Annotated in this window: 46 protein-coding genes (1 of these 46 running past the window's edge); 32 read left to right on the top strand and 14 right to left on the bottom strand. The window is 68.7% G+C overall.

What is annotated here, in order from left to right:
- The 6 genes from BM109_RS13665 to BM109_RS13640 form a co-directional block, all read right to left on the bottom strand.
- Positions 1-2,465 carry the 5' portion of a DUF4132 domain-containing protein gene (locus tag BM109_RS13665; RefSeq protein ID WP_093343568.1) on the bottom strand. 478 nt of this gene lie to the left of the window's left edge, so only the first 2,465 of its 2,943 coding nucleotides appear in the window; its start codon is at positions 2,463-2,465; its stop codon lies beyond the left edge, outside the window.
- Positions 2,466-2,518: 53 nt separating this feature from the next.
- Positions 2,519-3,688 (bottom strand): MFS transporter, encoded by a 1,170-nt coding sequence (locus tag BM109_RS13660; protein ID WP_093343566.1) that lies wholly within the window; start codon positions 3,686-3,688, stop codon positions 2,519-2,521.
- A 132-nt stretch (positions 3,689-3,820) separates the two neighbouring features.
- Positions 3,821-4,282: a YidB family protein gene (locus BM109_RS13655; RefSeq protein WP_093343565.1), complete on the bottom strand. Its 462-nt coding sequence runs from the start codon at positions 4,280-4,282 to the stop codon at positions 3,821-3,823.
- Between the two features lie 99 nt (positions 4,283-4,381).
- Positions 4,382-5,749 carry a M20/M25/M40 family metallo-hydrolase gene (locus tag BM109_RS13650; RefSeq protein WP_093343563.1) on the bottom strand — a complete coding sequence of 456 codons (1,368 nt, stop codon included), beginning with the start codon at positions 5,747-5,749 and terminating at the stop codon, positions 4,382-4,384.
- A 109-nt stretch (positions 5,750-5,858) separates the two neighbouring features.
- On the bottom strand, positions 5,859-6,593 hold the full coding sequence (locus BM109_RS13645; protein ID WP_093343562.1) for a 16S rRNA (uracil(1498)-N(3))-methyltransferase: 735 nt from the start codon (positions 6,591-6,593) through the stop codon (positions 5,859-5,861).
- Positions 6,594-6,680: 87 nt separating this feature from the next.
- Positions 6,681-7,799 (bottom strand): aminoglycoside phosphotransferase family protein, encoded by a 1,119-nt coding sequence (locus tag BM109_RS13640; RefSeq protein WP_093343560.1) that lies wholly within the window; start codon positions 7,797-7,799, stop codon positions 6,681-6,683.
- 235 nt (positions 7,800-8,034) lie between these two features.
- Here BM109_RS13640 and BM109_RS13635 point away from each other — a divergent pair, with 235 nt between their 5' ends.
- The 3 genes from BM109_RS13635 to rsmA are packed head-to-tail and all read left to right on the top strand — an operon-like array spanning position 8,035 to position 12,859.
- Positions 8,035-10,647 carry an LPS-assembly protein LptD gene (locus BM109_RS13635; RefSeq protein ID WP_093343558.1) on the top strand — a complete coding sequence of 871 codons (2,613 nt, stop codon included), beginning with the start codon at positions 8,035-8,037 and terminating at the stop codon, positions 10,645-10,647.
- A gap of 21 nt (positions 10,648-10,668) precedes the next feature.
- Positions 10,669-12,081, top strand: a complete 1,413-nt coding sequence (locus BM109_RS13630; RefSeq protein ID WP_093343557.1) for a peptidylprolyl isomerase — start codon at positions 10,669-10,671, stop codon at positions 12,079-12,081.
- Positions 12,082-12,091: 10 nt separating this feature from the next.
- Positions 12,092-12,859, top strand: coding sequence for a 16S rRNA (adenine(1518)-N(6)/adenine(1519)-N(6))-dimethyltransferase RsmA (rsmA, locus tag BM109_RS13625; RefSeq protein ID WP_093343555.1), 768 nt, complete (start codon positions 12,092-12,094; stop codon positions 12,857-12,859).
- 105 nt (positions 12,860-12,964) lie between these two features.
- Here rsmA and BM109_RS40750 read toward each other — a convergent pair whose 3' ends face one another.
- The 4 genes from BM109_RS40750 to BM109_RS13610 all read right to left on the bottom strand — a co-directional run bounded on the left by BM109_RS40750 (position 12,965) and on the right by BM109_RS13610 (position 16,643).
- Positions 12,965-13,222, bottom strand: coding sequence for a hypothetical protein (locus BM109_RS40750; protein ID WP_143129161.1), 258 nt, complete (start codon positions 13,220-13,222; stop codon positions 12,965-12,967).
- Positions 13,201-13,626, bottom strand: coding sequence for a barstar family protein (locus tag BM109_RS13620; protein WP_093344142.1), 426 nt, complete (start codon positions 13,624-13,626; stop codon positions 13,201-13,203). The genes BM109_RS40750 and BM109_RS13620 overlap by 22 nt, the downstream gene beginning before the upstream one ends.
- 50 nt (positions 13,627-13,676) lie before the next feature.
- Entirely contained in the window at positions 13,677-14,093 is a 417-nt protein-coding gene (locus BM109_RS13615; RefSeq protein WP_093344141.1) for a guanyl-specific ribonuclease, read from the bottom strand.
- 201 nt (positions 14,094-14,294) lie between these two features.
- Positions 14,295-16,643: an NADP-dependent malic enzyme gene (locus BM109_RS13610; RefSeq protein ID WP_093343554.1), complete on the bottom strand. Its 2,349-nt coding sequence runs from the start codon at positions 16,641-16,643 to the stop codon at positions 14,295-14,297.
- Positions 16,644-16,823: 180 nt separating this feature from the next.
- Between BM109_RS13610 and BM109_RS13605 the strand changes: the two genes are divergently transcribed.
- From BM109_RS13605 to BM109_RS13555, 11 genes are all read left to right on the top strand, one after another.
- The gene (locus BM109_RS13605) at positions 16,824-17,873 is read left to right on the top strand and encodes an SPFH domain-containing protein (protein WP_093343552.1); all 1,050 of its coding nucleotides are present in this window, start codon (positions 16,824-16,826) and stop codon (positions 17,871-17,873) included.
- 103 nt (positions 17,874-17,976) lie between these two features.
- Positions 17,977-19,473 carry a DUF4178 domain-containing protein gene (locus tag BM109_RS13600; protein ID WP_093344139.1) on the top strand — a complete coding sequence of 499 codons (1,497 nt, stop codon included), beginning with the start codon at positions 17,977-17,979 and terminating at the stop codon, positions 19,471-19,473.
- A gap of 57 nt (positions 19,474-19,530) precedes the next feature.
- On the top strand, positions 19,531-19,749 hold the full coding sequence (locus BM109_RS13595; RefSeq protein WP_019653703.1) for a DUF350 domain-containing protein: 219 nt from the start codon (positions 19,531-19,533) through the stop codon (positions 19,747-19,749).
- A complete protein-coding gene (locus BM109_RS13590; protein WP_371268808.1) occupies positions 19,746-21,311 on the top strand; it encodes a polyamine aminopropyltransferase in 1,566 nt (521 codons plus the stop codon). Before BM109_RS13595 ends, BM109_RS13590 begins: the two co-directional genes overlap by 4 nt.
- 19 nt (positions 21,312-21,330) lie before the next feature.
- Entirely contained in the window at positions 21,331-22,962 is a 1,632-nt protein-coding gene (locus BM109_RS13585) for an FAD-dependent oxidoreductase (RefSeq protein WP_093343550.1), read from the top strand.
- The gene (locus tag BM109_RS13580; RefSeq protein WP_093343549.1) at positions 22,959-24,077 is read left to right on the top strand and encodes a saccharopine dehydrogenase family protein; all 1,119 of its coding nucleotides are present in this window, start codon (positions 22,959-22,961) and stop codon (positions 24,075-24,077) included. The genes BM109_RS13585 and BM109_RS13580 overlap by 4 nt, the downstream gene beginning before the upstream one ends.
- Positions 24,074-24,451, top strand: a complete 378-nt coding sequence (locus BM109_RS13575) for a DoxX-like family protein (protein WP_093343547.1) — start codon at positions 24,074-24,076, stop codon at positions 24,449-24,451. Before BM109_RS13580 ends, BM109_RS13575 begins: the two co-directional genes overlap by 4 nt.
- Positions 24,448-24,924: a DUF2269 family protein gene (locus tag BM109_RS13570; RefSeq protein ID WP_093343545.1), complete on the top strand. Its 477-nt coding sequence runs from the start codon at positions 24,448-24,450 to the stop codon at positions 24,922-24,924. Before BM109_RS13575 ends, BM109_RS13570 begins: the two co-directional genes overlap by 4 nt.
- Positions 24,925-25,039: 115 nt before the next feature.
- Positions 25,040-31,063, top strand: coding sequence for an alpha-2-macroglobulin (locus BM109_RS13565; RefSeq protein ID WP_093343543.1), 6,024 nt, complete (start codon positions 25,040-25,042; stop codon positions 31,061-31,063).
- Positions 31,064-31,082: 19 nt separating this feature from the next.
- Entirely contained in the window at positions 31,083-33,416 is a 2,334-nt protein-coding gene (pbpC, locus tag BM109_RS13560) for a penicillin-binding protein 1C (RefSeq protein WP_093343541.1), read from the top strand.
- Between the two features lie 73 nt (positions 33,417-33,489).
- Positions 33,490-34,845 carry an esterase-like activity of phytase family protein gene (locus tag BM109_RS13555; protein ID WP_093343539.1) on the top strand — a complete coding sequence of 452 codons (1,356 nt, stop codon included), beginning with the start codon at positions 33,490-33,492 and terminating at the stop codon, positions 34,843-34,845.
- A 9-nt stretch (positions 34,846-34,854) separates the two neighbouring features.
- Here BM109_RS13555 and BM109_RS41615 read toward each other — a convergent pair whose 3' ends face one another.
- The 4 genes from BM109_RS41615 to BM109_RS13535 all read right to left on the bottom strand — a co-directional run bounded on the left by BM109_RS41615 (position 34,855) and on the right by BM109_RS13535 (position 37,273).
- Positions 34,855-35,430 (bottom strand): Mor transcription activator family protein, encoded by a 576-nt coding sequence (locus BM109_RS41615; RefSeq protein WP_256222560.1) that lies wholly within the window; start codon positions 35,428-35,430, stop codon positions 34,855-34,857.
- Positions 35,431-35,644: 214 nt separating this feature from the next.
- A complete protein-coding gene (locus BM109_RS13545; RefSeq protein WP_093343537.1) occupies positions 35,645-36,256 on the bottom strand; it encodes a DUF3164 family protein in 612 nt (203 codons plus the stop codon).
- 49 nt (positions 36,257-36,305) lie between these two features.
- Positions 36,306-36,758: a hypothetical protein gene (locus BM109_RS13540; protein WP_093343535.1), complete on the bottom strand. Its 453-nt coding sequence runs from the start codon at positions 36,756-36,758 to the stop codon at positions 36,306-36,308.
- Positions 36,755-37,273 carry a hypothetical protein gene (locus BM109_RS13535; RefSeq protein WP_093343533.1) on the bottom strand — a complete coding sequence of 173 codons (519 nt, stop codon included), beginning with the start codon at positions 37,271-37,273 and terminating at the stop codon, positions 36,755-36,757. Before BM109_RS13535 ends, BM109_RS13540 begins: the two co-directional genes overlap by 4 nt.
- 350 nt (positions 37,274-37,623) lie before the next feature.
- Here BM109_RS13535 and BM109_RS13530 point away from each other — a divergent pair, with 350 nt between their 5' ends.
- The 18 genes from BM109_RS13530 to BM109_RS13445 all read left to right on the top strand — a co-directional run bounded on the left by BM109_RS13530 (position 37,624) and on the right by BM109_RS13445 (position 57,288).
- Positions 37,624-38,304, top strand: coding sequence for an XRE family transcriptional regulator (locus BM109_RS13530; RefSeq protein ID WP_177239340.1), 681 nt, complete (start codon positions 37,624-37,626; stop codon positions 38,302-38,304).
- A 126-nt stretch (positions 38,305-38,430) separates the two neighbouring features.
- Complete coding sequence (locus tag BM109_RS13525; RefSeq protein ID WP_093343530.1) at positions 38,431-39,000, top strand: lysozyme; 570 nt, start codon at positions 38,431-38,433, stop codon at positions 38,998-39,000.
- Positions 38,997-39,641 (top strand): hypothetical protein, encoded by a 645-nt coding sequence (locus BM109_RS13520; protein ID WP_093343528.1) that lies wholly within the window; start codon positions 38,997-38,999, stop codon positions 39,639-39,641. The genes BM109_RS13525 and BM109_RS13520 overlap by 4 nt, the downstream gene beginning before the upstream one ends.
- Complete coding sequence (locus BM109_RS13515; protein WP_093343527.1) at positions 39,638-39,907, top strand: hypothetical protein; 270 nt, start codon at positions 39,638-39,640, stop codon at positions 39,905-39,907. The genes BM109_RS13520 and BM109_RS13515 overlap by 4 nt, the downstream gene beginning before the upstream one ends.
- A gap of 161 nt (positions 39,908-40,068) precedes the next feature.
- Positions 40,069-40,560 carry a hypothetical protein gene (locus BM109_RS13510; RefSeq protein ID WP_093343525.1) on the top strand — a complete coding sequence of 164 codons (492 nt, stop codon included), beginning with the start codon at positions 40,069-40,071 and terminating at the stop codon, positions 40,558-40,560.
- 229 nt (positions 40,561-40,789) lie between these two features.
- Positions 40,790-41,719 carry a phage tail tube protein gene (locus tag BM109_RS13505; RefSeq protein WP_093343524.1) on the top strand — a complete coding sequence of 310 codons (930 nt, stop codon included), beginning with the start codon at positions 40,790-40,792 and terminating at the stop codon, positions 41,717-41,719.
- A gap of 37 nt (positions 41,720-41,756) precedes the next feature.
- Positions 41,757-42,107: a hypothetical protein gene (locus tag BM109_RS13500; protein ID WP_093343522.1), complete on the top strand. Its 351-nt coding sequence runs from the start codon at positions 41,757-41,759 to the stop codon at positions 42,105-42,107.
- Positions 42,108-42,124: 17 nt separating this feature from the next.
- Positions 42,125-42,475, top strand: a complete 351-nt coding sequence (locus BM109_RS13495; protein WP_177239339.1) for a DUF1799 domain-containing protein — start codon at positions 42,125-42,127, stop codon at positions 42,473-42,475.
- A 33-nt stretch (positions 42,476-42,508) separates the two neighbouring features.
- Entirely contained in the window at positions 42,509-44,770 is a 2,262-nt protein-coding gene (locus BM109_RS13490; protein ID WP_093343519.1) for a phage tail length tape measure family protein, read from the top strand.
- On the top strand, positions 44,767-45,390 hold the full coding sequence (locus tag BM109_RS13485) for a hypothetical protein (RefSeq protein ID WP_093343518.1): 624 nt from the start codon (positions 44,767-44,769) through the stop codon (positions 45,388-45,390). Before BM109_RS13490 ends, BM109_RS13485 begins: the two co-directional genes overlap by 4 nt.
- Positions 45,387-46,010, top strand: coding sequence for a hypothetical protein (locus BM109_RS13480; protein WP_093343516.1), 624 nt, complete (start codon positions 45,387-45,389; stop codon positions 46,008-46,010). The genes BM109_RS13485 and BM109_RS13480 overlap by 4 nt, the downstream gene beginning before the upstream one ends.
- Entirely contained in the window at positions 46,007-46,435 is a 429-nt protein-coding gene (locus tag BM109_RS13475) for a DUF6950 family protein (RefSeq protein ID WP_093343515.1), read from the top strand. Before BM109_RS13480 ends, BM109_RS13475 begins: the two co-directional genes overlap by 4 nt.
- Positions 46,423-52,836 (top strand): phage tail protein, encoded by a 6,414-nt coding sequence (locus tag BM109_RS13470; protein WP_143129160.1) that lies wholly within the window; start codon positions 46,423-46,425, stop codon positions 52,834-52,836. Before BM109_RS13475 ends, BM109_RS13470 begins: the two co-directional genes overlap by 13 nt.
- Positions 52,837-52,839: 3 nt before the next feature.
- Positions 52,840-53,538 (top strand): DUF4376 domain-containing protein, encoded by a 699-nt coding sequence (locus BM109_RS13465; RefSeq protein WP_093343511.1) that lies wholly within the window; start codon positions 52,840-52,842, stop codon positions 53,536-53,538.
- Between the two features lie 11 nt (positions 53,539-53,549).
- The gene (locus BM109_RS13460; protein WP_143129159.1) at positions 53,550-54,797 is read left to right on the top strand and encodes a phage head spike fiber domain-containing protein; all 1,248 of its coding nucleotides are present in this window, start codon (positions 53,550-53,552) and stop codon (positions 54,795-54,797) included.
- 150 nt (positions 54,798-54,947) lie between these two features.
- Positions 54,948-55,253: a DUF3649 domain-containing protein gene (locus BM109_RS13455; protein WP_093343508.1), complete on the top strand. Its 306-nt coding sequence runs from the start codon at positions 54,948-54,950 to the stop codon at positions 55,251-55,253.
- The gene (locus tag BM109_RS13450; RefSeq protein ID WP_093343507.1) at positions 55,250-56,923 is read left to right on the top strand and encodes a PepSY-associated TM helix domain-containing protein; all 1,674 of its coding nucleotides are present in this window, start codon (positions 55,250-55,252) and stop codon (positions 56,921-56,923) included. The genes BM109_RS13455 and BM109_RS13450 overlap by 4 nt, the downstream gene beginning before the upstream one ends.
- Positions 56,923-57,288, top strand: a complete 366-nt coding sequence (locus BM109_RS13445; protein ID WP_093343505.1) for a DUF3325 domain-containing protein — start codon at positions 56,923-56,925, stop codon at positions 57,286-57,288. The genes BM109_RS13450 and BM109_RS13445 overlap by 1 nt, the downstream gene beginning before the upstream one ends.
- The last annotated feature ends 383 nt before the right edge of the window (positions 57,289-57,671 follow it).

Raw genomic sequence — 57,671 nt, 5'->3', positions numbered from 1 at the left:
CCCTCGTCGTCGGGCAGCGCGAAGGGATCGTCGTGCGGATCGACCAGCTCGCCCTCGGCGCTCACGCGGAAGCTCGCTGCGAGTTCACCGCTCTCGTCGAACAGCCCCCACACCAGCTGCCGGACGAACACCCGCATCACCGGATGCCGCACCAGGAAGGCCATGAACTCGCCGTGCGTCCAGCGCCGCTGCTCGCACATCGCGGCCTCGAGCCGGCGCAGCTGCGTGGCCGCGACGGTTTTCGCCAGCTTGCGCAGTTCCTTGAGCTGCTCGGTCGCGGCGGCGGCCTGCACCGCATCGTCGGCGGCGTTGGGCTTGGGCAGCGCCTTCAGCGGCTTGCCCGCGCCGTCGCGCAGCAGCGGCTGCAGGCGGTCGTCCATCTGCAGCGTGAAGCGGCGCGGGCCGAAGTCGAGCGCCAGGCCCGCGCGCGCATCGAGCCCGAGCTCGGGCACCGTGCGGTCGGCCAGCTGCGCCAGGCTCAGGCCGCGCTGCGCCGCCACCTCGTCGAGCAGCGCCGAGGCCCGCGCGTTGAGGTCGGCGTAGCGCGTCTGGCGCGCGAGCTCGCCCAGGTGCATCAGCGCGGCATCGCTGCCGATCTCGCCGAGCATCGCGAGCGCGTCGTAGGCGCGCACGCGGTCGAGCGCCGCGCGCCACTGGCGCAGCAGGCTCGCGAGCTGGCGCGCGGTCTCGTCGTCGCCGAGCCGGCCCTGCAGCGCGAACATCCAGCGCTCCTTGCTTGGCCGGCCATTGCCGATCCACCAGGCCAGCAGCGCGCGTGCGAAACGCGCCAGCGCCTCGGGCGCGACCGCGGCCTGCAGCGCGGCGAGGCCCGGGTACGGCGTTTCGGGCTTGCCGAGCGCCATCGTCATCAGCACGTCGGGCAGCAGCGACGCCGGCAGCGCCCGCGTGGCGTCCTCGGCGAGCACCAGGCGTGGCAGGGTCGACAGCGGCAGTGACTTGGGCAGTGTCGGCAGCGTCTCGGGCAGCAGGTGTTCGGGCGCGATGGCGAGCAGCTGCGACACGGCCTCGGCCGCGGCCGAGCCGTAGGCCATGGCTTGCGCATGGACCGCATCGGCATGGCCGGCTTCGTGCAGCCAGCGCAGCGCGGCCTGCGCCGCATCGCGTGCGATGCCCGGTGCGCCGAGCGCGTCGGGCACCAAGCCGCGCGCGGCGGCCTCGGGATAGCGGCCGAGCCAGGCACAGGCTTCCTGCCGCACCCAGCGGTTGCCGTGGAAGCCCTTGGCGATCCAGGGCGCGAGCCGCTCCCATTCGATCACCGCGGCCAGCTCGAACATGGCGCGCGAGCCTTGCTTCAGATAGAGCGGCAGGCCCGGCAGCGCGGCCGTGCCGAAGCGATGCAGCAGCGGCCGCAGGTAGCTCGCGTCGCCCATGTAGTGGCTGGCGGGTGGCAGCCGCGCGAACACCGCCATCGCCAGCGGCTCGGGCAATTGCCAGAGCTGGTCGCCGCAGCTCCACGAATCGCCGGGCGGCTTGCCGAAGTCGTCCGCCGACAGGCTGGTGCCGTGGTCGCGGATCGCGTCCTCGATGCGATTGGCTTTCAGGCCCAGCATCCACAGCGCCTTGCGCGGGCGGTCCCAGGCCCGAGCCTCGGGCGGCGGCTGCGTCGTGTGGTGCGGACGTGGGTACTCGGCCAGCTGGCGTTCGCCGCGCTGCTGTGCGTCGCGCACTTCCTCTGCCAGCCACTGCGCGGGTTCGCCGCCGACCGGCGGATAGCGCCGCGGCACCGCGTGCTGCCAGTGCAGCCGAGCGGGCTGCGCGGCGTCATCGAGCGCCAGTGCCAGCACCGGGATCGCGGGCAGCGCCTGCCTGTCCTTCCAGGGCGGTGCGCGCAGGAAGGCCGGCCACTGCGCGGGTTCGGCATCGGCCAGTCCACCACCGTCATCGGCCTGCAGCCGCGCGAGCGCCTTGCGCTGGGGCTCGTCGCAGGCCGCTTCGAGCGGCGCCTGCCATTCGGGATGCGCGGCCAGCAGTTCGAGCACCAGTGTCGCGCCGGCCTGGTGGCGCGCCGGGTTGGCGGCCAGCAGTTCGCGCAGCACCAGCAGTGGCCAGCGCTCGGCCTGCTTCGCGAGCGCCGTCTTGCATTCGGGATGCCGGACCTGGCCCGCGAGGAAGCGCACCGCGTCGGCATGATGGATCGCGAGCAGGTCGGCCAGCGCCTCCTTGCGCGGCGCGGGCTCAAGGAACAGCGGCAGCGCGCCGGCGCCATGCAGTTCGAGCACGCGCAGCCTCTGCGGCCGCTGTTGCCAGGCGGGCTGCGGGTGGCGGCCGATGTGGTCGAGCTGCTCGTGCAGCGGCTGGGCCTCGGACAGCGTGGCGCCGCACTGGCGGCAGGGCGTGTTGCGGAATTCGGCGAGCGCGCCGCGCATCGACGCCGTCCAGCGGACCGTGCCATCGGGCAACGCGCCCGGATCGTCGCCCTGCTTCCCCTTGCGGCCAGCCGCCATCGCCTCTCCCCGTGGTTGATGCGGGCGGGATTGTCGGGGATGGCCGTGACGGCTCAGGCCGCGCCGCGCGCGCGGCGGCGCGTGTGCGCGAGCCACAGCAGCGCGGCGCCGGTCAGCGCCACCGGCACCAGCGAGCCGAAGTTCAGCAGCTGCCAGCCCTGGGTCGTCACCAGCACGCCCGAGGCGAAGGAGGTCAGCGCCAGCGTCGCGAACACGCAGAAGTTGAGCGCGCCCTGGGCCCGGTCACGCTCCTCGGCCGTGTAGGCGGTCAGCGACAGCGTGGTGCTGCCGGTGAAGAGGAAATTCCAGCCCACGCCGAGCAGGCACAGCGCGATCGCGAAATGCCGCAGCTCCACGCCCGACAGCGCGACCGCGATACAGGCCAGGTTCAGCACCAGCCCCGCGCCCATCACCGGCAGCGCGCCGAAGCGGCGGATCAGGTGGCCGGTGAAGAAGCCCGGCGCGAACATGCCGATCACATGCCATTCGAGCACCAGCGCCGCGTCCTCGAACGGCAGGCTGCAGATCTGCATCGCGATCGGCGTCGCGGCCATCAGCAGGTTCATCACGCCGTAGCCGAGCGCGCCCGCGGCGGCGGCCACGATGAACACCGGTTGCCGCGCGATCTCGGCCAGCGGCCGTCCGCCGCCCTGGGCGCGCACGGGCGGTGCGGGGAACTCGATGAAGCGCATGAGCGCCATCGACAGCAGCGCCACGGCCGCGAGCGCGAGGTAGGCGCCCGCGAAGGGCACGGCGAACATCTGGCGCGTGGCGGCCGCGAGGTTCGGGCCGGCCACCGCGCCGATCAGCCCGCCGGCCATCACCAGCGAGACCGCCTTCTCGCGCCAGTCGGGCGCCGCGAGCTCGGCCGCCGCGAAGCGGTAGAGCCCCGCGTTGGCGTTGTAGTAGCCCGCGACCACGGTCGCGAAGCACAGCAGCCAGAAGTCCTTCGAGAACGCCGCATAGGCGCACAGCAGCGCCGAGCCCAGCGCCACGGCCAGGCCGATCTGGAACGCGCCGCGCCGGCCGAACCGGCGCTGGCTGCGCACCACGAGCCCGGTGGCGAGCGCGCTGCCGACCACGTAGCCCATCACGGGCAGCGTCGCCATCCAGCCGCGCGGCGCGATCGCGAGGCCGACCAGGCCGTTGATCGCGATGAAGGTGACGTTGTTGGTCAGGAACAGGCCCTGGCAGATGGCGAGCAGCCAGAGGTTGCGATTCATGGGGGAGGAAGCGGCACGGGGGTTGCGGACGATGGGAGAGCCCGCGGTTCTACGCGAACGGGCCGGGCTGCGCCAGCGGGCCAAAAAAAAGCGCCCTCGCGGGCGCCGAATCCTTGATCCGCTTCTTGCAATTCAGGACTGCCGGCCTTGCAGCAGGCCGCTGAGCGAACCCAGCAGATCTTCGTGGTTGCCGAGCCCCTGCTCGGGCACCTTGCCGTGCGGCGTGAGCTGATCGATCAGGGCCGGCAGCATGGTGGCGAGCATCGGCAGCAGGGTCTGCGCATTGATGCCGAGCTTCGAGGCGATGTTGGCGATGGTGTCGCCGCCCAGCGCGTCCTGCAGCTGGCCGCCCGAGACCGGCAGGTTCTCACCCTTGCCGACCCACGAGCCGATGACGTCGCCGAGGCCCGCCTGCTCGAATTTCGAAACCAGGCCGCCGAGGCCGCCTGCACCGCCGTTGTTGGCGAGCAGGCCGCCCAGCGCGCCGGCCAAGCCTCCCAGATCGCCCAAACCGCCGAGTCCTCCGCTTTGGGGCTGCTGCTGTTGCGCAGCGCCTCCAAGCACCTGACCGAGTACCGAGTCGAGCAATCCCATGGCTTTTTCCTTGGTGTGTGACAGAACCGCGGGATTTTCCCAGGCGGTGGAATATTGCCGAAATCTTGCTTGCTGACTTTCGGCTTACAACGTGACAAATTACTTGGTACGTGCCGCGCGTTTGGGCAGCAGGGCCGGACTCACGCCCGGAACGCCGACCAGGCCGAGCACGGTGACCAGCGAATTCTGCGCGCCTTTCCATCCATCTGTCACGTCGATCCACTCGTTGGTCGAATGGGATCCGCCCGACTTGCCGCCGCCGCCGATGATGATCGCGGGGATGCCCAGAGAGATCGGCACGTTGGCATCGGTGCTGCCGCCGCGCAGCAGCGTCTTGTGGCCGAAGGCGCTGTTCGAGCGCACCGCTGCCTCCACGATCACCGAGTCGGTCGGCGTGCGGCCGCCGGGCCGGTCGCCGATCAGCTTGGTGCTCACGCTCAGCGTGTTCACGTTCCAGCGCTTGTTCTCCTCGGCCACCGCTTCGTCTAGCGTGGCGAGGATCTTCTTCTCGGCCTCGAGCAGCGAAGCCATGTCGTCCGAGCGGATGTCGATCGCCATGCGCGCATCGGGCGCGATGGTGTTGACCGAGGTGCCGCCGCCGACCGTGCCGACCGTGAAGGTGGTCTTGGGGAAGCTCGGCGTGCGCACCTCGGCGATCTTGGCGATGGCGCGGCCCATGCCGTGGATCGCGCTCGGCACCTGGCCGAAGGCGCCGAAGCTGTGGCCGCCCGGGCCCTTGAAGTTCACCTCGTAGCGATGGCTCGCGGTGCCCAGCACCAGCACGTGGCCGTCGGGCGAAGGTTCGAGGCCGACCATGCCGTCGATGTCGAGGTGGTCGCGGAAGATCGCCTTCATGCCGCGCAGGTTGCCGAGCTCTTCCTCGCCGACGTTGGCGACGAACAGCAGGTCGCCCTGCGTCTGGACCTTGTTCTCGTTGAGCACCTTGAGCCAGGACAGCAGCACGGACAGGCCGCGCGTGTCGTCGGCAATGCCGGGCGCGTAGAGCCTGCCGTCGCGCTCCTTGACCTTCACGTCGGTGCCGGCCGGGAACACGGTGTCGAGATGGGCCGAGACCAGCAGCTTCGGACCGTGGCCCGTGCCCTTGCGCAGGCCGACCACGTTGCCTTCGGCGTCGATGCGCGCATCCGGCAGCCCGAGGGCCTTCATGCGCGCGAGGAAGGCCTCGGCGCGCTTCTGTTCCTTGAACGGCGGCGCCTCGATCTCGGTCAGCGTCTTCAGCTCTTCCACCGTGCGCTCGTGGTCCGCCTTCACCGCCTCGAGCAGCTTCTGGATCGCGGGCGCGGCCATCAGCTGCGTGTAGGCCCGGTCGACCTCGGGGCTCACCTGCGCCGGCGTGGGTGCCACCGGCGCGCTCTGCGCCTTGGCGAGCTGGGCGGTGCCGAAAGCCGCCAGTGCGACGGCGAAGGTCAGCGGGGCGAGCCTGGGCGCGCGAAGCGGTCGATGCATGGGCGAAAGATCCTTTGGAAACGATGCAATGGAACGTGGAGTCCCATTGTTCCGAAAGGCCCGCGCTCGCGCGTCGCGGAAAACACCCAGGAGGATGCGGGCCGCCGGCTCAGGCGAGTCGCACCAGCGCCGCGAGCGCGGCGGTCTCGGCGCGCAGCACGCGCGGGCCCAGCGTCACGGGCGCGAAGCCGCGCGCGATGGCCTCGGCCTCCTCGGTGCCGCTCAGGCCGCCCTCGGGGCCGCTGAGCACCTGCACCGCGGCCGGGTCGCCACCGGCCTGCGCGAGCGCATCGCCGAGCGCGCGCGTGCCCTCGGCCAGGCTCAGCACGAGGCGCAGTGCCGGGCCGTGCCCGTCGTCATCCGGCGCCGCATCGAGCCAGCCGGAAAACGGCCGCACCGGATGGATCACCGGCACCCGGTTGCGCCCGCACTGCTCGCAGGCCGCGATGGCGATGGCCTCCCAGTGCGCGCGCTTTTTCTCGGCGCGCTCGCCGGCCAGCCGCAGCACGCCGTGCGCCGTGACCAGCGGCTGGATGCTCGCCACGCCGAGCTCGGTGGCCTTCTCGACCAGCCAGTCCATGCGTTCGTTGGCCGGCATGCCGACTGCCAGGTGCACGGCGCGCGTCGCCTCGCTCTCGCGCGCCGTGTGCGCACCGACGACCACGCTGACCTCGCTGCGGCCCATGCGCTCGACCGTGGCCGCGTACTCGCCGCCGCTGCCATCGAACAGCGTGATGGCATCGCCGGGCTGCAGCCGCAGCACCTGCACGTGGCGCGCGGCACCGGGCGGCAGCGCCAGCGGGGCGCCGGCATGCAGTGGAACGGAGCAGTGAAAACGCGGCATTGCTATGAGATTCGTAGCTGCATTCCCATGTTGCATGGGCGATACAGCGTCTCTTTCTTCAGATTCCGTTCAGCGCTTCTTCAGCGATCAGACCCGGCCGTAGGCGAAGCCGGTGGTCGCGGTCGTGCCCTCGACCTCGTCGATCACCCGCAGCAGCGGCGTGAGTTCGCTGTAGCGGCTGGCGGTGGCGCGGATGTAGGCGATGAAACGCGGCGTGTCGGCGAGGTAGCGCGGCTTGCCGTCGCGCAGCGTGAGTCGCGCGAAGATGCCCGCGACCTTGAGATGGCGCTGCAGGCCCATCCACTCGACCGCGCGGTAGAAGGCGCCGAAGTCCTCGTCGACCGGCAGGCCGGCCTTGCGGGCCTTTTGCCAGTAGCGCACGGTGATGTCGAGCACGAACTCCTCGTCCCAGCTCAGGAAGGCATCGCGCATCAGGCAGGCGATGTCGTAGGTGATCGGGCCGTACACGGCGTCCTGGAAATCGAGCACGCCCAGCGGCGTCTTCGCGCGCTCGGCCAGCGTGTCGCCCGGCGCCACCATGAGGTTGCGCGGCATGAAGTCGCGGTGCACGTAGACGCTGGCCGCGGCGAGGTTGCTGTCGACGATCAGCTTGAAGCTGCGCTCCAGCCGTTCCTTCAGCTTGCCCTCGATGGCGACGCCGCGGTGGCGGCCCAGGTACCACTCGGGGAACAGCGACAGCTCGCGCTCGAGCAGCGCCCGGTCGTAGGGCGGCAGCACGCCGGGCTTCGACGAGAGCTGCCAGCGGATCAGCGCGTCGATCGCCTGGTCGTAGAGCGGGCGGCTGGTGTCGGGCTGCTCGGGGTCGAGCACCTCGAGCATGGTCTGGCGGCCGAGATCGTCGAGCAGCAGGAAGCCGTGGGCCTGGTCCCATTCGAGCACCCGCGGCGCATGCACGCCGGCCTCGGCCATGAGCTGCGCCACCTGGACGAAGGGCGCGCTGTTCTCCTTGTCGGGCGGCGCGTCCATCACGATGCGCGTGCCCTCGGGGCCGGTGCCGTCGACGCGGAAGTAGCGGCGGAAGCTCGCATCGGCGGAGGCGAGCCGCACGGTGTCGGGCAACAGGCGATGCGCCGTCGCGATGCCGGCAAGCCAACCCCGGAACGCTTCGGCCCGTTGCGGATCAGTCCAGGAAATGGCCCCATGGAGGGCTGGGGCCGTGGAGGCCGGGGGCGGGGGTGCTGTCATGGATAATCGATTCTACAAACCGCCTGGCACGGCAACCTCTGCGATCGGCGCCCGATCGGACCGGTTCGCCGCCGGCTCCTGCAACCGGCCGGCCTGCCGCGCCGCCTCCCCCGACGTTTCCTTTGTCCGAACCGATGCCTACGAATCCATGCCCCGACGCCTGGCACCTTGTGCGCTCGCTGCCTTCCTCGGGAGGACGCCGGGCTCTTCTCGGAACGGATCGGCGGGAGGCCTGATGAGCCGACGAGTCGACGTGCGCCGTTCCGGCCCGCCGCTGCCGCTGGCCCTCCTGACGCTGGCGCTGCTGCACGCGCATGGCGCGTCGGCGCAGGGAACGGGCCTCGACGGCCCGCTCACGCTCAAGCGCACGCCCCAGCTCGCCGAGACCATTCCGCCGCTGCTGCGCAGCCAGCTGCCCAGCCTCGTGAGCGGCGACCGCATCTCGGGCCGGCCCGATCTCGAGACCGTGGTGGAAGGCAATGCCAGCCTGCGGCGCGGCGAGACTTCCATCACCGCCGACCGCCTCGAGTACTACCAGCCCGACGACCGCGCGCGTGCCACGGGCAACGTGCGCGTCAACCAGGCCGGCAACGTCTACGAAGGCCCCGAGCTCGAGCTCAAGCTCGAGACCTTCGAGGGCTTCTTCAACAACGTGCGCTACTCCTTCCTCGCCAATGGCGGGCACGGCGACGCGCAGCGCATCGACTTCGTCGACACCAACGTGTCGGTCGCGCGCCAGGCCACCTACACCACCTGCCGCCGCGAGGACTTCCCCGGCTGGATGCCCGCCTGGATCCTGACCGCCGCCTCGCTCACCACCGACACCGAGGAGAACGTGGGCGTCGCCAAGGACGCGCGGCTGAGCTTCATGGGCATCACCACGCCGGCGCTGCCCAGCATGAGCTTCCCGCTGTCGAACGAGCGCAAGAGCGGCCTGCTGCCGCCCACCATCGGCATCGACAACACCAACGGCATCGAGTATTCGCAGCCGTACTACTGGAACATCGCGCCGAACCGCGACGCCACCATCACGCCGACGCTGATGTCCAAGCGCGGCATCAACCTGGGTTCGGAATTCCGCTATCTCGAGAAGGGATACAACGGCACGATCCGGCTCGACCTGATGGGCAGCGACCGGCTGGTGGGGCAGCGCTTCAACGAGGCGCGCGCCACACAGCTGCAGCAGCTGGCCAGCGGCCAGATCCAGGCCAAGGACCTCGACCTGCGGCAGCCCGGCTCCCGGCGCTGGGGTATCTGGGCCAACCATCGCCAGGATTTCGATGCCAAGGCGCTCGGCCTCGATTCGCTCTCGGCCTCCATCAACATCAACCGCGTCAGCGACAACGACTACTGGCGCGACTTCACCCGCACGCCCACGCTGTCGCAGCGCCTGCTGCCCAACGACGCCACGCTCAACTGGAGCAAGGGCGACTGGAACGGCGTGGTGCGCGCGCTGCGCTACCAGACGCTGCAGTACAGCCTGGCGCCGGTGGTGCCGTCGTACGACCGGATGCCGCAGATCACGGCCAACTACAACAAGTACGACTGGGGCGGCTTCGACTTCTCGTTCACCACGGACTACACGCGCTTTCGCGTCAACCGCATCGCCTCCGGCCAGCCCGGCTACGACGCGGTCCAGCAGTCGCAGCCCGATGGCGATCGCCTGTATGCCGTGGCGGCGCTGAGCCGGCCCTTCATCACGCCGAGCACCTTCGTCATCCCGAAGGTGCAGCTGCACGCCACCACTTACAGCTACTACGTGCCGCAGGCCGACATCCCGAAGCTCACGCTCAACGGCGTGCAGTACGTGAACGGCATTCCGTACGACCCGAGCTCACCGGTGTTCTGGTCCACATCGTCGAACCGCACGGTGCCGACCTTCAGCCTCGACAGCGGCCTGATCTTCGAGCGCGACGCGAGCTTCTTCGGCCGCGCCTTCCGCCAGACGCTGGAGCCGCGTGCCTACTACGTCTACACGCCCTTCCGCGACCAGAGCAAGCTGCCGAACTACGACACGGCCGCCAACGACTTCAGCTTCGCGACCATCTACACCGAGAACGCGTTCTCGGGCAACGACCGCATCTCCGACACCAACACGCTCACCACGGGCGTGACCTCGCGGCTGATCGACCCCGACACCGGTGTCGAGGCCGCGCGCTTCGGCGTCGCGCAGCGCCTGCGCTTCTCCGACCAGCGCGTCACGCTGCCGGGCGCGAACCCCGTCACGGATCGTGCGAGCGACCTGCTGCTGGGCGGCCAGATCAACTGGACGCCCAAGTGGAGCCTGGACACGGTCATCCAGTACAACCCCGACACCCGCAAGTCCACGCGCAGCGCCATCAGCGCGCGCTACAACCCGGCGCCCTATCACAACGTGAACATCGCGTTGCGCTACCAGGCGCCCAGCGAGGCCTACCTCGCGGCCAAGGCGCTCAACCCGAACACCACCACCGTCAACGACGGCAGCAAGTCGATCGACGTCGGCTGGCAATGGCCGCTCAACGACTTCTGGGGCGACAAGGGCAAGGACCTCGGCCCCGGCAAGGGCCAGGGCGGCGGACGCTGGTACGCGGTGGGTCGTCTGAACTACGACCTGCAGGACCGCAAGCTCACCGACGGCGTCCTCGGCGTCGAATACGACGGCTGCTGCTGGATCGGGCGCGTGGTGCTGCAGCGCATCACCACCGGCCAGGTGACGGCCAACACCCGCATCATGTTCCAGCTCGAATTCGTCGGTTTCGCGGCCGTCGGCTCGAGCCCGATGCAGGCGCTGCGCACCAACATCCAACGCTACCAGCCCCTGCGCACACCGGTCGAAGGGCCGAGCCGCTTCACCAATTACGACTGAGACGAGAGACCGAGCAACGCCATGAAACACATCCGTTCCATTCTCAGCCTGGCCTGCCTCGCCGCGCTGGCCGCAACTGCCGGCGCCCAGCAGGGTTTCCGCTCCGGCGGCGGCATCACCGACATCATGCGCGCCGGTCCGCGCCTGGCACCGCCGGCCGCCCGGCCCGCCGCGCCGGCCGCGCCGGTGCAGCGCTCGGCCGAGTTCATCGTCGCGCTGGTCAATTCCGAACCGATCACCAACACCGAGGTGCTGACCCGCGTGCAGCGGCTGATCCAGGAGAACCCCGACGCCGAGCGCGTGCCGCGCCCGGAACTCGGACGCATGGTGCTCGAGCGGCTGATCTCCGAGCGCGCGCAATTGCAGCTCGCGAAGGAAACCGGCATCAAGGTCGACGAGATCGCCATCGACCAGGCCGAACAGACCGTCGCGCGCCAAAACCAGCTGACCCTGCCCGAGCTGCGCCAGCGCGTGGCCGCCGAAGGCATCAGCCTGCAGGCCTTCCGCAACGACCTGCGCGACCAGCTCCTGCTCACGCGCCTGCGCGGCCGCGAGGTCGATTCGAAGGTCAAGGTCAGCGACGCCGAAGCCGACCAGTTCCTGCAGGACCAGCGCAACAGCGGCGGCAAGGGCGATCCGTCCATGCTGAACCTCAACCTCGCGCAACTGCTGGTGGCCGTGCCCGAGAACGCCACCGACGCGCAGGTGGCGCAGGCGCAGCAGAAGGCCCAGGGCCTGGCGCAGCGCGCGCGCGCCGGCGAGGACTTCTCCAAGCTGGTGCAGAGCAATTCCGACGCCCCCGATCGCGCCAATGGCGGCGCGCTCGGCATGCGCACGGCCGACCGTTATCCGCCGCTGTTCGTCGAGGCCGTCCAGTCCACGGCCGTGGGCGGCATCGTCGGGCCGGTGCGCTCGTCCGCCGGTTTCCACGTCGTCAAGGTGATCGCCAAGGAACAGGTCGGCTCGGCCGACGCGGTGGTCACGCAGACCCATGCGCGCCACATCCTGCTGCAGAACGACCCCAAGCGCACCACCGAGCAGGCGGTGGCGCAGCTGGCCGAATTCAAGCGGCGCATCGAGGCCAGCGGCGGCAGCGTCGACTTCGCCAGCCTGGCGCGCGACAACTCGCAGGACGGCAGCGCCAAGGACGGCGGCGACCTCGGCTGGGCACGCCCGGGCATGTACGTGCCCGAGTTCGAGGAAGCCATGAACCGCCTCGCGCCGGGGCAGATCAGCGATCCCGTGGTGTCGCGCTTCGGCGTCCACCTGATCCAGGTGCTCGAGCGCCGCAACGTCAAGCCGAGCCAGGACGAGCAGCGCGAAGCCGCCCGGGCCGTGCTGCGCGACCAGCGCACCGAGGAAGCCTTCAACACCTGGGCGCAGGAAGTGCGCGCGCGCGCCTACGTCGAGTTCCGCGAGCCCCCGCAGTCCTGATCGACACACGATGGCGCACATTCCCAGGAAGCGCTTCGGCCAGCACTTCCTGTCCGACGGCGGCATCATCGACGCGATCGTGCGCGAGATCGCGCCGCAGCCCGGCGATCCCATGGTCGAGATCGGCCCCGGCCTCGCGGCGCTCACGCAGCCGCTGGTCGAGCGGCTCGGCCGGCTCACCGTGATCGAACTCGACCGCGACCTCGCCAAGCGGCTGCGCAGCCATCCGCAGCTCGAGGTGGTGGAGTCCGACGTGCTCAAGGTCGACTTCGCGGCGCTGGCGGCGAGGGTGCCGACCACCGCGCTGCGCGTGGTCGGCAACCTGCCCTACAACATCTCCACGCCGATCCTCTTTCACCTGCTGGGCTATGCCCACCTCGTGGCCGACCAGCACTTCATGCTGCAAAAGGAAGTGATCGACCGCATGGTGGCGCGGCCCGCCACCTCGGACTACAGCCGCCTGAGCGTGATGCTGCAGTGGCGCTACGAGATGGAGAACGTGCTGTTCGTGCCGCCCGAGAGCTTCGATCCGCCGCCGCGCGTCGACAGCGCCGTGGTGCGCATGGTGCCGCTGGCCGCGCCGCCGGCGGTCGATGCGAAGCGGCTCGAGGAGATCGTGCAGGTCGCGTTCAGCCAGCGCCGCAAGCTGCTGCGCCACACGCTCGGCAAATGGCTCGACGAGCACGGCTTCGCCGGCGAATTCGACACGCAGCGGCGCGCCGAGGAAGTGCCGGTCGACCAGTACGTGGCGCTGGCGCAGACGCCGGGACTCGGCTGAAGCGGCCGAGCCGTTGCGCGGGCCGCGAGAGAAACGAAAAAACCCGTCGATGACGGGTTTTTTCTTGCGGTGCCGGAACGCGTCCGGCGAGCGCTTCTTTCTTGATTACGCCGCGGCGAGCCAGTAACCCGCGTTGAACGGGCTGCTCATGCGCAAGGCGAGCGGCGAGACGTCGACCAGTTTGTCGGTCGGCATTTTTTCGCCGGTGGGTTCGTCGGTCGCGGTGGCCGTCACCGCGGGGGGGACGGTCGCCGGGTCGATCTGGATGCCATCGAGGGTTGCCGCGCTGGTCGGCTGGGCCTCGTTCGCCCGTTCTGCTTGGCTGGTTTGTGCAGAACGGGCTACAGAAAAGAATAGAAGCACCGGAAGGGCACCTTGCGGTCGCCCCAGTAGTCCGACGCGTCGCGGAAGATGTCGAGCAGCTGCTCGCGCGCTTCCTTGTCGAACTTGCCGTTGGCCGGGATCTGTTCGAGAACGATCACGAAACCGGGCTGCGGGCCCGATTTATGCAACGGATCGGTCATGCAGTCGTACAGCGCGTCGAAGTTCTTGCCGAAGTGCGCCGGAAAGGTGAACTGCTGGGCGATCAGGTCGAGCACGTCCTGCTTGGTCTGTGCGTTGCCGAGGTTGGCATACAGGAAGTGCTGGCCCGCCGCATTGGCGGCGTCCTGCAGGTCGCTCACGCGGAACGCGCGAATCGATTGCACGATGTTCGGGCGTACGGCACGAAGGGATAAAGTCATCTCCGCTGGTCTTTCCATAGTCATCATCATTTCTTCGGGGCGCTTCGGTGCGCCGCTCAAGTCGTTGTCGTCGCTCATGGCGTGATCCGTCTGAAACTCGCGTAGTGGTCCGCCGTGTACCAGCAGGCCTCGGGTGCCGTTCGCTTCTCGCCGCCGCACACGATGCGCCGGGCACCGCGATCGCGCGATCCGGGCGTGCTCACCGTGTACTCGCGATAGTGGCCGCGCCGGGCCGAGGGCAGGAGCCGCTCGCGATTGCCGAACACCGAGCCGTCCTTGTCGTACCGGAAGGGACCGCCGTTCAGGATGGCTTCGTAGGTACGCTGGCCTTGCACCGGCAGCTCGGCCAGCGCAATCGTTTCCTGGGCGGTGGAATTCCCGGCGCCGAACCATCCGCGGGCCTCGGCCCCCGTCGTCGCCAGCGCTGCCAGCATGAAGCCGGTGAGCGCAAACTTAGCGACAGAGGACGTGATCGAGGCGCAAGACGCCATCGCCATAAAGAGGCACCACAAGAAAAGAGCGGGGGGTTCGGATCAGCGATCAACCTTGGGGTTAACCCGCAAATCCAAGCCCGCGAGTGTGCACCACGCTGGCGAAAATAGCAAGCGACTGCCCAAAGTTTGAGCAGCATCGAGGGCTTGACAGGGACGCCATAAGTTGGCGTCCACTCTCGAAGAAATGCTTGCTAAAGCTTAACGTTCTGCGTTGGCGTCGGCCACCGTGAGCGCCGACATGTTCACGATGCGCCGCACGGTGGCGCTCGCCGTGAGAATGTGCACAGGTTTGGCCGCTCCGAGCAGCACCGGGCCGATCGCGATGTTGCCGCCGGCCGCCGTCTTGAGCAGGTTGTAGGAAATGTTGGCCGCGTCGATGTTCGGGAAAACCAGCAGGTTGGCATCGCCGGCCAGCGCGCTGTGCGGCATGACCACCGCGCGCTGCTTGCTGTCGAGCGCCACGTCGCCGTGCATTTCGCCATCGACCTCGAGCCAGGGCGCCTGCACGCGCAGCAGGTCGAGCGTCTTGCGCATCTTCAGCGCGCTCGGCTCGTTGCTGGTGCCGAAGTTCGAGTGCGACAGCAGCGCCGCCTTGGGCTTGAGGCCGAAGCGCATCATCTCCTCGGCCGCCATGGTCGTGATCTCGGCCAGTTCCTCGGGCGTCGGGTCGTAGTTGACGTGGGTGTCGACCAGGAACACCTGGCGGTCGGGCAGCAGCAGGCCGTTCATGCAGGCATACACCGGCACGTCCTGCGGGGTGCTGGCGCAGCCGCCGGGCCGCTTGCCGATCACCTGATCGATGTAATGCAGGTGGATCAGCGTGGTGCCCCAGGTGCCGCAGATCATGCCGTCGACCTCGCCCTTGTGCAGCAGCATCGCACCGATCAGCGTGAGGCGGCGGCGCATCTCGATCTTGGCGACCTGCACCGTGATGCCCTTGCGCTCGGTCATGCGGTGGTAGGTCTGCCAGAAGTCGCGGTAGCGGTGGTCCTGCTCGACGTTGACCACGTCGTAGTCGAGCTCTTCCTTCAGGCGCAGGCCGAACTTCTCGATGCGCTGGGCGATGATGGCCGGGCGGCCGATCAGCGTCGGGCGCGCGATGCCCTCGTCGACCACGATCTGCGCCGCGCGCAGCACGCGTTCTTCCTCGCCCTCGCAATAGGCCACGCGTTTCTTCGGCGCGCGCTTGGCGGCGTCGAAGATCGGCTTCATGGTGGTGCCCGAGGCATAGACGAAGCTCTGCAGCTTGTCGCGGTAGGCGTCCATGTCCTTGATCGGACGCAGCGCCACGCCGCTTTCCTCGGCCGCCTTGGCCACGGCCGGCGCGATCTTCATCATCAGGCGCGGGTCGAAGGGCTTCGGGATCAGGTATTCGGGGCCGAACGACAGCTTCTCGCCGACGTAGGCCGCCGCCACGCGCTCGCTCTGCTCGGCCTGCGCCAGCTCGGCGATGGCGTGCACCGCGGCGATCTCCATCTCGTCGGTGATCGTGGTCGCGCCCGAGTCGAGCGCACCGCGGAAGATGTACGGGAAGCACAGGACGTTGTTGACCTGGTTCGGGTAATCGGTGCGGCCGGTGGCCATGATGATGTCGTCGCGCACCGTGCGCGCGTCTTCGGGCGTGATTTCCGGATTCGGATTGGCCAGCGCGAAGATCACCGGGCGCGTCGCCATCTTGGCGACCATCGCGGGCTTGAGCACGCCGCCGGCCGACAGGCCGAGGAACACGTCGGCGCCCTCGATCACCTCGGCCAGCGTGCGCGCCGTGGTGTTCTGCATGTACTGGCGCTTGTCGTCGTCCATCAGTTCGGTGCGGCCTTCGTAGACCACGCCGGCCAGGTCGGTCACGAACACGTTCTCGCGCTTCAGGCCGACCTTGAGCAGCAGGTTCAGGCAGGCCAGCGCCGCGGCACCCGCGCCCGAAGTCACGAGCTTCACGTCGGCGATGTCCTTGCCGGCCACCTTCAGGCCGTTGAGCATGGCCGCCGCCACGGTGATCGCCGTGCCATGCTGGTCGTCGTGGAAGACCGGGATCTTCATGCGCTTGCGCAGCTCGCGCTCGACGTAGAAGCAGTCGGGTGCCTTGATGTCCTCGAGGTTGATCGCGCCGAAGGTGGGTTCGAGCGCGGCGATCACCTCGACCAGCTTCGCGGGGTCCTTCTCGTCGATCTCGATGTCGAACACGTCGACGCCGGCGAACTTCTTGAACAGGACGCCCTTGCCTTCCATCACCGGCTTGGAGGCCAGCGGGCCGATGTCGCCGAGCCCCAGCACCGCGGTGCCGTTGGTGATGACCGCCACGAGGTTGCCGCGCGCGGTGTACTTGAAGGCGTTGGCCGGGTCCTTGACGATTTCCTCGCAGGGCGCGGCCACGCCGGGCGAGTAGGCCAGCGACAGGTCGCGCTGGTTGACCATCTGCTTGGTCGCGGCGATCGAGATCTTTCCGGGGACCGGGAACTCGTGGTACTCGAGGGCGGCACGTCGAAGTTCGGCGCGTTTGTCTTCGGGCGAGGGAGTCGAGGATGACGAAGGGGTCGTGTCAGACATGTGCCGTTGCTCCTGAGGCGCTTCTTCTGGGGGCGCCGATTGTAGACCTCGGACGATGACGGACTATGACGCCTGGCCAGGGTGCAGCCATGACCAAAATGACCAAAAGCACGGGTCCGCGGTCAAGTCGCTGTGGCAATATGCCAAGTCCGCACAAAAACCCTCTAGAGGAGCGCAGCCATGGCCCTGATGGATTTCATCAAGAAACAGTTCATCGACATCATCCAGTGGACCGAGTCCGGCGATGGCACGCTGGCCTGGCGCTTCCCGATGGCGGAAATGGAAATCCAGAACGGCGCCTCGCTGACGGTGCGCGAGTCGCAGGTCGCGGTGTTCGTCAACGAAGGCCAGGTGGCCGACGTGTTCGGCCCCGGCATGTACAAGCTCAGCACGCAGACGCTGCCGGTGCTGACGTACCTGAAGAACTGGGACAAGCTCTTCGAGTCCCCGTTCAAGAGCGACGTCTACTTCTTCAGCACGCGCCAGCAGGTCGACCAGAAGTGGGGCACGCCGCAGCCCATCACCATCCGCGACAAGGACTTCGGCGCCGTGCGCCTGCGCGCCTTCGGCAACTACTCGTTCCGCATCGGCGACGCCAAGCTGTTCCACACCGAGATCTCGGGCACGCGCGACACCTACACCGTGGCCGACCTCGACGGCCAGCTGCGCGGCCTGGTGCTGCAGAACATCAGCAACGCCATCGCCTCCAGCGGCGTGCCCTTCCTCGACCTCGCGGCCAACCAGATCCAGTTCGCGCAGGCGCTGGCGGCCCAGCTGGTGCCCGAGTTCGCCAAGATCGGCATCAAGCTCGAGAACATCACGGTCCAGAACGTCTCGCTGCCCGAGGAACTGCAGAAGATCCTCGACCAGAAGATCGGCATGGGCATGGTCGGCAACGACATGGGCAAGTTCATGCAGTACCAGACGGCGCAGGCGATCCCCAAGTTCGCCGAGGGTGCCGCCAACGGCGGCGGCATCGCGGGCGACGCGATGGGCCTGGGCGCCGGCGTGGCGCTCGGCCAGGTGCTGGCGCAGAACCTCGCGCAGGGCCTGAGCCCGAACGCGGCGGCCCAGGCGGCCGCGACCCAGCAGCAGCCGGCGGTGGCGGTGGTGAACCCCAACGACGTGATGACCACGCTCGAGAAGCTCGGCGAACTCAAGACCAAGGGCATCCTGACCCAGGAAGAGTTCGACGCCAAGAAGGTCGAACTGCTCAAGAAGCTGGTCTGACCCGGCGCTATGTTCTGTATAGCGCCTGACGCCCGCTCGACGGGCGTGAGAGGCATGATCGGCTGGAAGAATGCTGCGGGCCTCGCGCCCGCGCGTGCGCGCCATGGCTGAGGAAGCCGGCGGCACCCAGCGCTACTACCGCGCGCCCTGCCCCGGCTGCGGCGCGCCGGTCGAGTTCCGATCGGCCCAGTCGACCCATGCGGTCTGCCCCTACTGCCAGAGCACCGTCGTGCGCCAGGGCGACACGCTCGCGCGCACCGGCAAGATGGCCGAGCTGTTCGACGACTTCAGCCCGCTGCAGCTGTTCGCCGCGGGCCGCATCCAGGACAAGCCCTTCACCATCGTCGGCCGGCTCCAGTACAAGTACGCCGGCGGCCGCTGGACCGAGTGGATCGCGGCCCTCGACGGCGACCGCACCGGCGTGCTCAGCGAGGACAACGGCGCCTACGTCTTCTCGCTGCCGTTCGAACTGCAGCGCACGGCGCCGGCCGCGGCCGACCTGCGCGTGGGCGCCACCAGCGCCTTCAACGGCCAGAGCTACACCGTCGCCTCGAACGAGGAAGTGACGCTGGTCTCGGCGCAGGGCGAACTGCCGCACCTGCCCGAGCTCGGCCGGCCGTTCCAGGTGGTCGAGCTGCGCAACGACAAGGGCCTGGTGCTGAGCCTGGACTACGGTTCGCAGCCGCCCACGGCCTCGCTGGGCCGTTCGGTCGATCTCGAATCGCTGCAGCTCACGGGCCTGCGCGAGGATTCGGCCAAGGACGAGAAGGGCCGCAGCTTCAACTGCCCCAACTGCGGCTCGCCGGTCACGCTCAACCTGGCCGACAGCAAGAGCGTCACCTGCCGCTCGTGCAACAGCATCATCGACCTGTCGCAGGGCATCGGCGGCGAGCTCAAGCACGCGGCGCAGAACGAGCCGGTGCGCCCGCTGATCGCGCTGGGCAGCATGGGCCAGCTGCAGGGCGCGCAGTGGCAGGTGGTGGGTTTCCAGCACCGCATGGGCAGCGAGCCCGGCGACGACGAGCAGTTCGGCTGGGACGAGTACCTGCTCTACAACAAGAAGCGCGGCTTCAGCTTCCTGGTCGACGCCGAGGACGGCTGGAGCATGGTGCGCCCCACCACCGGCGCGCCGGTGATGGCCGAGAACGGCAGCACCGCCACCTACCTCGGCAAGCGCTACCAGCAGCAGTACGCCTACAACGCCGAGACCACCTACGTGGCCGGCGAGTTCTACTGGCAGGTCGAGCGCGGGCAGAAGACCTTCAACCGCGACTTCGCGGTCGGCGGCGCCCTGCTGTCGATGGAGCGCTCGGTCAACGAGCTCACCTGGTCCTCGGGCAGCAAGATCGACAGCGGCGCGGTCGCCACGGCCTTCAAGCTCGATGCCAAGAAGGACCTGTTCGAGCGCTCCGACGCGTCGCCGGTCAGCGCGGCCTCGGGGCTGGGTTGCGGCACGATCGTGGTGATCGCGATCGTGATCATCGTGCTGCTCATCATCCTGAGCACCTGCAGCAGCAATAGCAGCGGCGGTTCGGGCGGCGGCTTCCGCAGCTCGGGCGGCTCCTACGGCGGCTCCTCGAGCGGCGGCGGCCACAAATGACGAAGATCGCGCTGCCGATTCATCGACTGATAGATACAGATACGACTGGAGGTCCCCATGGGATTTGAATGGCTGAAACCTGGCGTGGTCCTCGGATCGCTCGTGTACGCGCTGATCGGCGTGGTGATCTTCTGGCTCTGCTTCCTGATCATCGACAAGATCACGCCCTATGACCTCTGGGGCGAGATCGTCGAGAAGCAGAACGTGGCACTGGGCCTGGTCGTCGCCGCGATGAGCCTGGGCATCAGCATCATCGTCGCCGCCGCCATCCATTGAGCGAGGAGCAGGCCCTGTCCGCGCGCCCGGCCGATGCGCGCGGGCCGCAGCCCGTCGAGATCGCGCTGCTCGCCAGCGTCTTCGTGGTGGCCGCCTGCGGGCTGGTCTACGAACTCAGCGCGGCGGCGCTCAGCTCCTACCTGCTGGGCGACTCGGTGCTGCAGTTCAGCACCATCATCGGCACCTACCTGTTCGCGATGGGCGTGGGCTCGTGGCTGTCGCGCTATTTCGACCGCCAGCTGCCGGCCCACTTCCTGCGCATCGAGCTGATGGTGGCGCTGATCGGCGGCGCGCTGCCGGCCGTGCTGTTCCTGGCCAATGCCTACGCGCCGGGTGCGTTCCGGCTGCTGCTGTACGGGCTGGTGGTCGTGGTGGGCACGCTGGTCGGGCTCGAGATCCCGCTGGTGATGCGCATCCTGCGGCGCAACGTCGCGCTCAAGAACCTGGTGTCGCAGGTGCTGACCTTCGACTACCTCGGCGCGCTCGCGGTGTCGGTGGCCTTCCCGCTGATCCTGGTGCCGCAGCTCGGCATGATCCGCACCGGCCTGCTGTTCGGCTTCATGAACGCGGCGGTGGCGGTGTGGGCGCTCTGGCTGTTCCGCCACGAGCTGCGGCGCGTGGGCGCGCATGCGCTGGCCTGCTTCCTGTCGCTGGCGGCGCTGCTGGGCGGCTTCATCGGCGCCGACCACATCACCACGCTGGCCGAGGACAAGTTCTACCAGGACCGCATCGTCTTCAGCGCCACCTCGCCCTACCAGCGCATCGTGGTCACGCGCGGGCTGCTCGGGCACCGGCTGTTCCTCAATGGCAACCTGCAGTTCGCCGAGCGCGACGAGTACCGTTATCACGAGGCGCTGGTGCATCCCGTGATGGCCGCGCATGGCGCCCCCAAGAAAGTGGCGGTGCTCGGCGGCGGCGACGGCATGGCGGTGCGCGAGGTGCTCAAGTACCCCTCGGTGGAGTCGATCACGCTGGTCGAGCTCGACCCGAACATGACAAAGCTGTTCACCGACCACGAGACGCTGGCCGCGCTCAACGGCCATTCGCTGTCGTCGCCGAAGCTCAAGATCGTCAACACCGATGCCTTCCAGTGGCTGCAGCAGCGCGGCGACGACGACCTGTTCGATGTGATCGTGGTCGACTTCCCCGATCCCACCAACTTCGCGATCGGCAAGCTCTACACCAACAGCTTCTACGCGCTGCTCGACAAGCGCCTCGCGGCCAGCGGCTACGCGGTGATCCAGACCACTTCGCCGCTGGTGGCGCGCAAGAGCTTCTGGACCGTGGCGCAGACGGTCGAGTCGGTGGGCCTGACCGCGACGCCCTACCACGTGCATGTGCCGAGCTTCGGCGAATGGGGCTTCATCATCGCGAGCCACCGCCCCTACCGGAAGCCCGACGCGCTGCCCGCGGGCCTGCGCTTCCTGTCCGCGCCCACGCTGCCGCTGATGTTCGATTTCCCGCTCGACATGGCACGCGTGCCGGCCGAGGTCAACCGGCTCTCCAACCAGGTCCTCGTCACCACCTATGAGCAAGAGTGGGGCAAGGTCATGGCACATTGAGCGCGCGGGCGATGCGGCCATGAGGCGGCGCAGCTTCCTCGGCACGGTCGGCGCCGCCGGTGCGCTCGCGCTCGCCGGCTGCGATGCGCCGCCGCCCATCGAAGGCGGCTTCACCGGCATCGACATGGCGCGCGGCCACGCGATGCGCGACGGCACGCTGAAGTCGCGCGCGCCCGCGAGCACCCGCAAGACCCGCGTGCTGATCGCCGGCGGCGGCGTCGCCGGGCTCGCGGCGGCGCGCGCGCTGCGCCTCGCGGGCATCGACGACTTCGCGCTGCTCGAGCTCGAGGACAGCGCGGGCGGCAATGCGCGCGGCGGCATGGTCAACGGCATCGCCTGCCCGCTCGGCGCGCATTACCTGCCGGTGCCCGGCGACGATGCGCGCGAGGTGCAGGACCTGCTCGAGGAACTGGGCCTGCGCCGGCGCGTGGCCGGCCGCTGGGAATACGACGAGCGCACGCTGTGCCACAGCCCGCAGGAGCGGCTGTTCTTCCACGGCGAGTGGCAGGACGGCCTGTTGCCGGTGCATGGCGTGGGCGCCGACACGCAGGCGCAGTACCGCCGCTTCGCGCAGCGCATCGACGCGCTCCAGCATGCGGCCCACTTCGCCATTCCCACGCTCAAGGTCGCGGTCACGCCCGAGCTGCTGGCGCTCGATGCGCAGGCCTTCTCGGCCTGGCTCGACCGCGAGGGCTTCAGCGACGACCACTTGCGCTGGTACCTCGACTACTGCTGCCGCGACGACTACGGCGCGGGCATCGAGCAGGTCTCGGCCTGGGCCGGCATCCACTACTTCGCGAGCCGGCACGGCTTCCACGCACCCGGCGATCCGTCGGGCAGCGCCAACGACACCAACCCCGAGCGCGACGGCGTGCTGACCTGGCCCGAGGGCAACGGCTGGCTCACGAAGCAGCTGGCCAAGCCGCTGGGCGAGCGGCTGCGCACCGGCCAGGTGGTCGTGCGCATCGCCGAGGTGCGTGGCGGCGTCGAGGTCGATGCCTGGGATGCCGCCTCGCAATCGCTGGTGCGCTGGCAGGCCGCGCATTGCATCGTCGCGCTGCCGGTGTTCGTCGCCGCGCGCGTGGTCGAGAACGCGCCCGCGGTGCTCGCGCATGCCGCCGCGCACGTGCGCCATGCGCCGTGGCTGGTGGCCAACGTGCACCTGCGCGGCCCGCTGGTCGATCGCCCCGGTGCCGCGCCGAGCTGGGACAACGTGGTCTACGGCACGCGCGGCCTCGGCTATGTCGATGCGCGCCACCAGACGCTCGACCCCACGCCGCGCGGCACCGTGCTGAGCTGGTACCGGCCGCTGGGCCCGAGCCGCTACGACGCGGGCGACGGCCGCCGCCTGCTGCTCGAGCGGCCGTGGACCGGCTGGCGCGACGACCTGCTGGCCGAGCTCTCGGTGCCGCACCCCGACCTGCCCGCGCTGGCCACGCGCATCGAGATCACGCGCTACGGGCATGCCATGGCCATTCCGCGGCCCGGCCTGCTGGCGCAGATCGGTTCGCAGCGCACCGCGCCCGACGATGCGCACCGCGGCAGCGTGATCGCGGGCCGGCTGTCGTTCGCGCATGCCGACTGGTCGGGCTATTCGATCTTCGAGGAAGCCTTCACGCGCGGGCATGTGGCCGGAGCGAGCCTGGCATGAAGACGCTGGTGCTCGGCGGCTACGGCAACTTTGGCGCGCGCATCAGCCGCGCGCTGGCCGCCGATGCGGCCATCGAGCTGCTGGTGGGTGGCCGTGATCTCGAACGGGCGACGGCCTTCGCGCAATCGCTGGCGGGCGAGGCGCGTGCCGTTCGCGTCGATGCGCAGTCGCCGGATTTCGCGCGGGGCTTGCGCGAGCTCGGCGTCGAGCTCGTCATCCACACCGCAGGCCCGTTCCAGAACCAGGACTACCGCGTGCCGCAGGCGGTGGCCGCCGCCGGCGCGCACTACATCGACCTGGCCGATGGCCGCCGCTTCGTCTGCGACTTTCCCGTGGCGCTCGACGGCGCCTTCCGCAGCGCGGGCCGCACGGCCATCACGGGCGCGAGCACCGTGCCTGCCCTCTCCTCGGCCGTGGTCGACCACCTCGCGGCCGGCTGGCAGGGCGTCCGTAGCATCGACATCTGCATCGCGCCGGCCCAGGGCGCGCCGCGCGGCGAGGCCACGCTCGCGGGCGTACTCGCCTACTGCGGCGCGCCGATCCGCGTCTGGCAGGACGGCCGCTGGACCGAGCAGCCCGGCTGGGCCCGGCCCTCGACCGTGCGCTTCGCGCGCATGCGCCCGCGCCGCGGCGCGCTGTGCGACATCCCCGACCTCGAACTCTTGCCGGTGCGGCATGCCGGCGTGCAGTCGGTGATGTTCCGCGCCGCGCTCGAAGTGGGCCTCACGCAGCAGGCCTTCGCCTTCCTGGCGGCCCTGCGCCGCATCGGCCTGCTGCCCGCGCCGCAGAAGCTGGCGCCGCTGCTGCATGCCACGGGCGGCCTGTTCGATGCGTTCGGCAGCGCGCTCGGCGGCATGGTGGTGCGCGTCGAAGGCATCGACGCACGAGGCGCCGCCGCGCACCGCGCCTGGCACATCGCGGCCGACGACAACCATGGGCCGGAGATTCCCTGCATGGCCGCCATCCTGCTGGCGCGCCGGCTCGCGCGCGGCGATGCGCTGCCCGTCGGCGCGCAGGCCTGCATGGGCCTGCTCGCGCTGCCCGAGTTCGAACCCGAGTTCGCGCGCTGGGGCATGGTGACGGACGTGGTCGACGAGACGCCGCGAATGCCATGACCCGCCCGGCCGACGACGACCGCCTGCTGCGCCTGAGCCTCGTCGCGGTCTGGCTGGTGACGGCCGTCGTCAGCATCGTCGAACTCGACGGGCAGAGCCGCCGGGTGCTGGCCGAGGCCGGCATCGCCTCGCCGCCCTGGCTGGTGCAGCTGCTGATCGTCGGCGGCGCGGCGGCCGACCTGCTCGTCGGCCTCGCGCTGTGGTGGCGGCCGGGTCGCGCCAGCTACCTCGCGGCGCTCGGCCTGCTGCTGCTCATGACGGCCGTCGCCACCGGCCTGCAGCCGGCGCTGTGGCTGCATCCGCTGGGCCCGCTGCTCAAGAACCTGCCGATCGCCGCGCTGCTGTGGCACCTGTACCGACGCGCCGTGCCATGAATACCTACCTGGTCCTCAAGTGGCTGCACATCGTCTCGAGCGTGCTGATGGTCGGCACCGGGCTTGGCTCGGCCTTCTACATGTTCTTCACCAACCGCAGCGGCAGCGTGGCGGCGCAGGCGGTGGTGAGCCGGCTGGTGGTGCGCGCCGACTGGTGGTTCACCACGCCCACCGTGATCCTGCAGCCGGCCACCGGCTTCGCGCTCGCCCACATGGCGGGCTGGCCGCTGTCCACGCCATGGCTCGCGCTGTCGCTGGGCCTCTTCGTGTTCGCGGGCGCCTGCTGGCTGCCCGTGGTGTGGCTGCAGATCCGCATGGCCGCGATCGCCGGGCAGGCGCACCGCGAAGGCCAGCCGCTGCCGCCGCTGTATGCACGCTACCAGCGCTGGTGGGAGTGGCTCGGCTACCCTGCCTTCGTGGCCATGGTCGTGGTCTTCTGGCTCATGGTGAACAAGCCCGCGCTCTCGCCCTGAGCCGGGCCGGGGCGCGGGCCTGTGCGGTTTTCACACAGACTTCACACACGCCGCCATGGGTTCACAGACCGCGGACAGACTGCCAGACGCCGACAAAAACACCGGGGGAGCCTCCATGCTTCAAGTTGCCAATCGAAAACTCGCGTCGCTCAGCGACGTGCTCTTCACCGGGCTGGGCCGCGCGCTCGGCTTCCTGCGCCCGCTCGCGCGCGGGCTCATCGGTTCCTGGCGACCCCCGGGCTGGCTGCGCATCGCGGGCGCGCTGCTGCTGCTCGGGCTGCAATGGCTGCAGCAGCGGCTCGCCTGGGTGCTGCTGCTGGTGCTGCTGGCGTTCGCGGGGTGGATGGCCAGTCCGCAGCTCCTGAAGTGGTGGCATGGCCTCACGCCCGATCGCGTCGAGCCCGTGGTGGCGACGGCGCAGATCGTGCCGCCGCCGCGCACGCAGATCGAGCTCGACAAGGGGCCCAATCCGGTCGTCATCAACTTCTCGGCCTCGGTCGCGCCGATCGCGCGTGTCGGCCAGGAGGCGACGGGCGTCGGCATCGAGCCGGCCATCGCGGGCCGCTGGACCTGGACCGATGCCAAGAAGCTGGAGTTCCTGCCCGCGCAGGACTGGCCGGTGGGCCAGGCCTACAAGGTGCAGCTCTCGAAGGAGGCGCTGGCACCGCACATCGAGATCGAACAGCGCAAGTACGACTTCAGCTCGGCCGAGTTCAGCGCCCGCATCGCGAGCGCCGAGTTCTACCAGGACCCGGTGCAGGCCAACGTGCGGCGCGCGCTGTTCCAGGTGCGCTTCTCGCATCCCGTGAACACCGCCGAGTTCGAGAAGCGGCTGGTGCTCACCTACGACCAGGCCTGCAGCAGCTCGTTCTTCAGCGTCGGCAAATGCGCGAGCGAGAAATTCACGGTCAGCTACGACAAGCTGCGCCTCACGGCCACGGTCCAGTCCGAGCCCCTGCCCATTCCCGAGAAGACCCGCCCCGTGCTGCTGAGCCTCACTTCCGGCGCGGTGGCGCAGAAGGGCGGCCCGGGCCAGCGCAACGACGTCTCGCGCGCGGTCGACATCCCCGGCCTCTTCAGCCTCGACATCGCGAGCGTCGAACCCACCATCGTCACGGGCGAGAACGGCGAGCCCGAGCACGTGATGCATGTCAGCGCCTCGATGCCGGTGCACGAGCGCGAGATGGCGCGCCTGGTGCAGGCCTGGCTGCTGCCGGCCACCGAAGATCCCAAGGGCGACCCGGAAGACAAGTTCGACTGGTCCGCCGATCCCGCGAAGATCACCGACGCGGTGCTGCGCCGCGCGAAGAAGATCGGCCTGCAGCCCATCGCCAGCGAGCGCGAGGTGACCGAGACGGTCAGCTTCCGCCTGCCGCAGGCCGAGGGCGGGCGCTACCTGCTGGTGCGCGTGGCCAAGGGCCTGAAGACGCCCGGCGGCTACCAGCTCGGCACGGCCTTCCAGAGCGTGCAGCTGCTCAAGACCTTCGCGCCCGAGCTCACGATCATGAGCCAGGGTTCGCTGCTCGCGCTGTCGGGCGAGCGCAAGCTGCCGATCCTGGTGCGCGACCTGCCGGGCGTGCGCGTCGAGATCGGGCGCCTGCTGCCGCAGCAGCTGCAGCACCTGGTGACGCAGAGCAACGGCGATTTCTCGCATCCCAAGTTCTACGGCGGCCTCGGCACCGACAACCTGGTCGACCGCTTCGAGAAGCAGATCCCGCTCGCCATTCCGCCCGGCAAGGCGCACTACGAGACGGTCGATTTCGCCGAGTACCTGCGCAGCGACATCAGCGACCGGCGCGGCGTGTTCCTGCTCAAGGTGCAGGGTTTCGATCCCAAGGCGAAGAAGAAGCCCGAGGGCGAAGCGGACGCCACCGAGGCGTCGTCCGAGGACGAGGAGCAGCAGTCCTCGGGCGAGGACGAAGGCAACCCCGAGAGCGGCAACCCAGAGGACCAGAAGGACGAGCGGCTGGTGCTGGTCACCGACCTGGGCATCGTCGCCAAGAAGTCGCTCGACGGCACGCGCGACGTGTTCGTGCAGAGCATCGCCAACGGCCAGCCCGTGGGCGGCGCGCTGGTCGAGGTGTGGGGCCGCAACGGCATGATCGTGGCGTCGCAGGCCACCGACGCCACGGGCCGCGCGAAGCTGTCCAACCTCGCGGGCTTCCAGCGTGAGAAGCAGCCGGTGGTGCTGGTGGTGCGCAAGGACGGCGACCTGAGCTTCCTGCCCTTCAACAAGACCGACCGCACGCTCGACATCTCGCGCTTCGATGTCGGCGGCCTGCGCGCGGCCGGCGTGCCGAACCAGATGACGGCCTACGTCTTCAGCGACCGCGGCATCTACCGCCCGGGCGACACCATGCACATCGCGATGATGGTGAAGGCCGGCAACTGGGGCACCTCGCTGCGCGACCTGCCGCTCGAAGCCGAGATCATCGATGCGCGCGGCCTGAGCGTGCGGCGCGAGAAGCTGCGCCTCGGCCCCGGCGGCGCGGCCGAGATCGCGCACGCCACGCAGGACACCTCGCCGACCGGCAACTACACCGTCAACCTCTACCTGCCGCGCGAGTCCTCGCCCGGCGCGCCCGAGGTGCAGGGGCTGCTGCTGGGCAGCACCACGGTGAAGGTGCAGGAGTTCCTGCCCGACCGCACCAAGGTCACGGCCAAGCTCAGCAGCGAGATCGCCGAAGGCTGGGTGAAGCCCAAGGACATGAAGGCGCTGATCGACGTGCAGAACCTGTTCGGCACGCCCGCGCCCGACCGCAAGGTCGAGGGCACGCTCACGCTGAGCCCGGCCTTCCCGGTGTTCCGCGCCTTCGCCGACTACGCCTTCTTCGATCCGCAGCGCGCGGCCGAGAAGCAGGTGGACGACCTCGGCAGCGTGCAGACCAGCGTCGAGGGCAAGGCCGAGTTCGACCTGCGGCTGTCGCGCTTCGAGGCCGCCACCTACCAGGTGCACGTGCTGGCCAAGGCCTTCGAGCCCGAGGGCGGGCGCAGCGTGTCGGCCGAGGCGCGCACGCTGGTGAGCGACCTGCCCTACCTGGTGGGCGTCAAGGTCGACGGCGACACCGGCTACGTGAGCAAGGGCGCGGCGCGCAACGCGCACGTGATCGCGATTGACCCGCAGGCCAAGAAGACCGCGGTGGCCGACCTGGTGCTGCAGCGCGTGGAGCGCAAGGTGCTGTCGGTGCTGATCAAGCAGGACAACGGCCTGTACCGCTACGAATCGCGCCGCAAGGAGATCGTGCTCGACGAGAAGCCGCTGGCCATCGCCGCGGCCGGCAACAACGTCGCGCTCGACACCGGCACGCCCGGCAACTTCGCCTACGTGGTGCGCAATGCCGGCGGGCTCGAGCTCAACCGCGTCGAGTACAGCGTGGCGGGCAACGCCAACGTCAGCCGCTCGCTCGACCGCAATGCCGAGCTGCAGCTCACGCTCGACCGCAAGGACTACGAGCCCGGACAGGAGATCGAGGTCAGCATCCGCGCGCCCTACGTCGGCGCCGGCCTGATCACCATCGAGCGCGACAAGGTCTATGCCCATGCCTGGTTCAAGACCGACAAGACCGCCTCGGTGCAGAAGATCGTGCTGCCCAAGGACTTCGAGGGCACCGGCTACATCAACGTGCACTTCGTGCGCGACCCGGCCTCGGACGAGGTCTACATGAGCCCGCTGTCCTACGGCATCGCGCCCTTCGCGACCAGCCTGTCGAAGCGCACGGCCAACCTGCAGCTCACGAGCACCGAGCTCGTGAAGCCCGGCCAGACCGTGAAGATGAAGCTCACCAGCGACCAGCCCACGCGCGCCGTGGTGTTCGCGGTCGACGAGGGCATCCTGCAGGTGGCGCGCTACAAGACGCCCGACCCGCTCAAGCACTTCTTCCAGAAGCGCGCGCTCGAGGTCGGCACCCTGCAGACGCTCGACCTGATCCTGCCCGAGTTCAAGAAGCTGATGCAAGGCGCCGCGCCCGGCGGCGACGGCGAAGGCGAGCTCGGCAAGCACCTGAACCCGTTCAAGCGCAAGCGCGACAAGCCGGTGGCCTACTGGTCGGGCCTGGTCGACGTGAACGGCAGCCGCGAGTTCAGCTACACCGTGCCCGAGAGCTTCAACGGCAGCCTGCGCGTGATGGCGGTGGCCGTGAACGACGAGACCACCGCCGCGAAGAGCACCCGCACCACGGTGCGCGGCGACATGGTGATCCTGCCGAACGCGCCGCTCGCGATGGCGCCCGGCGACACGGTCGAGGTCGGCGTGGGCCTGGCCAACAACATCGCCGGCTCGGGCAAGGAAGCGCCCATCGCGCTGACGCTCACCGCCTCGGGCGGGCTCGAGGTGGTCGGCGATGCGACGCAGACGCTCAAGGTCAACGAGCGCGGCGAGGCCAGCACGAAGTTCAACGTGCGCGCCAAGCCCGGGGAGCAAGCGGTGCTGGGTTCCTCGGCGCTGGTGTTCACCTCCACGCACAAGAACTTCAGCGCACGGCTCGCCACCGAGGTGAGCGTGCGGCCCGCCTCGCCCTTCGTCTCGCTGGTGCAGGCCGGCAGCTTCCAGCGCTCGGGCGAGATCGCGAGCAAGGGCGACTTCTATCCGAACTTCCGCCGCAGCGACCTCGCGGTGTCGGCCGCCCCCTGGGCCTTCGCCACCGGCTTGATGCAATACCTCGAGGCCTACCCGCATGGCTGCACCGAACAGATCACGAGCCAGACCTTCCCGGCCGTGCTGCTCGCGGGCCGGCCCGAGCTGCTGAAGGAGATGGCGCGCGGCCGTACGGCCGACCAGGGCCCGCTGCCCGAGGCGCGCAAGACGCTCGAGCGCTACCTCGTGCAACTGCGCGCGCGCCAGACGGCCGACGGCGGCTTCTCGCTGTGGCCCGGCGCGGGTGCCGATCCCTTCGCGACGCTCTATGCGGTGCATCTTCTGGTGGAGGCGCGCGATCACAAGCTGCCGGTGCCGCAGGACCTGCTGCAGCGCGCCAACACCTACCTGCAGGGCTGGCTCGGCAGCGGCGACTCGTCGCTCGACGGCTGGCGCCAGCGTACGCAGGCGGCCTACCTGCTGACGCGCCAGGGCATCGTGGTGCCGGCCGCGCTGGCCAACCTGCGCGAGACCTGGCGCAACCAGCAGGCTAAGCAGGCCGCGGGCTGGAGCGACGACCTCGGCGCCGTCTACCTCGCGGCGAGCTACCAGCTCGTGAAGCAGGAGCAGGTGGCCAACGAGCTGCTCAACCCCGTGTGGGCCGACCTGCTCGCGCGCAGCGAGAAGAACCAGCGCCGTAACGTCTGGGGCCGCTACTACGACCCGCTGGTGCACGACAGCATGATGCTGCACCTGGTGGGCCGGCACTTCCCGGCGCGGCTCAAGACGCTGAAGCCCGCCGTCTGGGAAGGCATGGCCGGCATGGTGCGCGACGGCTGGTACAACAGCCTGTCGTCGGCCGCGATGCTGATGGCGGTCGATGCCTACTTCGACGCCGTGGCGCAGAACGCCGAGGGCAAGCTCACGGCCTCGGCCATCGATGCGCAGGGCAAGGCCGCGGCGCTCGCGCTCGGCGCGGTCAACCCGGTGGCGCGTGCCGCCGTGCCCGCCGGCACCGCGAAGCTGGGCCTCGCGAACGACAGCGACTTCAACCTCTACTACAGCTGGACCGAGCAGGGCTTCGAGCGCAAGCTGCCCGACACCGCGGTGAACCAGGGACTCGAGGTGTTCCACGAGGTGCTCGATGCCAAGGGCAATCCGGTCACCAAGGCGAAGCTCGGCGAGGAAGTCACGGTGCGGGTGCGCGTGCGCAGCCTCGAGCGCCCGCAGATCGCCGACGTCGCGCTGGTCGACCTGCTGCCCGGCGGCCTCGAGCCCGTGCTGCAGGCTGTGGGCGACGACGCCGAGGGCGAGAACGCCGACGCGCCGGTCTGGAAGAAGCGCCTGGGCGGCAACGGCTCCTGGAAGGTGCAGTACGCCGACATCCGCGAGGACCGCGTGGTGTTCTACGGCAGCGTCGACAAGAACCTGCTCGAAGTGACCTACAAGGCACGCGCCACCAACGTCGGCGACTTCGTGGTGCCCGCGGCCTACGGCGAGGCGATGTACGACCGGCGCATCTACGCGCGCTCGGCCGGTGCGCGCTTCCAGGTGGTCGCGAACTGAGGCCGGAGCGGAGCGAATCATGACCCGGACCCTCGCGCGTCGGGCGCTGATCGCGGGCGTGCTGCTGGCCCTGCTGCTCGCGCTGCTGCGGCTGTGGCCGCATGCGCCGCTCAGCGAGACCGTGGGCAGCTCGCGCGCCGTCTACGCGCGCGGCGGCGAGCTGCTGCGGCTCACGCTCGCGGCCGACGAGCAGTACCGGCTGTGGGTGCCGCTCGAGCGCATCTCGCCCACCCTGATCGACGCGGTGCTGCTCTACGAGGACCGGCGCTTCTACGCCCACCCGGGCGTCAATCCCGCGGCGCTGGTGCGCAGCGCCTGGCGCATCGCGAGCGGCGAGCGCCGCCAGGGCGGCTCCACCCTCACGATGCAGCTCGCGCGCCGGCTCTACGGCATCGACAGCCGCACGGCCGGCGGCAAGGTCGCGCAGATCGCCGCCGCGCTGTGGATCGAGGCGCGCCACGGCAAGCGCGAGATCCTCGAGGCCTACCTCAACACCGCGCCCTACGGCGGCAACATCGAGGGCGTGCAGGCCGCGAGCCTGATCTACTTCCGCAAGGACGCCGCCCGGCTCAGCCTGCCCGAGGCGCTCACGCTCGCGGTGATTCCGCAGAACCCGGTCAAGCGCATCGCCGAGCGCGGCCGCAACACCGAGCTGCAGGCCGCGCGCGAACGGCTCTGGGCGCTGTGGGCCGAGCGCGATCCCGCCGCGCGCCAGCATGCGCCCGAGGCGCAGCTCGTGCTCTCGGCGCAGTCGCGCGGCAGCCTGCCCTTCCTGGCGCCGCACCTCACCGACATGCTGCTCGCGCAGCCGCGAAGCGATGCCGGCGTCGCGGCGCCGGTCGAGATCCGCGCCACCCTCGACCTGCGCATGCAGTCCACGCTCGAGCGCGTGATGGCCCAGTACCTGCGCACGCATGCCGACGTCGGCATGAACAACGCGAGCGCGCTGCTGCTCGATGCCTCGACCATGCAGGTGCGCGCGCTGATCGGCTCGGCCGACTGGCACGACGATGCCATCGCGGGCCAGGTCAACGGCACCCAGGCCAAGCGCTCGCCGGGCTCCACGCTCAAGCCCTTCATCTACGCGCTCGCGCTCGACCAGGGGCTGCTGCATCCGAAGACCATGCTGAAGGACGCGCCGACCGCCTTCGGTCCCTACACGCCCGAGAACTTCGACCATCGCTTCGCGGGGCCGCTGTCGGCGCAGGAGGCGCTGATCCGCAGCCGCAACGTGCCCGCGGTCGCGGTGGCCGCGAAGCTCTCGAAGCCCGGGCTCTACGACTTCATGCGGCTGGCCGGCGTGCAGAAGCTGCAGAGCGAATCGCACTACGGCCTCGCGCTGGTGCTCGGCGGCGGCGAGGTCACGCCCGAGGAGCTCGCGGGCCTCTACGGCACCCTGGCCAATGGCGGCATCGCGCAGCCGCTGCGCTACACCGAGCCCGCGCCCGACGAGCGGCCCGCGCAGCCGCTGCGGCTGCTGAGCGAGGAGGCCTCGTTCATCACGCTCGACATGCTGCGCCAGACGCCGCGCCCCGACACCACCCTGCCCGCGCGGCCCGCCATCGCCTGGAAGACCGGCACCTCCTGGGGCTTTCGCGATGCCTGGACCGCGGGCGTGTTCGGCCGCCACGTGCTGGTGGTGTGGGTCGGCAACTTCGACGGCAGCAGCAATCCCGCGCTGGTGGGCGTCGACGCGGCCGCGCCGTTGTTCCTGCGCATGGTCGACGCGCTGCGCGCCGAGCGGCTCGATCCCGGCGAGGTTGCCGTCACGCAGCCGGCCAACCTGCGCCAGGTCGAGGTCTGCGCCGCCACCGGCGGCCTGCCCGATGCGCTGTGCCCGGTGCGCACGCGCACCTGGTTCATCGCCGGCAAGTCGCCGATCCAGGTCAGCAACCTGCATCGCGCCGTGTGGGTCGACGAGACCACGGGCAAGGTGGTCTGCGGCCCGCAGCCGAACGCGCGCCAGCAGGTGGTCGAGCAATGGGGCAGCGACATGCGCCGCCTGTTCCGCCAGGCCGGCCTGCCGCGCGCCAGCGTGCCCGCCGACGGCTGCGAGCAGAAGGACGCGGGCGCGCCCGAGGCCGCCCCGCTCATCAGCTCGCCGCTGCGCGGCGTGCGCCACACGCTGCGCGTGGCCAGGCCCGAGCCGTTGGTGCTGCGCGCCGAGGCCGCGGCGGGCACGCAGACCCTCTACTGGTTCGCCGACGATGCGCTGGTCGGCCGTGCCGCGCCCGGCGAAGGCCTCGCCTGGATGCCCGACCTGGCCGAGTCGGGCCGGCGCTACGTGCTGCGCGTGGTCGACGATCAAGGCCGGGCCGAGTCGCGTGAAGTGATCATCGATATCGCACCTTAGTGGCAGTCATGTCACCGCGGCGTCACGCGTCGTCGGCAAGGTCTCGCGTTTTCGACTCGGACTCCCGACCTCCATGAAGAAGACGCGCCTTTCCCTCCTCGCCCTGGCCGCCGCCGCTGCGTTCGCCGCCACCGGTGCCTCGGCCCAGACCGCCTTCCCCGCCACCCTCGCCGGCCATGCCGTGCTGCCCGCGCAGAGCTTCGTCGCCGCGCCCAAGGACGCGCCGGCCGACCTGCAGGTCAGCGGCAAGTTCACCACGCCCAAGCGCGTGGAAGCCATCGGCAGCGTCGAGGGCCTCTCGGGCGGCCGCGGCACCGGCGTGTCGCTGCCCTTCAAGGGCCAGCCGCTGCAGGGCCATTCGGGCATCAAGAAGATGGACGACGGCAGCTTCTGGATCCTTACCGACAACGGTGCCGGCGCGAAGGCCAACTCGCCCGACTTCATGCTCTACCTCAACCACTACAAGGTCGACTTCAAGAGCGGCAAGTTCCAGCGCCTGGCCACCGTGTTCCTGCACGACCCCGACAAGAAGGTGCCGTTCCGTATCGTCCACGAGGGCAGCAAGCAGCGCTACCTGACCGGCTCCGACTTCGATCCCGAGAGCTTCCAGTTCGCCGGCGGCGCGCTGTGGATCGGCGAGGAGTTCGGTCCCTACCTGATCAAGGCCGACCTCAAGGGCAAGGTGCTCGCCGTGTTCGACACCCAGGTCGACGGCAAGGTCGTGCGCTCGCCCGACAACCCGGCCGTGACCACGCCCGGCGTGCCCGGCGGCGCGGTCGACTTCCAGATCAAGCGCTCCAAGGGCTTCGAGGGCATGGCCGCCTCGAAGGACGGCAGCAGGCTCTACGCGCTGCTCGAAGGCCCGGTGTGGAACGCCGAGGCCAAGGACTTCGAGAAGGTCGAGGGCAAGGAAGCGCTGCGCGTGCTCGAGTTCGACGTGGCGGGCGAGAAGTGGACCGGCCGCCACTGGAAGTACGTGCTCGAGGCCAACGGCAACGCCATCGGCGACTTCAACATGATCGACGGCACCACGGGCCTGATCATCGAGCGCGACAACGGCGAAGGCACCAGCGACAAGGCTTGCCCCGAAGGCCAGAAGCGCACCGACTGCTTCCACGACATCGCGAAGTTCAAGCGCGTCTACAAGGTCGAGCTCAGCGACGCCAACGTCGGCGGCCCGGTGCGCAAGATCGGCTACATCGACCTGCTGAACATCGCCGACCCCGACAAGCTCGCGCGCAAGCCGCTCAACGACGGCGTGCTCAAGTTCCCGTTCTTCACCATCGAGAACGTCGACGTGGTGGATGCCACCCACATCGTCGTCGGCAACGACAACAACCTGCCCTTCTCGAGCAGCCGCGAGCCGAACAAGGCCGACGACAACGAGCTGGTGCTGCTGGAGGCGGGGGCGCTGCTGCAGGCGAAGTGAGGCCGGCGCTCATCCGTGCGAAGCCTCCGCGACGATCCGCGAGATCTGCCGCTCGACGAGCCGGTGCTCGGCGGCCAGCGCGCGGATCGACTTGCCCGCGTCGAACTCCGCCCGGATCCGTTCGTTGCGCGCGGCATTGAGGGCCCTGCGCCCGGTCGGCAGCTCGAAGCGCAGCCCGATCCCGTCGATGCCGTACTCGGCGCTCAGCGTGCGCAGGTTCTCGAAACCGATCACCGCGACGAAGGGATGGTCCTCGGCGGGATGGGCGGGGATGTAGATCCTCGAGCCCCCGAAGCGCTCGACGAAGCGCATGGTGGCCGGCAGGCCGATGAGGCGGATGAGCTCCTGCAGCCTCGGCGGCAGCAAATCGGTCGTCGAGCGGCCGGCGCTCGGCTCCGCGCGGCGGGGCGCCGTCGCGCCGCAGCGGTTCGAGCGCGGCGCGGACCGGACGCAGCTCGCCGGCGAACGGGGCGTGCCATCCCGGCCCTGCATCAGGCCGCTCCACATGCCGCCGCTGTCCGGCGCGTCGTCCTCCATGGCATGCACGGGACACGGGGTTCTGCTCACAAATTCCGGGGGATTCATTTCTGTCGATCTCGTGTTGCGGTCGGTGGAGGGGCGCGCCGGCGTGGCGGCGGGACGATGGGTCAGATGTCGGTCGGGCCGATCTGCACCTTGGGCGGCGCAGGCGGAGCCGGGTCGCTGGTTTCATGCGGCGGTCCGCATGTCTCGCATGCCGCGGGAGGCGCGCCCGGCTCGAGCGGGCGGCACCAGGCGCAGAGGGCGTGCGCGGGCGCCGTCATGCTGCCGCCACGTCGAGGTGGATGGGCGTGTACTCGCCCGTTGCGTCATCGCGCTCGTAGAAGCGGATGTAGGGCTTGGTCCCGGCGATCCTCATGCTGTCGCCGATGGCCTGCATGGCCTGCTGCCATTTCTCGTCGGCGATCTCCAGCCGTCGCAGCGCGAGCACGCGGGCGGTGTTGATCCGGCCCTGCCGGTCGATGCGGAAGGCATCGTTGACCAGCAGGCGGATGTTGGCGTTGATGTCCTTGCTCCAGTTCTGGATGCATTCGTCGATCAGCGCCTTGGCCGCCTGCAGCCGGCCGTCGAACGAAATGGTGTCCTGCACGCGGCGCTCGACCTTGTGCCGCCCGTCGGCGCTCACCAGCGTCACGTTGCCTTTCTTGCCGCCCCGGTGCACGTCGTAGTCCATGAGGCTGCGCTCGAGGAACTCGTGCACCGTGCTCATCGCCGCGACCTTGAAGCCCACCAGCGCCGCGCTCTGGCGCTTGGCTTCCTCGCAGAGCTGGCGGACCACGTGGTGACGGTCGCGGTCGATGGGCTTGATCGTCGGGCGCGGCATCGACGCCTCGAGCTGCCGATGGCCTGGATGTGCGTGCATCTGTTGCATGTGAACTCCTCTGGAATGGTTGGAAAAAGGGCGGGGCGTTCGGATGGCGTCAGCCACCCGGCGCGGAAAGCGGCGACGGTGCGCGATAGGGACAGCGGCGCCCGAGCAGGACGCTGGGGATGCGGGTGAAGTCCATCGCACCCTGGCGTACCGCGGACGGAACCGGTGGCCGGTAGACGCTGGTGCCGAGCATCGGGATCTGGCGCGCCGCGGCGGTCCGTTCGGTCAGCGGCCCGGTTCCCGATTTCCACCGGCGCTTGCCCCGCGCTCCGATGCGATGGATGTGGCCGGCCCTGGCCAGCAGCGACAGCAGCTGGCGCAGTCCCGAGCAGGCCGGGTCGTCGCGGTGGTCGGCGATGCGCGTCCGCAGCACGCGATCGAGCTCCGTCTGCGAAGCCGCGCCGCGGTCCTGCAGGTGGCCGAGGATCGCGCGCCGCGCCGCATCGGCGTGCCGCCCGAAAGGCAGGGGAACGGAATGCCCGCAAGGGCGTGGCTGTGTCATGCGAAAGCTCCTTCGGAACTGAATGCGCAGGCGCGGGGTGCCACGCGTTGCGCGGCGATGGCATAGGTCGGCTGCTGGGGCGCCGAAGGCAGCAGGCGGCATTGGAGAAGGCCGCTGGCATGCAGCGCCTGCAGCTGCGTCTCGATGGCCTCGAGGTCGCCGGCCGAGGACCAGTGGCGCGCCAGATTCGGCGCCGACCACCAGCCGCCTTCCTTGCGCAGCGTCGCGCAGATGCGCCGGGCCAGGACGCTGCCTGCCGCGTGGTCCGCTGCATGGCGGAACGGCTTCGCGCCGGCCGGGCCGTCGCCGCCGTGACCCAGCACCTCGAGCACGCGCCGGGCGATCCGCGTGGTCGTGGCCTGGCCCGTGCCGTATTTCCCGGTGCCGTTGAGCACCTGGCTCACCGTGCCGCCGCTCAGGCCGAGCCGGGCGGCGATGGCGGCCTGCCTGCGTCCGCGGCAGGCGGCGCGCAGCAGCATGAACCACCGTTCGTCCATGTAGCCAGGCGCGTTCATCGGGTCATCTCCCCGCTCTGGCGACCTTCCACAGGCCCGAAAGCACGCACTTCGGCCTGAAGTTCAAAACCGTTTAGAGTGAGCGGAAGACCAAAAAACACTAGAAACAGTGTTTTTACGACCCTGATGAGACACATGATCATTGATTAATCGCATTTTGTGTTTGTTGCTGCAATGATAAACACAAATCGAGTTAAACATTCGAAATGAGACCTATGAGAGGTGTCTCGTGGATAAAAGTCGTATTCTGTGTTGACTGAAACCTGGTTTATGTCTAGTGTTGATGCTATGAACTCGAATCGAGGTTTGTCTTGACACCGCCGCCGTCTCCTCCCGTCGACGAAGGCCACGTGAAATCGCGGGTGGGCGAACTGGCGCACGCCCAGGGCGGCCGCGTACGGGATCTGCGCAAGCAAAAGGGGCTGACGATCGAAGACCTGGCCCAGCGCAGCGGCCTGCACTTCAATACCGTCGGCCGCATCGAGCGCGGCGTGAGCGATCCCAGCCTGGAACAGCTCTACGTGATCGCGCTGGCGCTCGGCGTCGATCCCGCCGAGTTCAATCCCTTTCCCGCCGGCAAGGCGGGTGCGCCGCCCTCGGGGCTCGATGACGAGCTGTTCGTGCTGATCGACCTGCTCGATGTCCAGGTCAGCGCGGGAAACGGCGCCTTCAACGGATCGCAGGAGAACATGGGCCGCTTCGCGTTCAGCCGCTCCTGGATGACGCGCAAGGGCGTCAAGCCGGCCAGCGCGAGGATCGTGCATGCGCGCGGCGATTCGATGGCCGACAAGATCAACGACGGCGACATCCTGCTGGTCGACACCGCCATCCGGTCGCTCGAGCAGGACGGCGTCTATGTCATCCAGCTCGACGGCCATGACTACGTGAAGGTCCTGCAACGGGACTTCTCGACCGGCGGCCTGCAGATCATTAGCTACAACCCGGCCTACAAGCCGCAGATGCTGAGCGCGGAACAGGCGGCCGACCTTCGGATCAGCGGCCGCGTCGTCTGGCACGGCGGCGAGATCTGACCCTGCGCTTCATGGGCCGGAGGCCGCCGCCGGCATAGTGCCGCGGCCTTGCCCGCGGCCTTCGCACCCCCTCGGCGGACACCTGTCCGCCTCAGTGTTCGATGCCCCTTGCCAGACCATCTGGTCATGGGCAACAACAACATCCATCCATCGAACGCGTCGCGTCCGCGAGCGCGAGGCGGCATCACCCGGCAGGCACTCGCCACGCTGGCGTTGAGCGCGGCGGGCCTGGTCGGCATCGTCGCGCGCGAGGGTTACAGCGACCGGGCCTATCCGGATCCGGTTCACGGCAGCGCCGTCCCCACGATCGGCTTCGGCTCGACCGACGGCGTGCGCATGGGCGACACCACCACGCCGGTGCCCGCGCTCGAGCGTGCATTGCGCGACATCCGCAGCTACGAGGGCGCGCTCAAGCAATGCGTGAAGGTGCCGTTGCACCAGGGCGAGTACGACGCGTACGTGAGCCTGGCCTACAACATCGGTGCCTTCAATTTCTGCACGGGCGGACGCGAAGGCCGCGTGTCCACGCTCGTGACCCGGCTCAATGCCGAGGACTACGAAGGGGCCTGCAACGCCATCCTGGACTGGAAGTACGCGGGCGGCACCGACTGCTCCGCGCCGGGCAACAAGGTCTGCGCGGGCCTCTGGAAAGACCGCCTGCGCCTGCATGCGCAATGCCTGAAGGCCGCCGGATGAGCAGCAGCTCCAGGGCCTGGCTCCGTCTCGCCGGGGCGATGCTGGCGATCGGCCTTCTCGCGGCGCTCGCCGCCGCCATCCACGAGGCCGGCGCGACACGCGAGCGCCTGGTTTGGCAGGGCAGGGAGGCGCAACGCAATGCCGCCGCCGCCGAGGCCCTGCGCAAGGAATACGAACGCGGCCGCGCCGCCTCCACCCGCTATCAGCTGGATGCGGGCGCGCTGCAGACCCGCTATCTCGCTCTCGAAGGAATCTCCCATGAACTGCGCCAGCGCGTGGCTCTCGTGCTCCCTCCCGTCATTGCGCGTGATCGCCCTGATCGGGTCCCACGCGGCGCGCAGGCTACTGCGCCGTTGCCGCACGATGCCGTCGAGGCGGCACCGCCAGGCCCTGTCGGCGACGATCGCCATCGCCTCAGCCTCGCTGCTGTGTGGATGTGGAACAGCGCGCTGGCGGGAACCGATGTCCCTGCCGGTGCCTGCGGATCTGCTGATACCTCCGACGCGGCCTGTGCTGCTGACTCCGGTCTTGTCGTCGACGACGCGTGGGACAACCAGCGGCTCAATGCCCGCGCCTGTGCGGCCGACCGGCTTCGCCACGCCGCGCTGATCGAGTTCCTCACGGAAAGGCCCGTGCCATGAACGATCCGGAGATCCGCGCGCAGGAGCTGTTCCTGCTCGGTCAGATCCACGGCCTGGTGTCGGCCCTCAAGGAAGGCCAGGACCGTCAGAGCCGTCGCATGGATGCCGTGGATGCGCGCTTCGATTCGCTCGACAGCCGCTTGCGTGCGGTCGAGCAGCGTGCCGCTGCCTTCGGCGCCGCATCCGGCGGTGCGATGGCCATCGCGACTGCGCTGCTTGCCGAAAGCATCAAGCAGTGGTTTCGCAGCAATGCGAGCGGCAGCTGACGCCTGCCTCGAGACCGTCGGAGGACGGATGTCCGCCTCGGTGATCGCGGCCTTCTCGGCGACAGTGGATCCAACGACAACGAAGAACGCCTCCATTCGATGTCTTTTATTTTTGCAACTGCCGTGCATTACTTGCGCGACGTGATTGTCGGAGCCCAAGCATGAATCAACTCGCCACCATCCGCACCGCCATCGTCCAGACGCTGGGCACCGTGCCCGCCATCGGCCGCGTGCACGACCGCGAGCGCTATCTCGCGGACGAGACGGCGCTGCGCGCGCTCTTCCTGCACGAGCTGCCCGATCACGCCCTGCAGCTGCGCGGCTGGTGGCTGCGCCGCGCGCAGACCAGCGAACACGCGCTGAATGCGGTGCGTGGTGTCGCCATCGACACCTGGACCCTGCGCGGCTACCTCGCCTTCGACGACGCCGCGGGTTCCGAGCTCGCGTTCGACGCCCTGATCGAAGCCATCCGCGATGCGGTGCGCGCCGATCCGACGCTTGGGGGCGCCTGCGCGCTTTCGCCGCTGAAGGACGAGGACGAAGACACCGAGGACACCGACGGCGTGCAGGTCGCGGAGGTGGGCCTCGTCGATTTCTGCGGCCTCAAGTGCCACGGCGCCACGTTGCGATTGAGGACCTGGCGCTACCTCTGAGCGTCCGCGCTTTTTCCACCCGCTGATGGCGGGTGCCGAACGGCGATGTGTCCGTTCGGTCCCGCCGCTCTCCATCTGCGCCGCATGCACGCATCGGCAAGGACGGCATCGACGCGCCCGTGCGAACCGGGCGGTCGTGCCAGGCGCATCGCGCAATCGGTGCGTGTTTTTCGGCTCTTTCGATTCCATCCCTTTCACCCGCTTTTTCAACCAACGGAGAAACGCAAACATGCCCAAACTCATGCGCAAGATGGCCATCCTGGCCAAGGCCGAAACCGTGCGCGGCACCGACGCCGCACCCACCGGCGCCGCCAATGCGATCCTGGTGAGCGAAGTCACGCTCACGCCCATCGAAGGCGACGTGATCCAGCGTGACAACGTGCGTCCGTACTTCGGTTCGCGCGGCTCGGTGCTCGTGACCCAGTACAGCAAGATCGCCTTCTCGGTCGAGATGGCGGGCGTGGCCGCGGCAGGCGACGTGCCGGCCTATGCTCCGCTGATGCGCGGCTGTGCGATCAGCGTCACCACCGCGGCCGGCGTCAGCACCACCTTCGCGCCCACCACCGACGTGCTGGAGTCGCTGACCATCTACGGCAACGTCGACGGCACCGTCTACAAGATGACCGACGCCCACGGCAACGTGAAGGCCGCCGTCGATGCCAAGGGCATCCCGAAGTGGCAGTTCGAATTCACGGGCTTGTTCGTGCCGGCTGCCGATGCACCGCTGCCGACTGCCGACTACAGCAAGTTCATGGACCCGCTGGGCGTGAACAAGGCCAACACCACGCTGAGCCTCGATGGCCTGGGCGTCGCGGCCAGTGCCTTCGCCTTCGACGCGGGCAACACCGTCGTCAAGCGGGACCTGATGACCATCGATGCCGTCGACATCACCGCGCGCGTGTCGACCGGCTCCGTCACCTTCGAGAACACCGCGGTGGCCGTGAAGGACTGGATCGGCATGGCGCGCAGCGGCACGCGCGTCGCGCTCGCGCTCAAGCATGGCCAGGGCGCGACCAACGTGGTGGAGATCAAGTCGCCGCGCGCCCAGATCGGCAAGCCCACCTACAGCGATGTCGATGGCGTCCAGATGATCACCGTGCCGCTCGAGTTCGTGCCCAGCGGCGCGGGCAACGACGAGTGGTCGATCGTCGTGCGCTGAGCGACGGGTTCATCGGAAGACGAAAGGAACACACCAGATGCCCCAGAAACTCAAGCTCGCGATCAAGCCCACCTTCGCCGCGCCGGTCCTCATGCGCGTGCCGGGCGACGGCCAGGTCGAGGAGGTGCGCTTCGACGCGGTCTTCAAGCGATTGACGAAGACCGAGAACGACACCCTGCAGCGTCGCCTGGACGATCGCAGCCTCAACGACCGGGAACTGCTCGACATGGTGCTGGCCGACTGGAAGGGCCTGGCCGGCGACGACGGCCTGCCCTTCATCTGCACGCCCGAGAACCGTGCCGCGGCGGTGGAGGAATGGCCGGGCTTCGAGGCGGCCATCACCTACAGCTACTTCGAGCACGCATACCCGGCCGCCGTAAAAAACTGAGGGGCGCCGCGCGCTACGTGCTCGGCGCCGACACACGTGTTCACGACGAACTCGACGACGAGCTTCGCACCCAGTGTGCGTCGCTCGGACTCGATCCGGTCCGGCTGGTCTCGCCGGCGGCCGGCAGCGAGGAGATCCGCATCTTCGAGCTCTGGCCCGAACACCAGGAGGCCTTCGAGGTGTTCCACGCCTGCCGCACGCAGTGGCGCGTGGTCGCGGGGCCCGCGGGCACGTGGCACCAGGGGCTCGACTTCGGTGCGGTCGACGTGGCGATGCGGCGCCTCTGCATTCCGCGTGCGCGGCAGCGCGAGGTTTTCCTGCAGCTGCAGGTGATGGAGGACGAGGGGATCTCGGTGCTGAACGCCTAGCGGCGGCACGGGCCCTCGGCCCATCGAAGAAGCGTGGGGCTGACGGATGTCGGCCTCATTTTTTCTTTCTATCGAAAGGACCATACGGACATGGCTCTCCCATCAAGAAACACAACCGCGGCTTCAGGCGCCTCCGCAGCGCCGGGCCAACTCCAGCAGGTCGGCCAAGCCATCGAAACCCTCGCCAATCTGGTTGCCGGGAACAGGTTGCAGGCTGCCCTCGATACCCTCGCCTATGGCTACAAAGCCGGACTCAAAGGCAGCCGAGAGGACGTCGAATACACCAACGCGAAGATCCCGTCGGGCAACTACGCAGGCCTCTCGAACAGCGAGCTTCAGAAGATTGCCAGCGATATCGCGAAGCAGGGCGCCACGCAGGCCCTTGCATCGGAGGCCCTGGTCAAGCTCGTGCAGTCCGGAAAGGTGTCCGGCTCCGTGATGCCGGTTGCGGCGACGGCCGTCGTGGAGATGAATCGACTCGGGAAGGTGCCGATCGAGGATGCGACGGAACTGTTCTCCAAGATTCGGGACGAGCCGACGAAGTCCTCGCGTGAACTGAACAGGGAGCGCCGGTTTCTCGGTCCGGCGGAGTACGAGCGGATAGGCAAGCTCGAGGCGGGCGGCCAGAAGGAGGCGGCCGGCGACCTGGCTCAGAAGCTCTTCGCCGAAGCGCGGATCCGTGAAGCGAGGACCGCGGCGGCAAACCGGGGTTTGTTCGATCGCTTGGTGCAGTCGGGGACGGATTTCATAGCATCCATCGATGATGGCGCGCGCGAATGGGGGCGGCGAAAGACCCCGCAGCAGAGACTGGACGAAGCATCCCGACTGCAGAAGCGCTTCGACGAGCGGGAAACCGAAGAGGGCAGGAGGTTCGCTGTGACCGGTGGCGATGCCGTGATCGGTTTCCCGAATCGTTCCTCGGCGGCGAAAAGAGCGCGGGAGGACGTCGCGCTGCGTGCGGAGATCGTGCGAGCGGATGCGCGCGGCAATGCGGCGCAGAGCGAAAGAACCCGGCAGGCCAACTCGGCCATCGATTCGATTCAACAAGACGCGGATCGGAAGTCCGAAGAGGAACGCGAGAAAAGCCTTGCCGGACGGATCGTCGAGGGGCTGAAGCAACCCAGCGTCATCGGTGTCGACCGCGCTCGTGCCGATCGCGGTGCAAACCTTCCGGGCAAATCCCTGCCGGTGAGCAGGGTGGACGCCAGCGCGCGCTCGATCTCACGCGAGGGCGTAAATGCCGGCGCGACGGTGATCTGTGCACAGTGCACCGGCGAGGCGCCCGAGCGGTCGCGCAAGGGCGAAGAGGCCACGATCGGTGCCACTACGGTCAAGGATTCGGCGGGAGAACGGCAAGACCCGTCCGTAGAGTCGATGCGCCGGGCCACCTCGAGCGTTCTCGACCAGACGGCGGCCTTGAAAGCGAGGAACGAGGAGCAGGGCAAGTCCCAGGTTGTCCTGCGGGAGCTGGGCATCGCGCAGCTCGAACAGCAGTACCGCGACCTCGAAGCCACCGACAACGTCATCCCCGGCTATATCGATGCGCTGAGCCAGCGCATCGACGCGGAGAGGGCTCTGCTGACGGTCACGCGCGAAGCCGAAGGCATCAAGTCGGCCGGGGAAAAGAAGAAGGAGCAGGAAGGCCGCTCCAAGAAGCTCTCGGACGATCTCAATGGCACGTTCAAGGACGGCATCACCGGGTTGATGCAGGGCCAGGAAGGCGCGCTCGACAAGATGGCCGAGTCCCTCAAGAAGAAGGTCTCCGGCGCGCTGGCCGATGCGCTCTACGACGCGACGCTCAAGCCCGCGGTGGAGAAGTTCACCGGGTGGCTGTCGAACTCGATCACGGGGCTGTTCAACGGGGGCGGGAGCGGAGGAGGAGGCGGCGGTGGAGGTGGCGACTGGCTGGGAAGCGTCTTCAGCACCGTGTTCAGGTTCTTCGGCCTCGGAAGCGCGAAGGGCAATGTCTTCGCATCGCCCGCGCTGCACGCCTACTCGAGCAGCATCGTCGACCGCCCCACGTTCTTCCCGTTTGCCAAGGGCATCGGCCTGATGGGCGAGGCGGGGGCCGAGGCCATCATGCCCTTGCGCCGCGGCGCCGACGGACGGCTGGGCGTGAGCCTGCAGGGAGGCGGTGCGGCCGCGCAGGCGCTGCACTTCGCGCCCTCGAATGTCTTCTACATCGATTCGCGATCCGACAGGGGCGCCGTCATGGCCGACCTCGATCGCGTGCTCCAAGCCAACAACGAGGGTCAGATGGAACAACTCAAGCGCATGCGGGTGGTGCCCCAATGAGCATCGTCACACTTCCGCCGAACCTGCCGGTCAAGCGCCAGGATTTCGGCCTGCAGACATTCGACCTGAGCTTCAGCAGCGGCGACACCGGCTCCACGCAGGTGGCCGTGCTGGCACCGCCTCGGCGCACCTGCGCGCTCGTGAGCGAGGAGCGCATTCCCTCGATGAGCGAGGCCGCGCAATGGCGCGCGCTCGCCCACGCATTGCGCGGCCAGGTCAACGTGCTCGCGATCTGCGATCTGCTGCAACCGGTGCCGCGCGGCACGGCGCGCGGCACCTGGACCGCGGTGGCGGCACTGGCCGGCGCATCGTCGCTGTCGATCCAGATGGGGGCCGCGCAGGCCGGCAAGACGCTGCTGCAGGGCGACTGGATCGGCGTCAACCAGGGGTCGGTCCAGCGCCAGCTGCTGCACGTGCAGGCCGACGCGGTCGCCGATGCCGCGGGCCTGATCGTGGTGCAGATCGAACCGGTGCTGCGCGTCGCCGTGGCCGCGGGCAGCGCGGTCGTCTGGGACCGGCCGACCTGCCTGATGCGCCGGACCGACACGAAGAGCAACTGGAGTTCGGAGTCGCGCGCGCAGGGCGGCTTCAGCTTCGACCTGATGGAGTCCTGGGAATGACGGTGAACACCAATTCGGGATTCGATGCGGCCAGCCGTGCCGGCGCCTACGGCGTGATGGCGCTGGCGGAGCTGCAGCTTCGATCGGGCACGGTGCGCTACACCACCTGGCCCGTCAACGTACAGACGATGGGTCAGTCCTGGCTGGGCCTGGGCAACCTGGGATCGATCGGCGAGTTGCACGAGAGCGAGGACGGCGCGGCCGAGAAGCTCACGCTGACGCTCTCGCCGATTGACGTGGGCACGCGCGCGCTCGCGCTCGGCGATCCGGCCGACTACCAGGACCGGCGCGTGCGCATCTGGATCGCGCTGGTCGATGCGGCCACGCTGCAGATCACCGGCCAGCCGGTGCTGCGCTTCGTGGGCGTGATGGACCAGATGAAGATCGAGCGCGACGGCACGACAGCGTCGATCGGCATGGACTGCCGCACGGCGAGCTACGACGTGCGCAGCAATCCGGCGGCGCTGCGCATGAATCATGCGCAGCACCAGGCACGGCATCCGGGCGAGATGGGCTTCAGCTACCTCACCAGCATCATCGGCAACCCGGCCGTGTGGGTGGGCAAGTGGCTGCAGGCCAATCTCCAGTACCGCCAGCTGCTGGGAGTGGGCTCCAAATGAACGCCGATCTCGACGCCTTCATCGAGGCCCGGCGCGCGCTGCGCTTCGCCTACTTCGAGAACGACTGCGCCACGTTCGCGGCGGACTGGGTGCGCGAGGTGCGTGGCACCGATCCGCTGGCCCCGTTGCGCGCCGACGATGGTGCCCTGGTGCCGCGGCGCCTGTTGACCGCGCTGCGTTACGTGCGGGCCGCCGGTGGTTTCGAGGCCATGGGCAATGCCTTGCTCGGGCCGTCGAAGCCCGGCCTGTGCGCCCAGCGCGGCGACGTGGTGCTCGCCCGCAGTGGCGGCCGCATCGGCCGCGTCTCCGGTCATTGCTTCGGCATCTGCACCGGCACCCACGTCGCTGCGCTCGGCGTGGATCGAATGAACTTTCTTCCCTTGACGGCAGCGGTGGCTGCATGGAGGTCTGCATGCGCGGCGTGACAACTCGTCTTTTTGCGTTCCTGGCGTTGCTGCTGGTCTGCGGCAGTGCGTCAGCCGATCCGGTGAGCGGCTTTTTCTCCCTCATCAGTGCAGCTCTCAGTGGTGTCACCGTCGGCGGGGTTGCGCTCGGCACGGTCGCCTCCTGGGCCGCTGTGGCCGTGAGCGTCGTCTCGGGCCTGTCGAAGGCCTCCCAGGCCCGCAAACAGGCGCGCCAGGCCGCTGCGCGCAAGGCGGCCGAAGATGCCGCCAACCTGCGCGACCGCACGACGACCATCGTGAGCGCGGAATCGCCATGGACCACTATCTACGGTGCACCGGCGCCCGTAGGCGGTTCGATCGTGGCCGTGCTCGACAGCGGTGGGCAAGCGCAGTTCAAACATGTGGTGATCGTCTTTGCGGCCCATGAATGCGAGGCGATCGACGAGATCTTCATCGAAGGCACTTCGGTCGGTCGCCCCAACGCGACGGGCTGGACCGATGGCGCCGAGTTCCAGCTGCCGCCGCCGTTCAAAGGATTGCCGTCGGAAGGCCCCGCCGTCAACGTCCAGTTTCACACCTCGCCGGGTGGTGTCGATACCGCGGACGTCTTCATGAGGGACAGCCTCAAGGCCACCTTCCCTGACCTCGATCTCTGGACCGATGCGCACCGGCTCAGTGGCTACACCTACGCGGTCGTGACGCTGAACATGCTGTTCGAGCGCTTCCAGGGAGGACTGCCCGCGATCACCGCGCGGATCCGTGGCAAGAAGGTCTACGACCCACGCAACGGGCAGACCCGCTACTCGCGCAATCCGGCGCTGTGCCTGGCGGACTTCATCCGCTCTGAAGCCGGCTACCTCGCGGCCGCCGACCAGATCGACGAAGCCGCGCTGATCGGCGCGGCCAGCGCCTGCGACGACCAGGTCTATACGGGTGTCGACGCCGAGAACTACGGCAACTCGAACGTCCGCTACACCTGCGACGGTGCCTTCCGCTCCGACCAGGACCGCGAGAGCACCCGCCAGCAGCTCGAGGAGTCGATGGCCGGCTTCTCGCTCGAGACCGGTGGCGTCTGGCGCATCCAGGCCGGGGCATGGTCGACCGCGGTGCTGAACCTCACGGACGTCGACATGCTGTCGCCGACCGCTGTGGTCCAGACCGCCAACGTCGGCGCGGACCGGATCAACGGCGTGCGCGGCACCTACGTGAACGCGGCACGCAATGGCGTGAACGAGGACTTCAAGCCCTACCAGAACACCGTGTTCCGTGCGCAGGACGAGAAGGACAAGTTCCGCGACATGGCGCTGGCCTTCACCGGCTCTCACGTGCGCTGCCACCAGCTGGCGCGCGTGGCCGTCGAGCAGAGCCGCGGTGGCCTGGTGCTGCGGATCCATCCCAAGATGCTGGCCTGGCACCTGCAGCCCGGCGACCGGATCGTGCTCTCGAGCGCGCTGTACGGCTTCAACAACAAGACCTTCCGCGTGCAGGACTGGAGCTACCAGCGCAACGCGCCGCTGAGCTTGCAGGTGATCGAGGACGTGCCCGCCTACTACGACCTCGCCGACGAGGTGCTGTCGGATGCCGCGCCGAACACCAACCTTCCCAGTCCCTTCATCGCGCCGCAGACGCCGATGGACCTCATGGTGAAGAGCGGGCCGGAACTGATGGTGCAACAGGGCGGATCGACGGTGGTGCGGGCGCGCGTGAGCTGGGCGCCCTGGGCCGACGATGCGGCCGCCCGCACGGGTGCGATCCGGGTGCAATGGCGGCTGATGCAGACCGGCGAGGGATGGCAGAGCATCGACCTGCCGGGCGACGCCGTCGAGACCTTCCTGCTCGGACTGTCCGTGGGCGGCGTCTACCAGGTGCGCGCGCGCTTCGCGACGCCCTACGCGGTCAGCAGCTGGGTGATGGTCGAGCACGTGGTGACCGGCAAGACGCAGCCGCCCGGCAGCGTCAGCGGGCTGCAGCTCGGCGTGGAGAACGACGGTGTCCATGCGCGCTGGGCCGAGCCGGCGGGCCTCGACCTGCTCGACTGGAACCTGACCGAACTGCGCATCGGCACGGACTGGGCCACCGCCGCGGAGGTCTGGTCCGGCAAGGCGGTTCAGGCGAACCTCGGCTGGCTGCAGACGGGCGTGGTCAAGCTGTGGGCATCGCACGGCGACACCACGGGCCGGTGGTCCACGCCGGTGTCGACCGCCATCGAGATCCTGTCACCCGCGCAGCCCGTGCTGACCGGGCAGGCCTTCCGCGACCAGGTCGAACTGCAGTGGCCCGCGAGCGGGACCACGCAGCCCCTGCGGGGCTACGAGGTGCGCGTCGGCTCCGTCTATGCGGAAGCACGCGTGCTGAACCTGGTGGACGCCCTCGGCTACAAGTACACGCAGACGGTGCCGGGCACCTACCTGTACTGGGTGTGCGCCGTCGACCTGGCGGGCAATCGCAGCGCGCCGGGCTTCAAGGAACTGATCACGCTGCCGGGCATCGACGAGGCCCTGGAAGAACTGCAGGAGGGGCTGCAGGAAACCGTCGACCAGTTGAAGCAGTCCGACAGCGCCAATGCCGCGGCGATCGCACAGGAAGCGCAGAACCGCGCCGCGGCGCTGGTGGCCGAAGGGCAGGCGCGGGGGCAGGCCGTGCAGGCAGAAGCGCAGAACCGGACGCGGCAGGTCGCCGGTCTGACCGAGGCGATTGCCGATGAGGCTGCTGATCGCGCGGCGGCCGACGCCGCAGAGGTACAGGCGCGCGTCGCGGCGGTGGCAAGGGAGGCCAGCGATCGTTTGGCCGCAGTGCAGGCCGAAGCCAACTTGCGCGCCGACGCTATTGCCGCGGAACAGAACGCGCGCGCCGCGGCTTTGATCGCCGAAGCGGCCGCACGGGGTACGGCCATCTCCAACGAAGCCAGCATGCGCCAGCAGGCCGACGGCGCGCTCGCTTCGCAACTCACGACCCTGACCGCCTCGCTCTCGACGACGACTGCGGCGCTGCAGACTGAACAGTCCACCCGAGCCAACGGTGATGAAGCCGAAGCCACGGCCCGACAACAGCTTGCGACGAGATTGCAGCTGGCTGAATCCACGCTTGCCGCGTCGATCGCCAGCGAGGCCATCGCGCGCAGCACGGCCAATGCGGCCGAGGCGCGCAGCCGCGAGTCGTTGTCGGCCGCGCTCACCGGCCAGGCGAACGTGGGTGCCACGCTGGCCGATGTGCAGGGCCCTTCGATGCGGCTGGACCTCGCGGCATCGCGCCTCGCTGTCTGGCAGCCTCTCACCATCACGAACGTGAGCGGCGTGTTGGGCGAGGAACGTCAGGCGCGCATCGCGGCCGACGCCGCCGAAGTGACGGCGCGCGAGACCATGCGGGCGCAGCTCACGGGTGGCTACGAAGGGTCCGATCTCTCCAAGGTCGTGAGCGGCCTGCTTCACCAGGAGCGCAGCGCCCGCGCCAGCCAAGACGAAGCGCTGGCGCAGCAAATGACCTTGATCTCGGCGGGTGTGGGCGAGCAGTTCGACTACACCAGGATCTGGTATTTCGATGCGGATGCCGAAGGCTGGAACGGAAACGGCGCGCCCGATGCGGTGGCAGGCTGGCTGCGGCCGGCGAACCGGGTCGGCGATCCCTATGTGACTTCTCCCACTGGCCTGGCCAGTGCCGGCGCGATCTTCAGCCAGATGAGGTTGCGGATCCGCAAGGTGGGCGCGCCGGCCTGGGCCGGGCAAATCTTCTGGCGAACGCAGGCCGACAGCGGTTTTGAGGAGGGGCGCAGTGCGGCGATGGTCGAGCCGACCTACGACAGTGCCGGGATCGGCATGGTCAATGTCAATCCGGGCTGGAGCGGCAGCATCGATCAGATTCGCATCGACCTGTCCGCGGCGCAGTCGGCCAGCGACTACTTCGAGATCGACTGGGTGGCGATCGGGCGGCCATCGCCAGGCGCCTCGAATGCCGCGCTGCAGGCTGAGGCGATGGCGCGGGCGAGTGCCGATGCGGCGCAGGTCACGGAACGCGAGACCCTGGCGGCCCAGCTGCGCGGAACCTATGTGGGCGGCAGTCTCGAGCAGCTCACCTCCGGCCTGCTTGCTGCGGAGCGCGACACGCGCGTTGCCGCCGATATGGCCGAGGCGAAACTGCGCGAGCAGCTTTCCGCCACGGTGGTTGGCAACAAGGCGAACATCGATGCGGCGCTGGAGAGCGAAAGGACCGCGCGAGCCGGCGCCGACGCGGCAGAAGCTCGCGCCCGCGAATCGCTGGGGGCCTCGCTCTCGACCGGCCTGTCCACGGTGTCGGCGAATCTCGTCGCCGAGAAGGCAGCCCGCGCGGATGCCGACGCGGCCGAGGTCGTTGCGCGCGAGTCCCTGGCGGCCCAACTGCGCGGCGGTTACGCCGGCAGCGACATCGATGCCGTCTCGGGTGGACTGATCGCGAGCGAGCGGCAGGCGCGCATCACGGCAGATCAGGCCGAGGCGACGCAACGCCAGGTCCTCGAGACGACGGTGGCCGACAACAAGGCGCGTGCCGACGCACAGATCGTGACCGAGCAGGCGGCACGATCGGATGGCGATGCCGCCAACGCCCGCACGATTTCGGCGTTGTCGACCTCGATGTCGGCGGGCCTCGTCGATTCCGCGGCTGCGCTGCAGACCGAGATCGACGCTCGATCGACGGCGGATCTGGCCGAGGTGACGCAGCGTCAGGGCCTGTCCGTGGCTCTCACGGGTCGCACAGATGCCTCGGGCACCTTGGTCACGGTCGTGGGGCCGTCGGTGCGCCTGGACTTCGTGGGAACATCCCTGCGCGCCTGGGACCCGCTCACTGGCGCCACGCTGACCTCGGGACTGCTGTACGAGGAGCGGCAGGCACGCATCGACGCAGACAGTGCGGAGGTTGCGACGCGGCAACTCCTGGCTGCTTCGCTGTCGAGTGGCTTGTCCACGACCAATGCCGGCCTGTTGAACGAGCAAAGGGCGCGGATCGATGCGGACACGGCACAGGTCCAGAGCCTGGGGGCGCTGTCGACCATGGTCGCCAACAACCAGATCGCGAGTTCGGCCGCGCTGACCAGCGAAGCCAGCGCGAGGGCGAGGGCCGATTCGGCCGAGGCTGCCCAACGGCAGGTGCTGTCCGCGGCGTTGACGGGGAGTTCGGATCTGGCTGCCAGCTTGTCGGAGGTCAAGGGGCCGTCCATGCGGCTGGCGTTCGCGGCCACGCCGGTTGTCGGCCTCAGGGTATGGCAGCCGCTTTCCCTCGGCGGCTTGGCCAACGGGTTGATCTACGAGGAGCGTACAGCCCGCATCACGGCGGACGAGGCAAGCGCCAGTGTCATCACCGGCGTGAGCACGCGGCTCTCGGCAACCGAAACGAAAGTGCAAAGCAGCGCCTCTGTCCTGTCGGTGCTCTCGACTTCTGTCGATGCGATCGGCGGAAAGCTCACCGCTCAGGCGACGCAGATCGGACAGCTCTCGACGTCGGTCGGACAGAGTGCGGTAGCGATCACGAACACTGCCACTGCGCTGGCCGAACTGGATGGCAAGGTAAAGGGTTCCTGGCGTTTGAACGTGGATGCCAATGGCAAGGTCTCCGGACTGATCCTGGACAACAACGGCAGCACGTCGAGCATGGTGGTGCAAGTCGACAAGTTCGCTATTGCGCAGGACGGACCGGGTGGTGAGACGAGGTTTCCGTTTGTCGTCGGCGACATCGGTGGAGAGAGCTCCATCGGCGTGAACGGAAACATGTTCATCGATGGTTCGATCAAAGCCCGTTCGCTCGATGTCGAACAGCTCACGGCAACGATCTCGAGGCTGAACTACATCAGTTCGGGGCGGATCACGATCAACGGCGACATGTCCGGCAACGACTGGGGATATATCCGGAGTCCTGGCAAATGGCGCGACGACAAGAAGGGATGGGTTCTCGCACAGCACCCCAACGGCTCTATGTTCGTCGACTTCAACGTCGACAAGTGCGGTCTCGTGATGCATTACGACCAGGCCAGCCAAGCCGCGAGATTTCGCCTGTGGGGGCCGAAATTCAATCTGGACAACGACGGCCTGAAGATTGGCGAGGCTGTGATCGGGACGCTCAGTATTGCCGAAGGTGCCGTGACTGTGCCAACAGGGCGTTCGGACACAGGGGCGACCGTTGGTATCACTCACAAGGTGCCCAACATCAACGGAGCGTCGATATTGACCTACATCACTGCCTCGACATTCATCCCACCGTATGCCGGCGGTGGCCTCGGCGGCTCCATGACGATCTTCGTGGACGGCGTCGCGCATTGGGTCGGCGTTGGCGTGCCAGGCTCGACAGTCACGGGAGTCGTGGTCAAGGACCTTGTACCGGGCGACCACAGCATTGCCGCAGTCGGCACGTTCGGTGGCTCGAGCACTTCCATTTTTGCACTCAGCTGCCAGAGGTAATCCATGCCCAACTACACAGCCTACGACAAAGTCACTGGCCGCGTCATCGCGCGCGGAACCGCGCACAACGAGGAGGCCTGCCGGATGCAGGCGGCGGGAGCTCATGAAGGTATTCTCATCGGTGACGTACCGGGAGGTCACTATCTCGACCCGCAGACGCTTGCATCGATTCCGATGGGCGAGCAGCCGACCGAGCACTGCGTCTTCGATTGGGCGATGCATGCCTGGGTTGATCCGCGCACGCTGGAGGACAGGCGCCAGGCGCTGCGTGACCAGGTAGCCGAGCATCGCTGGGCGCTGGAGACCGGCGGCCTGGTCTTGCCCGACGGCCTGCGCGTGAGCACCAAGCGCTCCGATCGCGACTCACTCTCGGCGCTCTTGGTCACCGCCGAGCGTGCTGGCATCGAAGCGGTGGACTTCAAGTTCGACAGCGGCTGGGTACGCATGAGTCTGGCGGAGCTCGATGCATTGGCTTGCCGCTTGGCATTGCACATGCAGACGTGCTTCTCCTGCGAACGGGCTCACCACGAAGCGATAGGAGCGCTGTGCTCGAGTGCCGAGACGGAGGCCTATGACTGGCTGCAAGGTTGGCCATTGGTCGATCTACGTGTGCCGGCTCATCCCGGAATGCTCAAGCAGTCACCGGGCTCGCAAGGGTCGGGGGCACTGAATCAACCGAACGAATCGCCAGCAGGCGAATAAGGAGCGACAGCATGGGAACGACTCTTACCGAAAAAACCTTCACGCAACTGTTTGCAAGCGGGGGCGGCTTGAACGGCTCGCGCGTGGCACCGGGAGGCAACATTGAGGCCTCGGCGACTCCGCGCTTCGATTTCGACCCCCTGACCAAGGCCGCCAGGGGGCTGTTGGTGGAAGGTAGGCGTGCGAACTACCTGCGCCAATCGTCCCGCTTTCACCTGGACGAAGGCATCTGGATAAGCAATGACGTCAATGTGGAGCGCAACTCGGCAGTCTCGCCGACGGGCCAGCAAGACGCGGCGAAACTGGTCCTTGCCGCCTCCGGAACGTATGGGCAGGGAAATGTGCGCCAGACTACGACGAAGCCCGCCGCCGCGGGGTTCTACACGGCTTCCGCCTATCTCAAGTCTGCGGGTGGCGTCCGCGGATTCATCTATGTTGCGGGGCACGCCGGCGTGGATTCCGTCAGTGCGAACTTCGACCTCGTGGGGAACGCCCATGAGATGTCTGCCACTGGCAGCTTCTACGTTGCCTCCCACAAGGTGGAGGACGCTGGAAATGGCTGGCGTCGCTACGAGGTCACCTTCCAAGCGGATGCCTCGACAGAAGCGACTTTTTCGCTCTACCCGAGCAGCCCCACCGGCAACGGTCCCGGAGACAATGTCTCCGGCATGTATGCATGGGGTGCCCAATACGAGGCCGGAACCTTCGCGTCCTCGGTCATCCAGACCACTGCCGAGGCGCTCTTGCGCACGTCGGATGCCGCGACGATCTTCAATCTTCATCAGGCTCCCTGGTGCAACCTGCAGGAAGGGACGTTCTACGTGCAGTTCGTGCAACGCCGTGCGCCGGTGGGTGTGTCGCAGATGATTTTCGGTGTCACGAGCAATCTCGATGCGGGGGATCGACTGCTCGTATACCTCGAGGGGAACAACGCGGTCAGCGCCAATGTGTACAGGCAATGGGTCGAACAGACGACCGTGGTGGTTCCATACTCCGTCGTGCCGCCGGGTCAAGTTCGAAAGGTCGTGGTCTCCTGGAAGTCGGGTCGTTTTGTCATTCAAGTCGATGCCTTGGCCCCCGTGGTGACGGGACTGGCGATGCTCCCCAACTACATCTCTCCGGCGTTGTTCCTGGGACACCGCAATGGCGGGGAGGACCCCATCTGGGGGGAAATCCGGGAGTTTGCCTACTGGCCGAAGGCGGCCAACCCGGGCGAGATCTCCGCAATCACGCCGGCAACGGAGTTGATTGCCGGGTAGGCGTCGATCGCCCTGCGCCGGGGTCGAGATAGCACGGCGTTTCCTTGGGGAATTCGTGTCAGATGAGTATTATTCTCATTCTCTCGGCCCTGGCCTTTCCCCTTTTTCCATGACTTCCCGAACGACCTCGCACGCCGTCCGGCGCGCGGCGTGAGCGCCGGCCTGCGCTACCGCCTCGGCGTTACCTCGCGCGCCGTCGCCGCCATCGCCGGCGGCTACGGCGTGGCCGCGCTCTCCGCCGCCGCGCTCGCGCTGTGCCTGCCTGCGGCCTTCGGCATGGCGCGCAGCGAAGCCGCGATGACCGGCACGCTGGCCTCCTTCCTCGTGTTCGCGGTCGCGGTGATGTGGGTGTTCGCGGCGCGCAGCGCGTGGCGTGCCTGGATCGGCCTGGTGATCGCCGCGGCGCCGCTGGGCGCGCTGCTGCTGGTGCTGCCCACGCCGGGAGCGGGCGCATGAAGGAGGGCTTCCGCCAGTCGATGGCCTGGTTGCACACCTGGTCGGGCCTCTTGGTCGGCTGGGTGCTGTTCATGGTGTTCGCGGCCGGCACGGCCTCGTACTTCAAGGACGAGATCACGCTCTGGATGAAGCCCGAGCTGCACGGGCTCTCGCGCGCGCCGGTGCCGCAGGTGCAGGCCACCGAGGGCGCTTACGCCTACCTGCAGCAGCACGCGGGCGACTCGCCGCGCTGGTTCATCACGCTGCCGACCGAGCGCGAGCCCTCGACCAGCCTGTTCTGGACCCGGCCCGCGCCGCCGGCCGGCTCGCCGCCGCGCGACCGGCGCGACCGCTTCGGCCGCGCGGTGCTCGACGCGGCCAGCGGCCAGCCCTCGGCGGTGGTGCGCGAGACGCGCGGCGGCGAGTTCTTCTATCGCCTGCACTTCGACCTGCACTACATGCCCGCGATCTGGGGTCGCTGGATCGTCGGCTTCTGCGCGATGTTCATGCTGGTGGCGATCCTCAGCGGCATCGTCACGCACAAGCGCATCTTCAAGGACTTCTTCACCTTCCGTCCGAAGAAGGGCCAGCGCTCGTGGCTCGACGCGCACAACGCGACCGCGGTGCTCGCGCTGCCCTATCACGCGATGATCACGTACACGGGCCTCGTCACGCTGATGTTCATGTACATGCCCTGGGGCCCGCAGGCGGCCTACAAGGACAGCGGCGGCACGCAGACCTTCTTCTCCGAAGCCTTCGCGGGCGGCGTGCGCGAGCAGTTCAAGGCCGCGGGCCAGAAGGCGCCGTTGGCACCGGTCGCGCCGATGCTCGCGCAGGCCTCGGCACACTGGGGCGGCGCGCCGGTCGGCCGCCTCACGGTCAATTCGCCGAACGATGCCAACGCGACGGTCATCGTGCGCCGCGCCGAAGGGCCGCAACTGGGGTCCGAGCAACCGTCGATGGTCTTCAACGGCGTGACCGGCGCCCTGGTCGGTGCCTACGGCGACAGCATGCGGCCCGCCGTCGAGACGCGCAGCGTGCTCTACGGCCTGCACATCGGCCGTTTCGGCGATCCGCTGCTGCGCGCGCTGTTCTTCGTCTCCGGTCTCGCGGGCTGCCTGATGGTGGCCACCGGCCTCCTGCTGTGGGCCGTGAAGGAGCGCCAGAAGTTCGCGAAGCGGCTCAAGCAGGGCGGCCGCGTGAGCTTCGGCCTGCGGTTGGTCGATGGACTCAACCTCGGCGCGATCGCGGGCCTGCCGCTCGCGATGGCCGCCTTCTTCTGGGCCAACCGGCTGGTGCCGTTCGACACGGCCGACCGCGGCGCGGCCGAGATCGGCTGGTTCTTCGCGGTCTGGGGCGCGGCCGCGCTGCTGGGTCTCGCGCGGCCCACGCTGCGCATGTGGCAGGCGCAGCTGGCCGCGGGCGCACTGCTGTTCGCGCTGCTGCCGGTGCTCAACGCATTCACCGGTCCCGCGCCGCTCACGGTCAGCCTGCGCTCGGGGCCGAGTGCCGTCGCCGGCTTCGATCTGGTGTCGATCGCGCTGGGCCTGGGGCTCGCGGGCGCGGCCTGGATCGTGGAACGCAAGCGGCGCAAGGCCCTGAGCACCTCGGCGAAGAAAGCCGCGAAGGCCGACCCGGCCGATGACGCGGTGGACTCGCCTTCGCTCGCCACCTCGGGCCAGGGATCGTGATGAAGGCCTTGCTGATCGCGACCGTGTTCGCCGCCTCGCTCGCGGGCTTCTGCGCGCTGGGCCTCGCGATGGACCGCCACAGCGAGGACGTCTTCGGCCGCGGCAGCACACCCGGCCCGTGGCGACGCTGGCTGCAGCTCGGCGGCAGCGTTGCGCTGTGCCTGTCGCTCGTCGCCAGCCTGCGCGCCGCCGGTCATTCGATCGGCTGGGTGCTCTGGCTCGGCGCTCTCACGGCGGCCGCGCAGACGGTGATGGGGCTGCTGAGCTACGCGCCGCGCCGTTTCCACTGGGTGGCTTCCGCGGCGGCGGCGATCGCGGTGCTGGCGGGGCTCGGGTGCCTCGTGCTGGCGGCGCTGGGCGATTGAGTCATGGCGCGCGGCCCCTCGCCGCGCGCGCTGCATCTTTGACGTCGGATCGGGCCAACGCCCCTTCAATGCCTTTCTCATATCGCAACTCTGTGTCATCAGTTTGACACTGTAGTCACAGGGTCGGGATTGCGCGCTCGCGCTAAACGTTTCCGGATTGCGCTGGATGAACTGGTCAGAACCGTAGACCGATCCAAGGCGTTCGGCACAGCCTGCAGGGCAATCCCTGCGCGCGTCATGCACCCGCAGCACGAACGATCGCCAGAACGTTCATCGGCTGCGGGTAGACGCGTTGGCTGCCATACCGGCGGTTCGGATGAAGCGTCGAGGTGTGCGAGATGGTTGCAATCGTCAGTGGCAATAGCCTGGGACTGAGTCTGACG

It is taken from the genome of Variovorax sp. PDC80, from assembly GCF_900115375.1.
Lineage (GTDB): Bacteria > Pseudomonadota > Gammaproteobacteria > Burkholderiales > Burkholderiaceae_C > Variovorax.
The sequence above is the reverse complement of the archived record's forward strand: the minus strand, read 5'-3'. Positions and strand labels throughout refer to the sequence as shown.

What these genes read in the sequence shown, in the direction of transcription:
- BM109_RS13660 (WP_093343566.1), bottom strand. Translation starts at nt 3,688, where the DNA reads ATGAATCGCAACCTCTGGCTGCTCGCCATCTGCCAGGGCCTGTTCCTG.
- BM109_RS13655 (WP_093343565.1), bottom strand. Translation starts at nt 4,282, where the DNA reads ATGGGATTGCTCGACTCGGTACTCGGTCAGGTGCTTGGAGGCGCTGCG.
- BM109_RS13650 (WP_093343563.1), bottom strand. Translation starts at nt 5,749, where the DNA reads ATGCATCGACCGCTTCGCGCGCCCAGGCTCGCCCCGCTGACCTTCGCC.
- BM109_RS13645 (WP_093343562.1), bottom strand. Translation starts at nt 6,593, where the DNA reads ATGCCGCGTTTTCACTGCTCCGTTCCACTGCATGCCGGCGCCCCGCTG.
- BM109_RS13640 (WP_093343560.1), bottom strand. Translation starts at nt 7,799, where the DNA reads ATGACAGCACCCCCGCCCCCGGCCTCCACGGCCCCAGCCCTCCATGGG.
- BM109_RS13635 (WP_093343558.1), top strand. Translation starts at nt 8,035, where the DNA reads ATGAGCCGACGAGTCGACGTGCGCCGTTCCGGCCCGCCGCTGCCGCTG.
- BM109_RS13630 (WP_093343557.1), top strand. Translation starts at nt 10,669, where the DNA reads ATGAAACACATCCGTTCCATTCTCAGCCTGGCCTGCCTCGCCGCGCTG.
- rsmA (WP_093343555.1), top strand. Translation starts at nt 12,092, where the DNA reads ATGGCGCACATTCCCAGGAAGCGCTTCGGCCAGCACTTCCTGTCCGAC.
- BM109_RS13620 (WP_093344142.1), bottom strand. Translation starts at nt 13,626, where the DNA reads ATGACTATGGAAAGACCAGCGGAGATGACTTTATCCCTTCGTGCCGTA.
- BM109_RS13615 (WP_093344141.1), bottom strand. Translation starts at nt 14,093, where the DNA reads ATGGCGTCTTGCGCCTCGATCACGTCCTCTGTCGCTAAGTTTGCGCTC.
- BM109_RS13610 (WP_093343554.1), bottom strand. Translation starts at nt 16,643, where the DNA reads ATGTCTGACACGACCCCTTCGTCATCCTCGACTCCCTCGCCCGAAGAC.
- BM109_RS13605 (WP_093343552.1), top strand. Translation starts at nt 16,824, where the DNA reads ATGGCCCTGATGGATTTCATCAAGAAACAGTTCATCGACATCATCCAG.
- BM109_RS13600 (WP_093344139.1), top strand. Translation starts at nt 17,977, where the DNA reads ATGGCTGAGGAAGCCGGCGGCACCCAGCGCTACTACCGCGCGCCCTGC.
- BM109_RS13595 (WP_019653703.1), top strand. Translation starts at nt 19,531, where the DNA reads ATGGGATTTGAATGGCTGAAACCTGGCGTGGTCCTCGGATCGCTCGTG.
- BM109_RS13585 (WP_093343550.1), top strand. Translation starts at nt 21,331, where the DNA reads ATGAGGCGGCGCAGCTTCCTCGGCACGGTCGGCGCCGCCGGTGCGCTC.
- BM109_RS13580 (WP_093343549.1), top strand. Translation starts at nt 22,959, where the DNA reads ATGAAGACGCTGGTGCTCGGCGGCTACGGCAACTTTGGCGCGCGCATC.
- BM109_RS13575 (WP_093343547.1), top strand. Translation starts at nt 24,074, where the DNA reads ATGACCCGCCCGGCCGACGACGACCGCCTGCTGCGCCTGAGCCTCGTC.
- BM109_RS13570 (WP_093343545.1), top strand. Translation starts at nt 24,448, where the DNA reads ATGAATACCTACCTGGTCCTCAAGTGGCTGCACATCGTCTCGAGCGTG.
- BM109_RS13565 (WP_093343543.1), top strand. Translation starts at nt 25,040, where the DNA reads ATGCTTCAAGTTGCCAATCGAAAACTCGCGTCGCTCAGCGACGTGCTC.
- pbpC (WP_093343541.1), top strand. Translation starts at nt 31,083, where the DNA reads ATGACCCGGACCCTCGCGCGTCGGGCGCTGATCGCGGGCGTGCTGCTG.
- BM109_RS13555 (WP_093343539.1), top strand. Translation starts at nt 33,490, where the DNA reads ATGAAGAAGACGCGCCTTTCCCTCCTCGCCCTGGCCGCCGCCGCTGCG.
- BM109_RS41615 (WP_256222560.1), bottom strand. Translation starts at nt 35,430, where the DNA reads ATGAATCCCCCGGAATTTGTGAGCAGAACCCCGTGTCCCGTGCATGCC.
- BM109_RS13545 (WP_093343537.1), bottom strand. Translation starts at nt 36,256, where the DNA reads ATGCAACAGATGCACGCACATCCAGGCCATCGGCAGCTCGAGGCGTCG.
- BM109_RS13540 (WP_093343535.1), bottom strand. Translation starts at nt 36,758, where the DNA reads ATGACACAGCCACGCCCTTGCGGGCATTCCGTTCCCCTGCCTTTCGGG.
- BM109_RS13535 (WP_093343533.1), bottom strand. Translation starts at nt 37,273, where the DNA reads ATGAACGCGCCTGGCTACATGGACGAACGGTGGTTCATGCTGCTGCGC.
- BM109_RS13525 (WP_093343530.1), top strand. Translation starts at nt 38,431, where the DNA reads ATGGGCAACAACAACATCCATCCATCGAACGCGTCGCGTCCGCGAGCG.
- BM109_RS13520 (WP_093343528.1), top strand. Translation starts at nt 38,997, where the DNA reads ATGAGCAGCAGCTCCAGGGCCTGGCTCCGTCTCGCCGGGGCGATGCTG.
- BM109_RS13515 (WP_093343527.1), top strand. Translation starts at nt 39,638, where the DNA reads ATGAACGATCCGGAGATCCGCGCGCAGGAGCTGTTCCTGCTCGGTCAG.
- BM109_RS13510 (WP_093343525.1), top strand. Translation starts at nt 40,069, where the DNA reads ATGAATCAACTCGCCACCATCCGCACCGCCATCGTCCAGACGCTGGGC.
- BM109_RS13505 (WP_093343524.1), top strand. Translation starts at nt 40,790, where the DNA reads ATGCCCAAACTCATGCGCAAGATGGCCATCCTGGCCAAGGCCGAAACC.
- BM109_RS13500 (WP_093343522.1), top strand. Translation starts at nt 41,757, where the DNA reads ATGCCCCAGAAACTCAAGCTCGCGATCAAGCCCACCTTCGCCGCGCCG.
- BM109_RS13485 (WP_093343518.1), top strand. Translation starts at nt 44,767, where the DNA reads ATGAGCATCGTCACACTTCCGCCGAACCTGCCGGTCAAGCGCCAGGAT.
- BM109_RS13480 (WP_093343516.1), top strand. Translation starts at nt 45,387, where the DNA reads ATGACGGTGAACACCAATTCGGGATTCGATGCGGCCAGCCGTGCCGGC.
- BM109_RS13475 (WP_093343515.1), top strand. Translation starts at nt 46,007, where the DNA reads ATGAACGCCGATCTCGACGCCTTCATCGAGGCCCGGCGCGCGCTGCGC.
- BM109_RS13470 (WP_143129160.1), top strand. Translation starts at nt 46,423, where the DNA reads ATGCGCGGCGTGACAACTCGTCTTTTTGCGTTCCTGGCGTTGCTGCTG.
- BM109_RS13465 (WP_093343511.1), top strand. Translation starts at nt 52,840, where the DNA reads ATGCCCAACTACACAGCCTACGACAAAGTCACTGGCCGCGTCATCGCG.
- BM109_RS13460 (WP_143129159.1), top strand. Translation starts at nt 53,550, where the DNA reads ATGGGAACGACTCTTACCGAAAAAACCTTCACGCAACTGTTTGCAAGC.
- BM109_RS13450 (WP_093343507.1), top strand. Translation starts at nt 55,250, where the DNA reads ATGAAGGAGGGCTTCCGCCAGTCGATGGCCTGGTTGCACACCTGGTCG.
- BM109_RS13445 (WP_093343505.1), top strand. Translation starts at nt 56,923, where the DNA reads ATGAAGGCCTTGCTGATCGCGACCGTGTTCGCCGCCTCGCTCGCGGGC.